The sequence below is a fragment of the Halopseudomonas formosensis genome (assembly GCF_900115905.1).
Taxonomy (GTDB): domain Bacteria; phylum Pseudomonadota; class Gammaproteobacteria; order Pseudomonadales; family Pseudomonadaceae; genus Halopseudomonas; species Halopseudomonas formosensis.
Map to the genome: position 1 here is coordinate 1 of NZ_FOYD01000005.1, position 57,671 is coordinate 57,671.

General features: G+C 61.3%; 46 protein-coding genes and 1 tRNA gene (1 of these 47 running past the window's edge). 12 read left to right on the forward strand and 35 right to left on the reverse strand.

What is annotated here, in order from left to right:
- Positions 1 to 22: 22 nt before the first annotated feature.
- From cas6 to csm6, 9 genes are all read right to left on the reverse strand, one after another.
- Complete coding sequence (gene cas6 / locus BM046_RS08610; RefSeq protein WP_090538702.1) at positions 23 to 997, reverse strand: CRISPR system precrRNA processing endoribonuclease RAMP protein Cas6; 975 nt, start codon at positions 995 to 997, stop codon at positions 23 to 25.
- 17 nt (positions 998 to 1,014) lie between these two features.
- Complete coding sequence (locus BM046_RS08615; protein WP_090538703.1) at positions 1,015 to 2,160, reverse strand: Card1-like endonuclease domain-containing protein; 1,146 nt, start codon at positions 2,158 to 2,160, stop codon at positions 1,015 to 1,017.
- Between the two features lie 17 nt (positions 2,161 to 2,177).
- Positions 2,178 to 3,365, reverse strand: a complete 1,188-nt coding sequence (gene cmr6 / locus BM046_RS08620) for a type III-B CRISPR module RAMP protein Cmr6 (RefSeq protein WP_177197826.1) — start codon at positions 3,363 to 3,365, stop codon at positions 2,178 to 2,180.
- A gap of 1 nt (position 3,366) precedes the next feature.
- Positions 3,367 to 3,729 carry a type III-B CRISPR module-associated protein Cmr5 gene (locus tag BM046_RS08625; protein WP_090538704.1) on the reverse strand — a complete coding sequence of 121 codons (363 nt, stop codon included), beginning with the start codon at positions 3,727 to 3,729 and terminating at the stop codon, positions 3,367 to 3,369.
- Positions 3,730 to 3,732: 3 nt separating this feature from the next.
- On the reverse strand, positions 3,733 to 4,629 hold the full coding sequence (gene cmr4, locus BM046_RS08630; RefSeq protein WP_090538705.1) for a type III-B CRISPR module RAMP protein Cmr4: 897 nt from the start codon (positions 4,627 to 4,629) through the stop codon (positions 3,733 to 3,735).
- A gap of 65 nt (positions 4,630 to 4,694) precedes the next feature.
- Positions 4,695 to 5,813 carry a type III-B CRISPR module-associated protein Cmr3 gene (locus BM046_RS08635; protein ID WP_218150023.1) on the reverse strand — a complete coding sequence of 373 codons (1,119 nt, stop codon included), beginning with the start codon at positions 5,811 to 5,813 and terminating at the stop codon, positions 4,695 to 4,697.
- Positions 5,810 to 8,857 carry a type III-B CRISPR-associated protein Cas10/Cmr2 gene (cas10, locus tag BM046_RS08640; protein WP_218150024.1) on the reverse strand — a complete coding sequence of 1,016 codons (3,048 nt, stop codon included), beginning with the start codon at positions 8,855 to 8,857 and terminating at the stop codon, positions 5,810 to 5,812. The genes BM046_RS08635 and cas10 overlap by 4 nt, the downstream gene beginning before the upstream one ends.
- A 2-nt stretch (positions 8,858 to 8,859) precedes the next feature.
- Positions 8,860 to 9,822, reverse strand: a complete 963-nt coding sequence (locus BM046_RS08645; RefSeq protein ID WP_090538707.1) for an RAMP superfamily CRISPR-associated protein — start codon at positions 9,820 to 9,822, stop codon at positions 8,860 to 8,862.
- A gap of 13 nt (positions 9,823 to 9,835) precedes the next feature.
- Positions 9,836 to 10,957, reverse strand: coding sequence for a CRISPR-associated ring nuclease Csm6 (gene csm6 / locus BM046_RS08650; RefSeq protein ID WP_090538708.1), 1,122 nt, complete (start codon positions 10,955 to 10,957; stop codon positions 9,836 to 9,838).
- 288 nt (positions 10,958 to 11,245) lie between these two features.
- On the opposite strand from csm6, the gene rpsU reads away from it, so the two are divergent.
- From rpsU to repC, 9 genes are all read left to right on the forward strand, one after another.
- On the forward strand, positions 11,246 to 11,461 hold the full coding sequence (gene rpsU / locus BM046_RS08655; protein ID WP_090538709.1) for a 30S ribosomal protein S21: 216 nt from the start codon (positions 11,246 to 11,248) through the stop codon (positions 11,459 to 11,461).
- A gap of 195 nt (positions 11,462 to 11,656) precedes the next feature.
- Positions 11,657 to 13,567: a DNA primase gene (dnaG, locus tag BM046_RS08660; protein ID WP_090538710.1), complete on the forward strand. Its 1,911-nt coding sequence runs from the start codon at positions 11,657 to 11,659 to the stop codon at positions 13,565 to 13,567.
- Between the two features lie 87 nt (positions 13,568 to 13,654).
- Positions 13,655 to 15,520, forward strand: a complete 1,866-nt coding sequence (rpoD, locus tag BM046_RS08665) for an RNA polymerase sigma factor RpoD (protein ID WP_090538711.1) — start codon at positions 13,655 to 13,657, stop codon at positions 15,518 to 15,520.
- A gap of 157 nt (positions 15,521 to 15,677) precedes the next feature.
- Positions 15,678 to 18,056 carry a penicillin acylase family protein gene (locus BM046_RS08670; protein ID WP_090538712.1) on the forward strand — a complete coding sequence of 793 codons (2,379 nt, stop codon included), beginning with the start codon at positions 15,678 to 15,680 and terminating at the stop codon, positions 18,054 to 18,056.
- A 113-nt stretch (positions 18,057 to 18,169) separates the two neighbouring features.
- Positions 18,170 to 18,246 (forward strand) — tRNA-Ile (locus BM046_RS08675).
- Positions 18,247 to 18,405: 159 nt separating this feature from the next.
- Positions 18,406 to 19,512, forward strand: coding sequence for an integrase (locus BM046_RS08680; RefSeq protein ID WP_090538713.1), 1,107 nt, complete (start codon positions 18,406 to 18,408; stop codon positions 19,510 to 19,512).
- Between the two features lie 399 nt (positions 19,513 to 19,911).
- Positions 19,912 to 20,145 carry a hypothetical protein gene (locus BM046_RS08685; protein ID WP_044387770.1) on the forward strand — a complete coding sequence of 78 codons (234 nt, stop codon included), beginning with the start codon at positions 19,912 to 19,914 and terminating at the stop codon, positions 20,143 to 20,145.
- A 3-nt stretch (positions 20,146 to 20,148) separates the two neighbouring features.
- On the forward strand, positions 20,149 to 21,024 hold the full coding sequence (locus tag BM046_RS08690) for a helicase RepA family protein (protein WP_090538714.1): 876 nt from the start codon (positions 20,149 to 20,151) through the stop codon (positions 21,022 to 21,024).
- Entirely contained in the window at positions 21,008 to 21,862 is an 855-nt protein-coding gene (gene repC / locus BM046_RS08695; RefSeq protein WP_090538715.1) for a replication protein C, IncQ-type, read from the forward strand. The genes BM046_RS08690 and repC overlap by 17 nt, the downstream gene beginning before the upstream one ends.
- 537 nt (positions 21,863 to 22,399) lie before the next feature.
- Here repC and BM046_RS08700 read toward each other — a convergent pair.
- The 16 genes from BM046_RS08700 to BM046_RS08780 form a co-directional block, all read right to left on the reverse strand.
- Entirely contained in the window at positions 22,400 to 22,594 is a 195-nt protein-coding gene (locus BM046_RS08700) for a hypothetical protein (protein ID WP_090538716.1), read from the reverse strand.
- Positions 22,584 to 24,095, reverse strand: a complete 1,512-nt coding sequence (gene trbL, locus BM046_RS08705) for a P-type conjugative transfer protein TrbL (protein ID WP_090538717.1) — start codon at positions 24,093 to 24,095, stop codon at positions 22,584 to 22,586. Before trbL ends, BM046_RS08700 begins: the two co-directional genes overlap by 11 nt.
- On the reverse strand, positions 24,092 to 24,298 hold the full coding sequence (locus BM046_RS08710) for a hypothetical protein (protein ID WP_090538718.1): 207 nt from the start codon (positions 24,296 to 24,298) through the stop codon (positions 24,092 to 24,094). Before BM046_RS08710 ends, trbL begins: the two co-directional genes overlap by 4 nt.
- A 10-nt stretch (positions 24,299 to 24,308) precedes the next feature.
- Positions 24,309 to 25,061, reverse strand: coding sequence for a P-type conjugative transfer protein TrbJ (trbJ, locus tag BM046_RS08715; RefSeq protein ID WP_090538719.1), 753 nt, complete (start codon positions 25,059 to 25,061; stop codon positions 24,309 to 24,311).
- Positions 25,058 to 25,279, reverse strand: coding sequence for a TraK family protein (locus tag BM046_RS08720; RefSeq protein WP_090538720.1), 222 nt, complete (start codon positions 25,277 to 25,279; stop codon positions 25,058 to 25,060). The genes trbJ and BM046_RS08720 overlap by 4 nt, the downstream gene beginning before the upstream one ends.
- Positions 25,280 to 25,806: 527 nt before the next feature.
- Positions 25,807 to 26,004, reverse strand: a complete 198-nt coding sequence (locus BM046_RS08725) for an addiction module antidote protein (protein ID WP_090538721.1) — start codon at positions 26,002 to 26,004, stop codon at positions 25,807 to 25,809.
- A 144-nt stretch (positions 26,005 to 26,148) separates the two neighbouring features.
- A complete protein-coding gene (locus tag BM046_RS08730) occupies positions 26,149 to 26,499 on the reverse strand; it encodes a very short patch repair endonuclease (protein ID WP_235818611.1) in 351 nt (116 codons plus the stop codon).
- A 15-nt stretch (positions 26,500 to 26,514) separates the two neighbouring features.
- A complete protein-coding gene (locus BM046_RS08735) occupies positions 26,515 to 27,378 on the reverse strand; it encodes an NgoMIV family type II restriction endonuclease (RefSeq protein ID WP_090538723.1) in 864 nt (287 codons plus the stop codon).
- Positions 27,378 to 28,334, reverse strand: coding sequence for a DNA cytosine methyltransferase (locus BM046_RS08740; RefSeq protein ID WP_090538724.1), 957 nt, complete (start codon positions 28,332 to 28,334; stop codon positions 27,378 to 27,380). The genes BM046_RS08735 and BM046_RS08740 overlap by 1 nt, the downstream gene beginning before the upstream one ends.
- A gap of 736 nt (positions 28,335 to 29,070) precedes the next feature.
- Entirely contained in the window at positions 29,071 to 30,252 is a 1,182-nt protein-coding gene (locus BM046_RS08750; protein ID WP_090538725.1) for an MFS transporter, read from the reverse strand.
- 132 nt (positions 30,253 to 30,384) lie between these two features.
- Positions 30,385 to 30,783: a 4-carboxymuconolactone decarboxylase gene (pcaC, locus tag BM046_RS08755; protein WP_090538726.1), complete on the reverse strand. Its 399-nt coding sequence runs from the start codon at positions 30,781 to 30,783 to the stop codon at positions 30,385 to 30,387.
- Complete coding sequence (locus BM046_RS08760; RefSeq protein ID WP_090538727.1) at positions 30,776 to 32,152, reverse strand: 3-carboxy-cis,cis-muconate cycloisomerase; 1,377 nt, start codon at positions 32,150 to 32,152, stop codon at positions 30,776 to 30,778. Before BM046_RS08760 ends, pcaC begins: the two co-directional genes overlap by 8 nt.
- Positions 32,153 to 32,168: 16 nt before the next feature.
- Positions 32,169 to 32,771 (reverse strand): protocatechuate 3,4-dioxygenase subunit alpha, encoded by a 603-nt coding sequence (pcaG, locus tag BM046_RS08765; RefSeq protein ID WP_090538728.1) that lies wholly within the window; start codon positions 32,769 to 32,771, stop codon positions 32,169 to 32,171.
- Between the two features lie 12 nt (positions 32,772 to 32,783).
- Complete coding sequence (gene pcaH, locus BM046_RS08770; protein WP_090538729.1) at positions 32,784 to 33,503, reverse strand: protocatechuate 3,4-dioxygenase subunit beta; 720 nt, start codon at positions 33,501 to 33,503, stop codon at positions 32,784 to 32,786.
- An 87-nt stretch (positions 33,504 to 33,590) separates the two neighbouring features.
- Positions 33,591 to 34,514, reverse strand: coding sequence for a pca operon transcription factor PcaQ (pcaQ, locus tag BM046_RS08775; protein ID WP_090538730.1), 924 nt, complete (start codon positions 34,512 to 34,514; stop codon positions 33,591 to 33,593).
- Positions 34,501 to 35,391: a helix-turn-helix domain-containing protein gene (locus BM046_RS08780; protein ID WP_090538731.1), complete on the reverse strand. Its 891-nt coding sequence runs from the start codon at positions 35,389 to 35,391 to the stop codon at positions 34,501 to 34,503. The genes pcaQ and BM046_RS08780 overlap by 14 nt, the downstream gene beginning before the upstream one ends.
- Before the next feature lie 113 nt (positions 35,392 to 35,504).
- Here BM046_RS08780 and pobA point away from each other — a divergent pair, with 113 nt between their 5' ends.
- Entirely contained in the window at positions 35,505 to 36,689 is a 1,185-nt protein-coding gene (gene pobA, locus BM046_RS08785) for a 4-hydroxybenzoate 3-monooxygenase (protein WP_090538732.1), read from the forward strand.
- Positions 36,690 to 36,734: 45 nt separating this feature from the next.
- Here pobA and BM046_RS08790 read toward each other — a convergent pair whose 3' ends face one another.
- The 6 genes from BM046_RS08790 to BM046_RS08815 form a co-directional block, all read right to left on the reverse strand.
- Positions 36,735 to 39,977: an efflux RND transporter permease subunit gene (locus tag BM046_RS08790; protein ID WP_090538733.1), complete on the reverse strand. Its 3,243-nt coding sequence runs from the start codon at positions 39,975 to 39,977 to the stop codon at positions 36,735 to 36,737.
- The gene (locus BM046_RS08795; protein ID WP_090538734.1) at positions 39,974 to 41,185 is read right to left on the reverse strand and encodes an efflux RND transporter periplasmic adaptor subunit; all 1,212 of its coding nucleotides are present in this window, start codon (positions 41,183 to 41,185) and stop codon (positions 39,974 to 39,976) included. Before BM046_RS08795 ends, BM046_RS08790 begins: the two co-directional genes overlap by 4 nt.
- Positions 41,182 to 42,666 carry an efflux transporter outer membrane subunit gene (locus BM046_RS08800; RefSeq protein ID WP_090538735.1) on the reverse strand — a complete coding sequence of 495 codons (1,485 nt, stop codon included), beginning with the start codon at positions 42,664 to 42,666 and terminating at the stop codon, positions 41,182 to 41,184. The genes BM046_RS08795 and BM046_RS08800 overlap by 4 nt, the downstream gene beginning before the upstream one ends.
- 95 nt (positions 42,667 to 42,761) lie before the next feature.
- Positions 42,762 to 44,174: a hypothetical protein gene (locus tag BM046_RS08805; protein WP_090538736.1), complete on the reverse strand. Its 1,413-nt coding sequence runs from the start codon at positions 44,172 to 44,174 to the stop codon at positions 42,762 to 42,764.
- Positions 44,175 to 44,516: 342 nt separating this feature from the next.
- Entirely contained in the window at positions 44,517 to 46,301 is a 1,785-nt protein-coding gene (locus BM046_RS08810) for an acyl-CoA dehydrogenase C-terminal domain-containing protein (RefSeq protein WP_090538737.1), read from the reverse strand.
- 219 nt (positions 46,302 to 46,520) lie between these two features.
- The gene (locus BM046_RS08815) at positions 46,521 to 48,311 is read right to left on the reverse strand and encodes an acyl-CoA dehydrogenase C-terminal domain-containing protein (RefSeq protein ID WP_090538738.1); all 1,791 of its coding nucleotides are present in this window, start codon (positions 48,309 to 48,311) and stop codon (positions 46,521 to 46,523) included.
- 161 nt (positions 48,312 to 48,472) lie between these two features.
- Between BM046_RS08815 and selO the strand changes: the two genes are divergently transcribed.
- Both selO and BM046_RS08825 read left to right on the forward strand, forming a co-directional pair.
- Positions 48,473 to 49,906, forward strand: a complete 1,434-nt coding sequence (gene selO, locus BM046_RS08820; RefSeq protein WP_090538739.1) for a protein adenylyltransferase SelO — start codon at positions 48,473 to 48,475, stop codon at positions 49,904 to 49,906.
- 139 nt (positions 49,907 to 50,045) lie between these two features.
- On the forward strand, positions 50,046 to 51,836 hold the full coding sequence (locus tag BM046_RS08825) for an SLC13 family permease (RefSeq protein WP_090538740.1): 1,791 nt from the start codon (positions 50,046 to 50,048) through the stop codon (positions 51,834 to 51,836).
- Positions 51,837 to 51,904: 68 nt separating this feature from the next.
- Here BM046_RS08825 and BM046_RS08830 read toward each other — a convergent pair whose 3' ends face one another.
- From BM046_RS08830 to gltB, 4 genes are all read right to left on the reverse strand, one after another.
- Complete coding sequence (locus BM046_RS08830) at positions 51,905 to 53,179, reverse strand: bifunctional O-acetylhomoserine aminocarboxypropyltransferase/cysteine synthase (RefSeq protein ID WP_090538741.1); 1,275 nt, start codon at positions 53,177 to 53,179, stop codon at positions 51,905 to 51,907.
- A gap of 30 nt (positions 53,180 to 53,209) precedes the next feature.
- Positions 53,210 to 54,298, reverse strand: a complete 1,089-nt coding sequence (gene hemE, locus BM046_RS08835; RefSeq protein ID WP_090538742.1) for a uroporphyrinogen decarboxylase — start codon at positions 54,296 to 54,298, stop codon at positions 53,210 to 53,212.
- 145 nt (positions 54,299 to 54,443) lie between these two features.
- Positions 54,444 to 55,862 carry an FAD-dependent oxidoreductase gene (locus BM046_RS08840; RefSeq protein ID WP_090538743.1) on the reverse strand — a complete coding sequence of 473 codons (1,419 nt, stop codon included), beginning with the start codon at positions 55,860 to 55,862 and terminating at the stop codon, positions 54,444 to 54,446.
- Between the two features lie 64 nt (positions 55,863 to 55,926).
- Positions 55,927 to 57,671 carry the 3' end of a glutamate synthase large subunit gene (gltB, locus tag BM046_RS08845; RefSeq protein ID WP_090538744.1) on the reverse strand. Its footprint extends 2,704 nt past the window's final position, so the window shows 1,745 of its 4,449 coding nt (coding positions 2,705-4,449); the start codon falls outside the window, past its right edge; its stop codon occupies positions 55,927 to 55,929.

Sequence of the window (57,671 nt, forward strand, 5' to 3'; positions counted from 1 at the left end):
GACAGGCCGTACTGCACCTGCTTCAGACACGCTGGTACAGAATGTCAGCGCCCGCCTGCGATGCTTTGATCCAACGGTATTTGCCCAGGCCGAAGGCGCATTCCTTACCGACATGCAGCCATTGACCAAGATAAATGAAGGGCAGCAACTGTTCCGGTACCTCTTGCAGTTGCCAGTGGCCGACCAGGCCACCCAGGGTCATCTTCTGCTTCTGGCGTGTTGAGTAGCGAGACCAGTCACACCATTGCAACTGTCGCTCACCACCTTGCACCTTATCAGCCAGTGCGTTGAGCTGATGCACCTGCTCCAGTGGGAACAAGTTCGGTCGCTGCACACCAAGCAGGAAGCCGACCCGACGGATCAAGTGACGGAGAAAAATACCCGGAGTCAGCTCCCGCTCTCCGATGCGTCGGCCCTGCTGCTCCAGCCGCAGGGGTGTTTCCAGATGCAACAGCACATCCTCTGCTGCGCTGAATTCGGGAATGGTCAGGTTGCTGGCGTGTACGGCCGGAACAGGCTCCTCCCTGTCTTCAGCACTTATCAGCTCCACTCTCAGCAATTCGGCCTGACCATCTCCCCTGCCGAGCCCTCTGCCAAAGGCCTGCCTCCAGCTGGCAATTATCAGGGGCAACTGCTGGATAGCCTGGGGAGTCATCAGAACCATGTCGAACTGGTAGTTCTCTCCCGGACGATAGCTGTGCCACTTTTGAGCAGCTGCCGCCTCCGACGAGAAGGCTGCTTCGATGGCGTAGGGTGCCAGCAGGGGTGGTGCACCTGCGGGTCTGGTAAGGCGCTGGGGTTCAAACAACTGTGGATAAGGACAGGCCGCCAGCATGGTGCAACCATCGCAGCTCCTTGCCCGCATCAGGCACGCCTGTTGCCGCAGGGCGTGGCCAAACACGCCGCGCAGTGTGGAGCCTGCATAGGCTGGCAGTTGCAACGGTGTTATCACCTTGCAGTGAAAGCGATAGCGGGCCAGTTGTATTTCACCGAGCATATTCCTCGCCTTTTCGATCACTGCTGGATCCAGTCTCTCAAGTACGTCTTGAGCTGCTGTATCTGCTCGCCTTGAATCACCTGAATACGCAGATCCCTTGCCCGCTGCCGATCCGCTGCCTTGAGCTGGCGATAGCTGACCAGCATGGACTTGGTTCCCAGACCGCCCAGATCACTGATGGAATCCAGTTTGTATACCGTGTCGGTGGTGACGTCCTCCGTCCCCTTACCAGCCATACGCTTGGTCTTACATTCGATCAGGTGCAGCCGGTTACGAGCCATGAAGCAGACATCCACCTCATTGTGGGAGGTGGCGCCGATGCGCTGGATATGCTGGTTCAGCCGCGGGCTATCCTGAATGACGCCCTCTCCCTTCAGCTCATTGAGTTTGCTGTGGACGTAGGACTCCAGCCAACCGCCGTTGGCCCAACTGCGCGACTGCTCATCCACAAACTGGATCTGGTCGGTCACCCGTCCACGCAGCAAGCCCGCTTCGGCGCACTCGGCCAGCAGTACGCCAAGCTGTGGATCCCGCTGGCGCAGGGTTGGCTCCAATGGCAGGCTCAGGGTGTTTCTGCTTTCTGCCACACTGGCCAGCAGATTGAGCTGCCCTATCGCGCCCTGCCACTCGGCGACTTTCAGTACCAGTTGCTGGCAAAGATCACGCAATTGCGGTTGCAGTCCACTGACCTGACCCTCAGCCCGGAACTCATAGCCATAGGCCAGGAGATAGTTTTTCAGGTCGATGCGCTGGGACAGATCGTGGCTGGCCGGACCATCATCGAGAAACAGCACCTTGTCGTCTTCTACCTTTACATAGAAGACGCTGGAGCCGTTCATGCGGAACACCTCCTGGGCAGCAATGGCCATCCATTTGGTGCCCCCGGTTGCGTTCAGTGCGATTTCATTGGCTGGTTCGCTCTCTATGATTGCCATGAGCTGTTCCTGCATGCCTTCGAAGCTATCGACAATGCTCAGGTCCTGCTGTTCGACCTTGATGCCTCTGGGCTTGATGACCTGCTCCAGATACCTTGCCCGCTCGCGCATCTGGGGGGTTACCAGCAGCACCACCTTTTCCGGTTTCATCTCACTGTCCAGAAGCGGCAGCAGGTTGGGGGCAGCCTGGTCGGACACCATGCAGAAATGGGTCTTGAATTTTTTCATGGTTTGTCGCGTCCCTATCAGCCCGGCTCGTGAAGAGCAGTAATAATGATCAGGTTGCCTTTTTCCTCAATCTCCACATCCAGATGGACTGGCTTTTTATTCTTGAGGCGCTTCTTGTCTGCATCGGAAAGCTGGCTGTAGCATTTGCCCACCGCAAGTTTTCCGTCACTATTCCTGACCCGTACCTCACCGGCACCAGCATTGAAGGATACAACCTGGGCACCCTTCCAGATAAATGAGCCAACCACAATTCCGGCTTCCTGCAGATCAGCTTGTTGCTGTTGTTCGCGCTCCCTCGCAATCTGCTTCTGATCCACCATTGCGCCATAACCGACTGCCGTTTTGGCACCAAAGCCCAGCCAGTTGAAGGCATGTTCAAAGGCAGCCTGCAGCAGTGCCTGCCAGCGGTTGTCGGCGACCAGTTCTGGCGCTGTGGTTTCCAGCAGCTGCCGGTTGCATTGCACATGAAAGGTGAAGCCGGAACCAGGCGGTACTGTCAGGAAGCTGATTGGGACAGGTTGTCCGGAGTCATGAGGGTTCTGGCCTTCCTGGTAGTAATGTTTCTGGTGCGGAGTCATGATTTCCACACTGAGACTGTCGCCTTTGAGCTGGGGAATGACATCCCAGAAAGTCAGGGCTCCACGCTGGTGGTCCAGGTTGCCATCTGCACTCTGCAACCCGAACAGCGCAGTGATGGTGCCCTCGCTCCAGCCTGACGCATCGTCCCACTCGCCAGAGGCCAGCTCACGCGCAGCCTGGCGCAGCACACCCTTGACTCCGCTGCCCGGCAGATAGGGCAGGCCGTAGGGATTGAGGAAGGCGAAGCCGTTTTCCAGTGGATGCTCGTTGCCGAGGCCGGTAGTGAAGGGGGCCACAGCCAGGGCGGCAAATACCATGGCACTGTCGGCATCACCTGAGGACGCAAATACCTGCTGCTGACGCACCAGCAGGGACTGCATGATGCGCTTGTCGTTAGCGTTCAGGACAGCGGCCGATTTCAGCGCAGAGACCTTGTTTTCGTTTTTGACTTCACGCTCCTGCCTGTTCTGTCCTCGCACCTCGTGGGTCACGTCGTAGGTTTCCCACAGGTACTCACCCGTACGCCTGTCAACTCCCCAGAGTGGGAGATACATGCTAAACCGCATTCCCGGCGACGCTTCACTGAAGTCCTGCCCTAGATAACCGGGCACGGCGGCGATAGCCATATCACTCTCCTCCCTTACGCGCAGCCGCCATCTGCCGCAGCCATTTGAGCCAGGCGAAAGCTTCAGCATTGATAGCCTGATAGCTCTGAGGTTGCGCCTTCAGCAATACATGCATGAAGCTCTCGAAGCCCGGGTCACTCGCGTCCGGCTGACCGCTAATGCGCTTGACCAACCAGATCCGCAGGTCAGTCGCCACCTCTTCATGCTTCTTTTTCTTCTCGTGACAGAAAGCCAGTACCTGCATCAGGCCGCTGTTCATGATCAGCGCTGGCAGACCCTTGGCAATGTTCACATGCTCCTTGTCGTACTTTTGGGATACTTCCCAGGCATTCTGTGCCCTGAGCTGCTCCAGTGTCTGTGCCATGACTCAACCCTCCACCACATTGGCCACAACCAGCCCTCGGCCGGTGGTGGCGTCGCCGCCAATCTGCAGCAGGCGGGAATGAATCAGCGTTCGGATCTGGGCCAGTACCGCTTCTGCTTCCAGATGCTCATCTGGTTTGCCGGTACGGGTCTGACTGGCCATCAATGGGGCGATCATGATGGATTCCGGCGGCAGGTTTTCGGTATAGAACAGGCCACCGTCACTGGCGGTGCCGGTTTCCGGGTTGATGCGTACGTGCGGCTCGACCAGCATGGCGTGTCTGGCGAAGTAGGCAAAATCGGTGTCGGACAGCACGACCAGATCATCGGCCAGCTTTTCCCGGAAGAACGCATACTCGTCCTGCTGCGGCAGCGCCCTGGCGGCGAGGTCAGCAGCAACATCAGCCAGTTCTGCCGACTTTTCAGCGATGTACTCAAAGGCTTCCAGATGCAGCTTGTCAGCGGACAGCAGTTTGGGGTTGGTTACCAGACAGCTACCTTCGGCCACGTCCGGCACCGGCCAGTTGATGCTGGCGCCTGCCAGCACCATCAGCCGCCTGGCGCGGGCCAGTGCCTGTGGGCTGGTGGCATATACATAGCCGCCCCGCAGGCTGCGAATCGGCAGGGCAACCAGTTGCGCATCGCCGAAGCTGACGGCGCCGGCATGCAGGTCGCCGCTGGCAGAGTCTGGGCCGAGCAGCAGGCTGATGTGTTTTTCATCCCCACCCAGCGCCGTGAAGCTGTGGCGAACGGCACCCTTGATGCCCGAACCGGCAAAGCTGGGGTGGCCGGTGTGCTTTTCCCGCTGAATGGGGTTGTCGATGATATCGATTGCCTGTCCGGCGCCCATATGCACGGGGCTGACGGCGTAAAGGAATACGGTGGCTTGCTTCTGAAACATGGTTTAGTGTCCTTTCAAATTGGTCATGTACTGAAAATAAACCGGATATGGGTAGTCAATGTTCATCATGACCAGGCGCCAATCGCTACCCGGTTGAATCCTTCTGCCCGTCGTGCCCGATCTTCGCATGGCGTACCCCACAACCCGCACTCGGCAAGCTTGCGAAGCGCTTCCGGTGTGGCCTCCAGCTCGTCCAGCCAGTAGACGCTGCCGGTCGGCGCGACACGCTGGGCGGGTTTGGGCTGCCAGTTCGCCAGGTCCCAGCCGGAGATGGTTTCGGCCCGGGGCACTGCCGCACAGGCCAGGCGGGCACTGATACCAGGCAGGGAGACGCGATTGGCACTATCGGTGCCGGGCAACTTCCAGCCGTCGGCAAACAGACCGGGCGTAGTCAGTACGAGACGACAACGACCTGCCTGGACCATGGACTGGTAATCAGGTTCAGCCACCTTGAGGTCTACCCGGCTGATACTGGCGGCCCGACCATCACCACCGAAGCGCAGCAAACCTGCGCTGGGCGGCTCTGCCCCGGCAACGGCGGCAACAAAGCCCACATCTTTCTTCATGGCAATAGCCTGGGCGGAGAACAACTTGCCCTCTTCCACGCTGCGGGTATCGGCGCTCATGCCTATTCCTACCCGGGCATCGAATACCCAGAGCTTAGAGGAATGCACCAGTTGCTCCGCCATCGGCAACTCACCGCGCAGATAGGCCTCCCAGCCAGACTGGGTCAGCCAGTAGCCGGTAGCCGCTTTGCTGCGTTTGTTGCCCTGTGCCAGCACCGGCAGCAGCGGCAGGGCGGATGAGGACTGCAGCCCCGTCGGCGCTGACTGCGGAGCCCGCGCCGACACATTGCACTGCTCATCAATGACCAGATCGGCGGGCGGGGCGGTAAGTATTTCCACCCTCTGCCCGGCTCGCCTGGCCAGATGGAAGGCGGCAACGGTAAAACTGCCGGGCTGATCAGGGGTACCCAGGGCAGGATGCTCTACCCGGCCCTTGCCAAACTCAGTCAGGTCGATGCCTGCATCCACCAGCATGCGCGAGCGGATGGCACCTGCTGCGACCGAGGGCCATGGCGGGATCAGACACTCCCCATAGCTGCCCGGATCGCCGAAGAGTTTGTTGCCGCGCAGAAAGAGCACATCCAGCGGCTCGATAAAACAATATTGCACAGCACTCACTGTTCACCTCCTGTGCGGGTTTCGCGGGCAAGAAATTCAGCTACGCAAAGGAAGTTACGCAGCTTGTCGATGCGCTTATCTTCCGGCCAGCTCTGCGCCAGCTTCACCAGCTGCTCTGCCAGTTCCGGCACTTGCTGCCTGGCCTCACCCCGGGCTTGCCTGTCCAGTTGATAGCTCAGCAGCGTATGCACCATGCCTGTGTCAAAGGCGCTGGCGGGCAGTTCGTTGTCATTCAGCCATTCCAGGGTGTGGTAGACGGCGCGGCGGGATACGCCTTCCATCGCGAGGAAGTCACGCAGCGAAATCAGCAAGCTGACTGGCTCACCCCACTTTTCGGTGAGGTGGAGAGCACCGCCAGAGCGCTTGATGATGGTCAGCGAGAAGCGATCCCGGCCTTCGTTCTTGGCCCTTGCTTCGGCGCTGCGCAGTTCACGCAGTACGGCAGACAACGGGGCTTGGTGGTGGGCAATGATGGCGCCACACGATGCCGTCGCATTCTTGCCCATCATGCGCATCAGGCGACCACCCAGCCAAGCGAAGCCGCTCTTGCACACCAGCTTTTTACGCCCACGCAATTCGCCCCAATCCACTTTTTCGTCTTCGGGCACTGTACCGCTGTAGGCATGGCGCAGGCGCTGCATGCTGGATAGCAGATCGGTTACCGGCAGCATGGCCAGTACGTCATCACCACCGGCGTAAATCAGACGACCCAGGTGCTCCTCCTCCACCACATGGCGCACTACGGTCTGCGAGAAGTCATTGAGCGCACCGGATATGGCCAGATGGCGGTTGGGGGTGATAGCACGTTGCTGGTCACCGTATTGCTTGATCAGCGGCTGATTGGCAGCACGCTTGGTAAAGCCTGTCTGTACCTTGGGATGAAAGCTCTGTTGGTAGGTGATGGCTGTTCCGGTCTCTTCGTCGCCGGACAGGATCGCACCCATGCGGTCGCCATCCATCATCAGCAGGCCGTAATAGGTTTCTACTTTGCCTTCGAGTAACGTCCTGATATCCCGCTGGGCTTCATCGAAGGCTACGCCACTGTCATCTGCATCACGCGCTGCCTCAAGATACCCAGGCAGACGCGCTATCAGGTCCGCATTACCGCCTGCTTTACGGATGGCCTGTGCCAGCTTGCGCGGCAGTGCTACCCGGTAATCGGGTTTGTCCAGTCTGGCTTTCAGCTCATCATGCACTTCTACATCCAGCCGCTGTGCCAACTGATGCGCCAACGCCATAGTGTGGGTCGATACCACAAAGCGACCGACGTGCGCCCGCTCGCCATGCTCCCCGGCAGCCAACACCCTGCCGACCTCTTCGGCAAACAGGGTTGGCCACAACCGTTTGATGGCGGGCAGAGCGCTGAGGTGTTCACCCTTCTTGGCCCAGGATGGCTTTTTGGCCGCCACTTTCGTCCACAGGGTGCCCTTCTGCCTGCGGTAGTTCTGATTCCAGTGCAGTTGCTCCCGGTCGGTGGTCAGCCATTCGTTTTCGCCGGTCAGCGAGCAGCGCCAGCCTTCCTGTCTGGTCTGGTCAAAGGTGCGGCTGGCTTTAGCGGCAGCCATGACCCGCTCGGCCAGATCAAACACGGCGGGGTAGAGCACCCCGGGGTTGGGGGCAAAGAACACCGACTTTCTGCCATTCTCGTCCAGCTCCAGCTCCTGCTGCAGCAGCTTCCAGGCGGGCGTATCCAGAAACCCGGGCTCACCCTCGCCGTTAAAGAAGGGTCGCATGGCAGTTGAAAGCTGACTGATATCCAGGTCACGCTGTTTCTGCTCGTCCCTGCAGCGGATCAGGGAGAAGGGAACCACAGCCCAATGAACTTCAGGGAAGCTCTTCAGTTGCTCCTTCATTTGTTCATAGGGCGTAGTGACCGTCTCGATATCCAGACCTGCCTCTTCCAGCAAACGGTCAACCGTTTGAGCACCCAGCTCCTGCAACCATCGGCGTACGCTTGACTCCGCTTCGGCAGCAATCGCCGCAGCCTGGCTGGCAGGGACGACAGCAACAAAGCGATTGGGCAGGGCAGCAGAAAACAATGGGTTGCTGTCTGTGCTGCCCTGTGTCCAGCCACACCCGGCGAACAGCTCATCCGGCAGCTCCATCTGATTGCGCAGCCATACATCTACCTGTGGAATTCCCCGCAGACGCGGGAACAGGATGGCATCGGGCCCCAGCTGCTCACATACCGGGCGCATGACTTCCCAGCTCAAACGGGACAGCAGGTGGGAGCCAGCCCACAGGTCGGAAGTGGTGCGGGCAGCAGCAATGAACGGCTGCACCGGACCGATGGACAGGCTCAGCAGTGCGACCTCGCCCTCCGGATCGGCAGCGAAGGCACCAGCAAAGGCCGAGGTCAGATCCAGGTGATCCCAGATACTGTGATCGGGAAGGCGGGTATCGGCGGGCAGTATCTCCCACAGGTTACCAAGCCGGTCATTGTCCTGGAGATCCGCATCCGTCACGCCCAGCTCCGGGCCGAAGCGCCAGAAGGCCAGCAGCAGCTTGCGCCAGTCCTGCTCTTCCTTCTTGCCTGCCCCCAACCTGACCAGCAGTTCGGAAAAGTGGCTGGAGCTACGCTCCTTGACGGCTTCGATGGCGGTGGCGCTGAGTCCGCCTGACTTGCCCAGATCGAATTGTTCTCCGGTCAGGGGGTGGATCAGTACCGGCTCGTTGCTCCAGCGCACCTGGGCCCAGCTAGAAACCGCCAGAGTCCTTTCTTCACCGTTTTTGCTGGGAACGGTGATTTCATCCATGGGAAATTGCGGGCGGTCAGCGGCAGCGGCCCACCAGTCGGCGCGCTGGACATGACGGTACATATCCGCCGGGATGCCCTTTTTGAACAGAGTGCGGGTGAGCGCTTCGTCGTTATCGCTATCGATGCTTTCAGAGGTGATCTCATGAAAGCCGAGCAGCCGGGTCAGCGCACGACTGGTGCCATTTTCATGGCCCGCAGGATCACGCAGCAGCACCAGGGCCTTTTCTGCCGGATCGTGCAGGCGGGCGGCAAGCTTGGTTTGCCAGAGGGTGTCAATATCAGCCACTGTCATGCCTCCCCACGCTGAAACTGTTGGTGCCTGTCAAGACAGGCATGTGCGGCCTGGAAACAGCCGATAAAACCCTGTTGCTTCTGGGGCGCCAGCTTCTGCCATAGCTCGTTCGAGGGACGGCAGGGCATATGAAAGATGACCGCGATGTACTTGCCCTGCTCCGCCCGCACCTTGAAGCGAAGACTGTGAGGCACACGCGCGTTACGACCCCAGCCGGGCATGGTTGCCCTGGTATCCGGATAGGCCAGCATCAGTCGGTCCGGGACGGCTCGACGCATATCAACTCGGGCCTGTGCAAGCAGTTTCATGGCATCCTCCCAGCGCGCCTGCGGTGCGGATTCCCACACCAGGGCACCTTTCTCATCCAGCCCCAACGCATGAGCCCAGTCGAGCTGCATCGCCGCTTGCCAATCGCGTGTATACACCGGAAGAGAGGCTTGCTCACCAATAAGCTCAAATGAGCCCCAGCCATTACGACTGCGACCTCCCAGAGTGGCGTAGGAATGCATCATGGCAAGTGCCTGCTCTATCCCCTGCTGCTCCGGGAAGGCCAGACGCAACTGGGCCTCAGCTCCGGACTGGATAGCGGCATTGGCCTTGAGCCTGGGGCCGGGGATGACAGGGCCGTACCCCGAATACAGGGCAGCTGGTATCTGGTTCTTGCCCATTGCCACCTGACCTATGGCGGGCGCTTGTGTCAGCTCGCCCAGACTCCAGTCATCCAGCCGGATGCGTACCCGACTTTTCCGTGAGTCACCCCCATCGGCCGCCACACCGAACAGATCTGCTTCCCGTCGTCGGATCGCATTAACGTCAAATTTCAGCTCCTGGGCTACAGCCACCCGCCACCACTGGCGCAATAGCGCCTTGAATGGTGGAGTACGCCACTGCCCATCCTGCTCGGCATTGCCGAGAAAAGCCGGCGTGATAAACCTCACTGTGTAGGTCAGCTGTTTCATGCTCGTCTTCCTGTCATTCATCCTGTTCTGTACTTCCATCTATATGCAGCACAATATCGTCGGGCAGAGCATAGCCACGCCGGTCTCCGATTATCCGGCTGGCAAGCTTGCAGCGCTCAGCCAGATCCGGACCCAGAGCAGCGACAAGCGCACTGTTCAACTTCGAAATATTCTGCTCAAGCCAGCTTTGGGTAATACCCTGCTCCCGGAGTGTTTCGGTCGTGCGGATGTTCAGATCGAGCCAGTAGCGCTCAGCCACATGCAGCAACTCGCCCGCAGGGCGATACTCACCATCCACAACGGGCTCAATCGGAGGCTTGTTGGCCAGCGCTCGCTCCACAACCCACGCCAGCAATGCCATCTGCAGACTCGTCAGCCTGCCCGTCCGACCATTCACGCTGTACTGACCGTTGCGCGGTTGCAGAACCAGTTGCACTGCTTCGGTTGCCTCGCGGGCAAGGCGCACCACATCGCTGAAGCTGTGCGTACCCCGCAGCAGGGTCTCGGGCAGCCGATTACGCAGACGTACAAAGGGAATTTCCGCGAGATAGACACGGGCTTTACTGGTATCCAGCATCTGGCCATCGCGGGTATGGATCATGCGGGGGGATCGGGTCGGGTAAAAAAAGTCCGGATGGGACTCATAATGCTCACTGACCAGCACATGACTCAGGCGATCCTGGGGCCGCCCGAACAGCGACAACGCATACCCGGCGTAGAAGCCCATGGTCTTGCGTCCACCAGCCAAAGAAACATGCAGCTCGGTACAGGACTGACCTTCTTCGGGGTCTGATGTCAGCAGCCGGAGCTGTTCGCTGATGACATTCGCTGCTGCCTCATTATCTTCGGGAGTGCGTAAGTCTGGCAGCTCCTGGCCCCGCCCATCCCGGATAACAATAATGCAATCTTCATCGAACCTGACCTCCTGGGTGATGCCAAAGTCCTGCAGCAGGCGGAAAAAATGCTTTTCATCCTCCAGCAGCTGCTGCACGGCATTCCGCTTCCCAATGAGCGTGGTGATCAGGCGTATTTCATCAGGGATCCAGTTCTTTTCATGGATCAGGGCATAGAGCGTTTCAGTGATGATCTGTGGCGACATGCCACTGACGGCCAGAAGAATCTTGCGCGGGGTCATGTAAACAATATCCTTGAAAATTACCTCAAGGGTAACAGCCCTTCCCTGGTAGCTTAATGATGGCAAGCTTGCGAACGTTCTTTATATACCAGCTGGATGCTGATTTGACAGACCCACACCCCCAGGGCCACACCCCCAAGGCATTGACACCGAGGTCAACAAAACCTTTTTCCCGTGCAATGTCCTTTGCATTTTCCCCGCGAAGGCGGTAACATCCGCTCCCCTTGAAATGCGATTGCTCCGATCCTCATCAGAGCTACTAACCACAGTTTTTGAGAAAGGTACGAAATGCCTGCCGTCAAAGTAAAAGAGAACGAACCCTTCGACGTCGCCCTGCGTCGTTTCAAGCGCTCCTGCGAAAAAGCCGGCGTTCTGGCTGAAGTCCGTCGTCGCGAGTTCTACGAAAAGCCCACTGCCGAGCGCAAGCGCAAGGCAGCTGCTGCCGTCAAGCGTCACGCCAAGAAGCTGCAGCGCGAAAATCGCCGCCGCGAGCGCCTGTACTGAGTTCAGTCGCAGCGTCCTGCCGGGCCTGATCCCAGGCCCGCCGAGCCGTTCCCCGCTCACGGACGCACGAGCTCATCTGGATATAGCAAGCAACACGTCCGGCCTTCCGGTTGATCTGGAAGCAGCTGGATTTCCGTGTTTGTTCGGCATGCTATCATCCCTTCCCTGTTCCTCCACGTTCGCAAGGCAGCATGCATGGCCGGGCTGATCCCGCAGGGTTTCATTGACGATCTTCTTGGACGCACCGATGTGGTCGAGGTGGTCGGCTCGCGGATCAAGCTGAAGAAGACCGGCAAGAACTATTCGGCCCTCTGCCCCTTCCACAACGAGAAGTCCCCCTCTTTCAGCGTCAGCCCGGACAAGCAGTTCTATTACTGTTTCGGCTGCGGCGCCGGCGGCAATGCCATCGGCTTCCTGATGGATTTCGAGCGCCTGGACTTTCCCCAGGCGGTGGAGGAACTGGCACGCCAGGCCGGCGTGGAGGTTCCACGGGAGGAACGGGGTGACCGACGCGGCCCGCGCCCCACGCGCCAGGACAGCCCGCTGTATCCGGTACTGGAGAACGCGGCCGCCTACTATCGCCAGCAACTGCGTCAGCATGCCCAGCGCAAGCGGGCGGTGGACTACCTGAAGCAGCGCGGCCTGTCCGGCCACATCGCCAAGCTCTACGACATCGGCTTCGCCCCACCAGGCTGGAACAACCTGATGGGACATCTGGCCACCAACAGCAGCGAGGAAAAGCTGCTGGTCGAGGCCGGGCTGGTGGTGGAAAACCCGGACAGCGGCAAGCGCTACGACCGCTTCCGTGATCGCATCACCTTCCCCATCCGCGACAGTCGCGGCCGGGTGATAGGTTTCGGCGGCCGGGTGCTGGGCGATGACAAGCCCAAGTATCTGAACTCTCCGGAAACCCCGGTGTTCCACAAGGGACGCGAACTCTACGGGCTGTACGAGGCCCGCCTGCAGAACCGCCAGCTTGAGGATATCCTGGTCGTCGAGGGCTACATGGATGTCATCGCCCTGGCACAGCACGGTGTCACCAACGCCGTGGCCACCCTGGGTACCGCCACCAGCGAGGAGCATCTCAAGCGCCTGTTCCGCCTGGTCAACAGTGTGGTGTTCTGCTTCGATGGCGACAGTGCCGGCCGGCAGGCCGCCTGGCGCGCGCTGCAGTCCTGCCTGCCGGTGCTGGAGGATGGACGTCATGTTCGTTTCATGTTCCTGCCCGAGGGGCACGACCCGGACAGCCTGATCCGCCAGGAGGGCCACGACGCCTTCCGTGCGCGCATGCACCATCAGGCCCAGCCGCTGACCGAATACCTGTTCCGGCATCTGGCCGAGGAAGCACCACCGGACAGTCTGGAGGGCAAGGCCCATCTGGCCACCCTGGCCCTGCCCCTGATCGAGCAGGTGCCCGGCAGCCTGCTGCGACGGCTGCTGCGCCAGTCCCTGCAGGAACGCACCGGCATGGACCTGGATGACCTGCGTCCGGGACCGACGCCCACCGCCTCCACAGAGGCGCCGCCGCAGAGCATGGTCGCACCGCCGCCGATGGATGAGGACTACAACTGGGCCGGCCGGGAGGATTTCGAGCCGGCCTTCGACGCCCCGCCCGCCTGGTCCAGACCACAGAACACCCGGAGGGACTACAATCGTCCGCGTCGGCCGGATGTCAGAACGGTGGAAAGCCCGGTAACCAGCGCCACGCGCACCCTGCTGCACAACCCCCACCTGGCCGGACTGGCGCAGCAGGCCAGCCTGCTGGCCAACGAGGGCGAGGATGAGGCGCAGCTGCTGGTCGCCCTGATCGATACGCTGCAGAAGAACCCGCAGCTGAGCACCATAGAGCTGCTCGCGCGATGGCATGGAACGGCACTGGGAGAACAGCTGAATCAGCTGGCGGAGAAGGAGTGGCTGCTGAATATTCCCAGCGCCAACCTTGAACAACAGTTTTTCGACACTATAAATACATTGATGGCGAGACAGATTGATCGCCAGATTCAACAGCTCCTCGACAAGTCGGCCCAGGCCCCACTCACCAGCGAGGAAAAACAGCAGCTGCGAGACCTCCTGAGCCGTCGGCATACACCAACTGCCGGGAACTGACAATCGGCAAACTGGCCAGACACCCCGATTTCAGGGTATAATCCGCAGCTTATTTTTTGCACACCTAGGCATCCACATAGGGTTGTTATGTCCGGAAAAGCGCAACAGCAATCCCGTCTCAAGGAGCTCATCGCCCGCGGTCGCGAGCAGGGCTACTTGACCTACGCGGAAGTCAACGACCATTTGCCGGAGGATATCTCAGATCCGGAACAGGTTGAAGACATCATTCGCATGATCAACGACATGGGGATCACGGTCTTCGAGACTGCGCCCGATGCCGATGCCCTGTTGCTGGCAGACAGTGACGCTGATGAAGCTGCTGCCGAGGAAGCCGCCGCCGCACTCGCCGCTGTCGAAAGCGATATCGGGCGTACCACCGACCCGGTGCGCATGTACATGCGCGAGATGGGCACTGTGGAGCTGCTGACCCGCGAAGGCGAGATCGAAATCGCCAAGCGCATCGAGGAAGGTATCCGCGAGGTCATGGCAGCCATCTCCATGTTCCCCGGCACTGTCGAAGGCATCCTCACCGAATACCAGCGCATCGCCGAGGAAGGCGGTCGCCTGACCGATATCTTCAGCGGCTATATCGACCCGGATGACGATGGTCTGTCCGGCACCGACAACGCCGTTGTGCCCTCCGAAGCCGTCAAGCCCAAGAGTGACAAGAAGCCTGCGGACGACGAGGAAGATGAAGAGGAAGCCGAGGACGACAGCGAAACCGAGGAAGAGACCGATGGTGGTCCCGACCCGGAAGTCGCCCGTCAGCGCTTCGGCGCCATCCAGGAGCAGCTCGAGAAGGTCCGCAAGGTCCTGAAGAAGCACGACCGCAGCAGCCCCGAGGCCATCGCCGAACTGGAAGCCCTGGCCCAGCTGTTCATGCCCATCAAGCTGGTGCCCAAGCAGTACGACGCCCTGGTCGCCCGCATCCGCGGCGTTCAGGACGAGATCCGTGCCCGTGAGCGCAGCATCATGCAACTGTGCGTGCGCGATGCCCGCATGCCGCGCGCCGATTTCCTGCGCAGCTTCCCCGGCAACGAGACCAACGAGAAGTGGGTCGAGAGCCTGCTGGCCGAAAAACCGGCTTATGCCGAAGGCCTGGCCGCCGTGGCCGACGACATCCTGCGCGCCCAGAAGCAGCTGATTGCCCTGGAACAGGAAAACCAGCTGACCATTGCCGAGGTCAAGGACATCAACCGCCGCATGTCGATCGGTGAAGCCCGCGCCCGTCGTGCCAAGAAGGAAATGGTCGAGGCCAACCTGCGCCTGGTGATTTCCATCGCCAAGAAGTACACCAACCGCGGCCTGCAGTTCCTGGACCTGATCCAGGAGGGCAACATCGGTCTGATGAAGGCCGTGGACAAGTTCGAATACCGTCGCGGCTACAAGTTCTCGACCTATGCCACCTGGTGGATCCGGCAGGCCATCACCCGCTCGATCGCCGACCAGGCCCGGACCATCCGTATCCCGGTACACATGATCGAGACCATCAACAAGCTCAACCGGATTTCCCGGCAGATGCTCCAGGAGATGGGTCGCGAGCCCACCCCCGAGGAGCTGGGCGAGCGCATGGAGATGCCCGAGGACAAGATCCGCAAGGTGCTGAAGATCGCCAAGGAGCCGATCTCCATGGAGACCCCGATTGGCGACGACGAAGATTCGCATCTGGGCGACTTCATCGAGGACAGCACCATGGAATCGCCGATCGACTCGGCCACCGTGGAAAACCTCAAGGAAGCCACCCGCGAGGTCCTCGCCGGACTCACCGCACGGGAAGCCAAGGTACTGCGCATGCGCTTCGGTATCGACATGAATACCGATCACACCCTGGAAGAAGTCGGCAAGCAGTTCGACGTCACCCGGGAGCGTATCCGTCAGATCGAAGCCAAGGCCCTGCGCAAGCTGCGTCACCCCACCCGCAGTGACCACCTGCGCAGCTTCCTCGACGACTGAGCTGTCTGCTCCTGCCCGAACGCCCGGCACCCGCCGGGCGTTCTTGTTTCCGGATCTTGCCAGATACGCGCATTTTTGTCCCCAGCGCTTCGATTTTCGCCTATTCTGCCTCTTACACCCCTCGAACGGGTGATAACAATAACAAGTGGACGCAACCATGCCGCAGTATGTGCAGCCCGGCAATCTCGCCAGGCTCGGAGTCATCACCAGTATTCTTGCCCTGGGTGCCTGTCTCGGTGGAGGCGGGGGTGGTGGGAGCAGCAGCTCCGAGCCGTCGACCCGTTTCAGCGCCACCATCGAACGCACCACCTACGGTATCCCGCACATCACCGCCGCCGACTATGCCGGGGCTGGCTACGGTCACGGCTATGCCATCGCCGAGGACAATCTCTGCGTGCTGGCCGACGCCTTCATTACCTACCGTGGCGAGCGCTCGCAGTATTTCGGCCCTGATGCCCCGGCTTCCCTGGCCAGTACCTTCGGCTCGCCGCCGAACCTGGAGGCCGACTTCTTCTTCCGCTTCATCGTCAACGACGAGGCGGTCACCCGGTTCAGGGATGACCAGCCCCAGGATGTGCGCGATCTGGTGAGCGGCTTCACTGCCGGCTACAACCGGTATGTCCGGGAAATCCTCGACGACGGCCATGCCGGACGTCATGCCGATTGCCGTAACCAGCCCTGGCTCGCGGAGATCTCCGAAGACGATCTCATGCGCCGCCTGATCGCCCTCAATCTCTCCGCCAGTTCGGCAAACTGGGTGGAAGAGATTGCCAGCGCCCAGCCACCGGCCGTCGGCGCTGCCAGCCTCAGAATGCGCAGCCGCAGCGCGCCGGAACTGGATATCGACCCGCAGCGCTTCAAGCTGGGCCGCAAGGAAGGCATCGGCAGCAACACCTTCGCCTTCGGCAGCGACACCACCGAAACCGGCCGGAGCCTGCTGCTGGCCAACCCCCACTGGTACCCGATCGGCATCGACCGTTTCTACCAGGTTCACATGACCATCCCCGGGGAGATGGATATCTCCGGCGCCTCCATCATGGGCTCACCCATGGTGCAGATGGGCTTCAACGATCACATCGCCTGGGCCCACACCGTTTCCACCGCCTACCGCTTCACCCTGTTCGAACTGCAGATGGTCCCGGGCGACCCGACACGCTACGTACTGGACGGCGAGGAGCGCGCGCTGGAGGCGACCGAGCTGACCGTCCAGGTCAGGCAGCCCGACGACTCGCTCGTGCCCGTGTCACGCACCCTCTACCGCTCGGTCTACGGCCCCATGATCAATCTGTCCGCAATGGGCCTTCCGGCCTGGGGCGAGGAGCGTGCCTTTACCCTGCGTGACGTGAATCTGGAAAACACTCGAGCCTTCCAGAACTTCTTCGCCTGGAACACCGCCGAATCCCTGGATGAGTTCTACGGCATCATCCAGCAGTACGTCGGCATTCCCTGGGTCAATACCACGGCCATCGGCCGCGATGACGATCGGGCGCTGTATTCGGACATCACCGCGGTGCCGAACGTACCTGACAGCATGCTCGCTGACTGTCTGGCGCAGCCGCTCGGTCCGATCGTGATCGAGGTCGTACCCGGCCTCCCCCTGCTCGACGGCAGCCGCAGCGCGTGCAACTGGCGCTCGGATCCCGACTCGCGGCAACCCGGCGCCTTCGGTCCGGGCAACCTGCCGAGCCTGCTCACCACCGATTATGTGGTGAACATGAACGACAGCTACTGGCTGAGCAATCCGCAGCAGCCGCTGACCGGCTACGCCGGCATCATAGGTCAGGAGGAGTATCAGCAGTCACTGCGCAGCCGCATGGGCCACACGCTGGTGCTGGACCGCCTGAACGGCGCTGACGGTATCAACGGTCATCTGGCCAGCAGCGAGAACATCCGGGAGATATCACTGAACAACCGGGTCTACAGTGCCGAGCTGCTGAAGGACGAGATCCTCGCCCAGGTATGCAGTGACAGCGCGCCGGACACCGAGCAGCAGGCCTGCCAGGTACTGGGAGCATGGAACAATACCGGGGAAATAGACGCCGTCGGCGCCCATGTCTGGAGTGCCTTCTGGTCGAAGGTGAGAACCAGCGACCTCTACGCCACTCCCTTCGATGCCGCGGATCCGGTCAACACGCCCAACGGCCTGAATACCAGTGCGGACAATCTGGAGGTGTTGCGTACCGCCTTCAGCGAAGCCGTCGCCGAGCTGGTGGACGCCGGTATTGCTCTGGATGCCCAGCTGGGCGAGGTGCAGTTCTACCTCAAGCCCGGGACGCAGATCCCGCAGTTTGGCGGGGAAGGCAGCGAGGGCTATTTCACCGTCCTGCGTAACTCCTACATGCACGTGGTGGACTTCCCCGAAGGCGAGCCGGTCCGCGCCTGGACCTTCCTGACCCACGGGGTTACCAGCGATCCGGCCAGCCCCCACTATACCGAGTACACAGAGGCCTACCTGGACAAGGATTGGCACCTGTTCCCCTACACCCGCGAGCAGATCGTGGCAGCTCGCATTTCCAGCATCGACATCAGCGAGTAAACCTCAGGCAGAGGGCAAGGCACCGGCAGGTGCCTTGCCCTTTCGCCAATAAGCCCACTGCAGCCTAGCCAGAGCCAGACACAGCCCGTATAATTCGCGACTGTTGCACTCGGGGGCCTATAGCTCAGTTGGTCAGAGCAGTCGACTCATAATCGATTGGTCGCAGGTTCAAGTCCTGCTGGGCCCACCATTCCTTCGCTGGAAACGCGAAAAATATCCCTTTAAAAACAAGTGGATATGAGAATCGCAGTTCTACCGCAAGCTCTGCTGGCCTGTTCAAGCGCTCAATCGATTGGTTCGACGGTACAATTTCAGTACAGTCGTCAACAAGCGCACCAAAGGAACAGCCATGGCGACCCTAGTAAAAACCCCTTCTGGTACTTGGAAAGCTGTCATCCGCAAAACTGGATGGCCGACTACCGCAAAGACCTTCCGCACCAAACGCGACGCCGAAGACTGGGCACGCCGCACCGAGGACGAAATGGTGCGAGGCGTATACATTCAGCGCGGCCCCTCAGAGCGCATGACGGTGGAGGCTGCCCTGCAGCGCTATCTGGCCGAGGTCTCACCTACAAAACGACCGGCCAGTGCTGCGAGCGACGCACGCCATGCCAAACCATTGCTAAAACACCTTGGCAAATATTCACTAGCAGCCCTGACACCCGAAATCATCGCCAAGTACCGCGACGAGCGCTTGGCCGGGCTGGACCGTAAAGACGCCAAGGGCCGCCCTGCCCCCAAACCTCGCTCCCCCAATACTGTGCGCCTTGATCTCGCTCTGCTCGGCCACCTGTTCACTATCGCGATCAAGGAATGGGGAGTCGGTCTCGCTTACAACCCCGTTCAAAGCATTCGGCGGCCTTCGCCGCCGCCAGGCCGGGAGCGCCGCTTGACCCATGAGGAAGAACAGCGCCTGCTGGCCGCCGTTGATGCGCATACCAACCCCATGCTGGGCTGGATCGTCCGTATCGCCTTGGAAACGGGCATGCGCTCGTCGGAGATCACAACCCTACGCAGAGGCCAGGTAGACCTGAAACGGCGCATTGTGCGCCTTCTGGAGACCAAGAACACCACGCCTCGCACGGTACCCCTCAGCAATACAGCGGTGGAGGTCTTCCGGCAGGCGTTGGCCAACCCGGTGCGCCCCATTAACACTGACCTGGTGTTCTTTGGAGAGCCGGGCCTGGACGGCCAGCGACGACCCTACAACTTCAACAAGGTCTGGTTGAACACCAAAGCAAGCATTGGCCTGAAAGAACTCCGCTTTCATGACCTTCGCCATGAGGCTGTCAGTCGGTTTGTCGAAGGCGGGCTGAGTGATCAGCAGGTTGCCGCGATCAGCGGGCACAAGTCCATGCAAATGCTCAAGCGCTATACCCACCTACGGGCCGAAGATCTGGTAGACCAACTCGATGCCATCGAGCAGCGGCGCTCGCAGAAACCCAGGAAGGGATGACCAACCCGAGTCGGTAAAGCCTTCCCTTCCCGAAGGCCACACACCGTCGAGCCCAGCAGGGCGAGTAAGTTACCCGGTACTTGCTGGATCGCCGCTTGCGGCGGTGTAGCAAGTACACATCCTGCCCGCAACAATGACCGCGCCAAGCTGCACTCCAATCATTTCTTCGCAATGAAAGAGAATAATTTACTGTGGTTTAGAATATTTTTGAATATTCTTCTCGCGATTCATAACTTTAAGGTATTGAGTGCGCTTATTGTGCAGCTCAATGCGATTGCAGTGCGGCTATAGTGCGGAAAATCCTTATTTTTCAATATCTTACGATATATCGTAAGTATACAAACCAGCCCGACATTCATAACCTTCGTAAGGCAAGTATCAATTACGGAGGATTACACAATGACTATCGAGGACTCCCTTCTCGACCGTTTTGGCCCACTACTGAGCCTTCCCCAACTGGCCACTGTTCTTGACCGCTCACCAGACGGTCTGCGCATAAGCCTGCGTACAAACAACCCCTGGGCAACAGAGATCAACCAGGCAAAGCTGAAAGTCGGTCGGCGTGTTTATTTCCGCACTTCGCAAATTGCCGAGCTGCTGGACAGTGACCGGCTCTGCGGTGATAGGGGGTGACACATGGCGATTGATCTGATGTGGGCTTTTGAGAATGAACCGCCACCCTTGGACTTCATCTGGCCCGGCTTTCTCGCGGGCACCGTGGGCGCGTTGGTAGCACCTGGCGCGACAGGCAAGAGCTATTGGGCTCTGGAAGCGGCAATGTGTATTGCATGCAGTGTTGCTGGCGGCGACGTTCTGAAACTCAACCCATCCAAAACGGGACGAGTAATCTATCTCGCAGGCGAAGATCCAGAAGTGGTTTTGCTTCGGCGGAGCCATGCCATTGGAAAGCATTTGGGTCATTCCGCCAGAGTATCCATAGCTGAGAACCTGGTACTGGAATCGATAATGGGAAAGGGGCTCAACATCATGGATCAGCGCCATATGCAGTGGATGCTGGGCTTCTGTAATGGAGCCCGCATAATCGTCATCGACACTCTGAGCCGTGTTCACCATCTTGATGAGAACAGCAATGGTGATATGGCCCAACTGGTGTCACGTCTGGAACAGATTGCCTATCTCACTGGCGCTTCAGTGCTCTACCTGCACCATGTAAACAAGAACAGTGCCCGAGAGGGTCAAACCGGACAGCAGCAAGCGGCCCGAGGTGCGTCAGCCCTGATTGACAACGCTCGCTGGTGCGGCTTTGTCGAGCGGATGACGGAGGATAAAGCCGAGCTTCTGAGTGATCGCACCTTTGATCGTCGCCCAATCGGTAACGACCGGCGTAAATATTTCTTGCGGTTCGGTTCCAGCAAAATCAATTACGGTGAAGATCTGGATGATCGTTGGTACGAGCGCCAAGCAGAAGGCGTGTTGATACCAGTCGAGCTTGTCTCTGCAAAACAAGAAAACGCCAAAAAGGGGCGGGCCACGAATGTCTACACCGGCTGAAAACCTCACTCGCGCTGAATATGCCCGCTGTGACCCCGCTTTATGGCTTGTTTCATTGTTTCGCACCATGTATCGCGGTCGCCGCCCTGGCGGCCTTACCATCGAACATGAGCACAACGGGATTAAGTTGAAGTTCAATGTCTGGCGGGCACTGGATGCCCGCGATCAATCAGTCCTGCTGGCAACGACCGCATTGGCAGGCGTGCTAGACAGGCAGGAGTTACATGCAGGCATTCGTCATTGCAGAGCACAGCAGCTTTGGCAACGGCTGCAACCCGAAGATCTGGCGCTAATGGATCAGGCTATAGTGGTCAAAACGACCCGCTACGCGCTGTTGCAGGCCGCAGGCATGGCAGACGGCAAGGCCGAATACAATCGGCTGGAGGACTGTCTGGAGCGCCTTAGCATGGTGGGCTGCCGTGCCCGTAAAGACGGCTACGACTGGTCAATGCGTTTACTGTCCTACGCTGAAACGCCCGAGGGGCAGCTACATATCGCCTTGAATTCACGCCTTGCCGAGGCGCTGTCGGGGCATCACGTCTATGTGTCGCTGGTTGAGCGCCGGGCACTGCTAAGTGATGCAGCCCAGCTCACCCATGCGTGGCTGTCGGCATGGCTTAGGCAGGGAGCCAGCAACAGTATCCGGCTTGACCGGCTGGCTGAAAAGGTCTGGGGGCCGCCCAGCAAGTCTATTGCCACCAATCGCAAACGCAGAGAACGAATCGGCAAAGCGCTAGATGATATCGGCAAACTGCATGGCTGGCAGGTACTGATCGAGGGCCGGGGAGCTACTGCGAAAGCGACCATCAAACGCCCACGGTCAATCGAGCGCGAGTAGTACCGTATCAACGGTCACGCTCTACCGTATTAACAGTCACGTTTTACCGTATTAACGGTCACGTCTAGGCTTCCAAAAAATCGCTGGAAAGCCCGCCAATACTGGCTTTCCGCGACCTCGCCAAAATCCGTACTAGTAGTTACTAAGAACTACTACCTGCGCGGCACAGCCCGCGCCTGGTAGGCGCGAGCTGGCCTTGCTGATTGAACGCCAAAAAGAAGGCTTCCACCCCGTGCCCATTCCGAGCCCCGACGACTGCCCGGTCTGTTTCGTGGACAGGTGAAAAGGCACTGAAAGCACACCCTTACCATAAGAATAATCAGAATATTATTCTTCTTATTATTATGGATGGGCTGACCATGCTGATTTCGACGCCAAGGCAAGCACTCCTTCCCCTTTTTGGCGTTAAAACGCCGGGCAGCGCCCGGCACAGTCAGTACTGGTGATGAGTTTTTTCAGCGAGGGGGGGCGATTATGCGTAGGGGGGTCCGATTATGCGTACCGCCCCTACGCGACAGGTAACCTTAATGGCAACGGTCAGGCATCAAGATTGCCGTTACGATCTTGGGGTTCTGGCCGCCACGAGACGGCTTTCATGATGAAGGGATAGCATACCGGCAGCATCAGCCAGGCAATCCATGACCCGGTGATGGCGAAGCCGACCAGCAAAAGCACTATTCCCAACCAGGCTAGCAGATACCAAACAGGGGCTTGCGGGCGTTCATTGATCATCGTTCAGTCTCCGTGCAGGTGACATGTAGGGCTGCTGTGAGCCGTCATGCTCGCTACTTGCCGGTTCAAAGGGAGGGCGATTATGCGTGGCTGGGGGGGTCTGATTATGCGTACTGCCGCCGTCAGAAGGCGATGCGCCTCGGATAGTGCCGCTCATGGCACCGGTCTGGCCGCTGTTCTGCTGGCCACCAGTATGTGCTGGCTCGCCGCCTTCCGACATGCCGAGCCGTTCAGCCCGAAGTTTCTGCGCCATCGAACCACCGAAGGAACCATGACTGGCGTTGTAGTCACCCATGATCTTGCCCCCCAGGGTTTCACCTGCCGCCTTCGTCAGGTTCTTCATGGTCTGACCGGCATGGGCCATGCGCCCAGCCCCCGATGTAGCACTGACCGCCGATGAACCACCACCAGGCATGGGAAGCGGCCCTGTTCCAGCGCTTGGTGAGGTACCACCGGCTGACGAACCACCTGCTTGAGCGCCCAGGAATGAACTGCCGCCCGACGACCCACCACCGGGAGCTACCGCCGAGGCGAGCGCACCACCGACACCGAGCTGCTCACCAGCCAGCTTTGAAGCCTCACGCACGGCCATAGCGCCGCCCGCTGCGCCTACAGCAGCCCCCACCGCGACAGACCCGGCAGCCCTTGCCATACCGCCTACAGTCGGCGTTGCACTGCCAAGAGAAGCCCCGTTGATGATTCCCTGAACCGCGTCCGGAATCATCTTCACCAGAATGGCCATCATCAACAGCACACCAATGATGGCGAGAATGGCTCGGAACGACTCGTGATCCTGATTCACTGCCCACTGGTGGATAAACTGCTCACCAGCGCCGATGACCAGGAACATGACATAGAGCTTGGCACCGATGCTGATGGTGTAGGTGATGTACTTTTTGGCGTAATCCACAGTCCACTGCGAACCGCCAAAGCCCAGCAGAACAATGCCTGCTGCCGTGACCACATACATTTCAGCGAGCACGAAGAAGGCATAAGCGGCAATCAGCGTGTATAGGATCACAACGGGTAACGCCAGGATGGTGTAGGCAATCCGGCTCAAACCACTGCCTGCCGAAATAACATCGCCCCCAAGGGTAAAGCCGCGCTCCAGGATCTCCGGCACACTCAGGCTCAAGCTGGTACTGGTAGCCTGACCGCCAATCCATATCCAGCCCTTGATCATGGTTTCCGCCAACTGCTGACCACCCTGGATCAGAAATAGGAAGAACCCGGTGAAGATAACCAATCTGACGAACTCAGCTACGAATTCGCCTAGATCGGCATTTCGCAGCACCATCTGGCTTGCTGACCATGTATAGGAAATCACCGCAAGCGATAGCAGCAGCCAGGTCGCTACTTGCTGCAACGGGGCGTACCACAAGGCTACAGAGTCTCGGAAGCCCTCTTGAAGGTCGCGGACTATATCGCCATCAGCAGCGGCGACAGGCCCGCTGAGCAGCGCCAGGCCAGCGTAGAGCAATGGATATAGCCAAGGTCTCATTGCCCATCCTCCCCGGCTCCTGAGCCGAACAGATCATCACTGGTGATAGGGCGCTGCGAAGCTGGCTGGTTTTCACGCGGAGCAGTAGCACGCTCCCAGGCGGCATCTTCTTCCGCCTTATCGGTCTGCCACAAGGCCGCTGCGGTTGCGATAGTCGCCATCAGCCCAGCAATCGCAATCAGAATTTTGGTATTGGTATTCATTGCTCACTCCTCAAAACAGGTCATTCGCCTGGATCGGCTGCTGGCTATCAGGGTTGTTATCACGCGGGGCAACTGCGCGATGCCAGGCAGAATCGTCCTCTGCCTGCCGGTCCACCTGACCACCTACATGGCTGGCCTGTAGCTGAATTTGAGCCATTTGGAGCTGCCGGAGCTTCTGGAGCTGTTCCACCTGCATGGCAGCGATAGAGCCCCCCGCCTGGAGCAGTTGCTTAGTACCTGCTGCACTTTCCATTTGCGCTTCAATGGTGCGAAGCGCGGAGTCTTCCCGGTCAAACTGCTGGGCCTGGAGACCAGCCGCCCGGAGTGCCCCGCGCACGCTGTCATGGTTAGATTGAGACCAATCCCGGTAACGCTCTGCCAATGCATCATGGTTGCCCTGCTGGCGTTGCGCGTAGTATTCAAAGTCGCGGTATTCTCGCTGATAGTCTTCGTCGATCTGCCCAGAGCTATAAGCCACAGCCCGACCGGTGGCCACGATGCTGGCCAGCGCCTGGAGATCCGCCAACGCTTGTTGCTTGATGTGGTTGGGCAGGTTACGGAAGTTCTCATACATAATTTCATACTGCCGAATTTGGTAGGCCAGGTTTTCCGCTTCCTTGATGGCTATATCCAGCAACTCGGCATTGTTCAGAAGCTGTGTTATTTCCGTAGCTCCTCCAGTTAATCCACCCCCGCCAGAATAAACGGGTAGTGAGACTGAAAGGGCTGCTGCTAACATGGCCGCGCCGATCATCTTCTTCATTGCTTTGTCTCCCTGATAAATCTCCTGACATAAAGCGCAAATTGGTTGTATTTAACTTTTACTTCCCCTCGGTCATGCATGACTCGCCACACATCTACTGCCGTGTAGCCCTGATCCAACGCGGCTTTTATTTGATCAATATTTCTCAAGAAAGCCACCTTTCCGTTAGCTGGTGGCTTTTTTAGTTTGGCGTTACGAAGTTCTTCAAGAAGTTCCATAGGCAATCTCCTTTGATCACACTATGAAATGATACTTGTGCGGCGCATTCAGAACACTTACGACATATCGTAAGTTGTTTTGTAGGTGGTGGCGTTGGCCGTCTTGTCGCACTTTAAGCGCACTGTAACCGCATCTAACCGCATAATAGCCGCACTGAGGATGTGATTATTCAGAAAAGAGATTTCATATTGCGTACTTATCAATAAATATTCTATTGAATTGTAAAACTCAGACTATCTATGCCTTCGATGCGGCACAAAGCGGCACCGTGCGGTGGCTCAAGAGGGCAGGATAGGTATTTGCTATACCGCCGCAAGCGTCGGCATAGCAAATACCACCAACTTACTCGCCCTGGCGGGCTCGACGCATCCTGCTCTGCGAGGCGAAAACTACCGTTTTATGATAAGACCAATGAAACCAGAAATAAGCCGACGATGGTCTTTCGATGCTCCAACGAACAAGGGCGGCCTGTGGCCGCCCTTGTCATGGAACTACATCATTGGAAGTGGCAATACTGGTCAGAGCACTATTCGTTCAGTCCATGCATAACCCTGGCACGGGCTATATCGCCCAGCGCCGCCTCGATCAGGGCCGGGTCGCCATCTTCCATTACCGCCTCCAGGTAAGCGGCTATGTCTTCCTCGGTTTTGAGGTAGTCCGCCGTGTCGTAACGGCTGAAAGTTGCATTCTGTCTTGTACCTGCCCTAGCATCAGCCCCTTTCATTCCCATGTCATGCCCTTCTTCTCATCTGAGTGCATCTTACGCTAGACGGAAATAAATTTAGAGTTCCAATTACTCAAAAAGGGCGCTGCTGTGATTTGAAGTCATTGCTCCAAAAAGGAGAAATATCTTGCTCTTTAGTCTCTCTTAGTCTTGGATTTCGCATTCCCAAACGACAACAGCCGACCACCCAAGGCGTCGCAGCTCCTCAAGGTGGGCAGCATCCCGCTGCCGGTTTCTTTCAATTTTAGGCAACCAGTAATTCTGGTTTGTTTTAGGTTTGCGTATCCCTTCTTTGCAATCATGTCCATGCCAAAAGCAGCCATGAACAAAGATAGCCTTTCGGCGGCCGATATATGCAATATCAGGCTTTCCTGGCAACTCTTTTCTGTGAATACGGTAACCAGGAAATCCAAGCTCCCGCAGCAGCTTACGAATATATAACCCGGGGCGTGTATCCTTACTACGGATACGCCGCATATTTTCGCTACGGCTCATCCCCATGGCATACCTTCACACTGCCAGATCAAGCGGCAGGTCTGAAATGTCCTTGAGGCGCTTGCCATCGACCATCACGGCCAGCATGTCGGCCGCGTCATTCATCCCCAGGACCTGCACCGTCTCTTGCAACTCATACAAGGCGAAGTGATACACGCAATCAATGTCCCCAGTACCCAATGCAATAGACGCTAGCCGACTCGGTGTAGGCTCGGCTGTGACTACCACAACATGCGGCAAGCGTCCCTTGCGGTTGCGTACTAAGTTCAGGGCCTCCGACCTGGCGTTTTGCGCCCGGTCGCTGCGGATTGTCCATTTGCAGGAAATACTTGCGTGCAATAGCGGCAACCCACCATTTTGCTTTCGCAGGCTAGCAAGCGTAGTAACGCTGTCATCAACCAGTAACGCTGGCGCATTGATGACCCCATCGTCTTCAGTGTCGCGCACCACCACAATATCCGGCGTGATGGTGTAGTCGCTCCCTAAAGCTGCGGCCAGCTCAGCATCGTTCTTGGCTGCGCGATCCAAGGCAACCAAGTGCGCGTACTGCTCATACTTGGCGATTTCCAGCCGGTTTCGCCCAGCAACCTGATGAACATCCCAGGTACCGGGGCGCAAATGCCCCAGTTTAAGGAAAGTTTCCCGCACAAAGCTGGCACAAATACTTTCAAATTGATTGCCCGAGGTCTGGCCCGCGATCCGTTCCCCGATGGTTTCGGCTTTGAGCAGGTCAGCAATACCTTTGGCAATCGCTTTGCTTGTCGTGTTACTGCTGTCAGCGTTGCTGACGACACCTGCACTATTTATGGTCAAGGTCGATTCCAGCAATGTTGCATGGAATGCCTTGCGGGCTTCTGCAAAGCCGGATGCTGTAGTCATCATGCCACCTTGAAAACACGTTTAGCCGAAAGAGCGGCATAGATTTGGCGGGCAACAGCGGCAGCTACAGGAGGGGGGAAGGCATTACCTATCTGGCGATAAACCGCCGTCTTGCGGCCGAAGAATTGCCAATCATCAGGGAAACCTTGGATCCGGGCCGTCATGCGTGTCGTCAGACGCGGCATGCCCACAAAATCACGCGGCGGTGCCTCATCCCACAATCCCATTCCATCAACGCCCAAGGTAGCCCAAGCGCGTTTTGCGCGAGTCGGGCCGAGGTCTGGCCCACCGTGCTTTTTAGAACCTCCTACCAGGGTCGGGGCAATGGTGTTGGCGTGCTCGCGCCAGCGGTCAGCCCCACGCCAGCCATTGGCTTTCATGAGATCGTGCAGCAATTCACCCACGGTTGGCGGCTCAGCTTTGAGCGGGTCTGGCCAGGAGAACCCGGTGGCCAAATCTTTGCGAATGCCAACGAACACTACACGCGGGCGCAGTTGGGGCACGCCAAAGTCAGATGCATTCAGCAATCTCCATCCCGGGACATACCCTAGTTTCTTAAGCTGCCTTTCAACCTTATTGCGGTAATCATCAAAGACCGCATCGAGCAGACCGCGCACATTCTCAAGCATCACAGCCTTCGGGCGGCATTCATCTACCAGCCGGATAGCTTCGGGGAACAAATCACGCTCATCATCAGCCCCGAGCTGCTTGCCAGCTTTGGAAAACGGGGGGCAAGGCACCCCGCCAGCCAGCAGGTCAATGCCTGAATAGAGGAGCCCGCTAAACTCTCGCAAGTCACCCTCTACGACATTCCAAGAAGGGCGGTTAAGGCGCAAAGTTTCGCATGCCGGCGGTTCTAATTCTACCAGCGCAGCATGGTCAAAGCCTGCCATTTCCAAGCCAAGCGCCTGTCCTCCAGCCCCCGCACAAATCTCCAATGAAGTAAACTGGCTCATCCTAACCTTACCTTCTCTTATACTGAATGGTGCTGGCATTATCAGACTCACCAGCAAACAGGTCCGCCTGCAAGCCCCCTTGATGGCGCTCTACGAATGACTGCATAAACTCCCGCAGGACTTCGGATGCCCTTCGATTCTCGGCTGCACAGGCCCCTTGGAACGCCTCTCGGAGCTCCCTCTCAACACGGATACGTAGACCAGCGTTTTTGTTGCTCATAGCCGGAGAGTCTAGCATGATGGATACACGTATGTGTATCCATCATGCAAACACAGGGGCTATCACTGTACCGTCTAGGCTTATCGGCGGTACAGTAGCGGTACACCCATCCGTTTTGACGGGTTTCGGGAAATTACGCTAAGTTACTGTCACGCAATTACTTTTGACTTATTTAGCTTACGCTCACCTTCCCTTGATTTTCCTGGCTTTGCGGTGTTGCGCGCAAACTCATAATCGATTGGTCGCAGGTTCAAGTCCTGCTGGGCCCACCATTCCCTTCGGTCATGTCGGACCTCATTGGACTATTCCAGCCCGAAATCACAGATTTCGGTCGTTCCAGCGGCACAAAGCTGCGCTTTACGAAACCCCGCTTGCACCCTGCTGGGCCCACCATTCCCTTCGGCCATGTCGGACCTCATTGGACTATTCCAGGGGCCAAAGCTGCGCTTCGCGAAACCCGGCTGGCATTCTGCTGGACTCACCATCTCCGTTGATCAACGGACCTCATTTCCAAACTCAGCGCACGGCCCCGGCCGCCCCTTCGATGGTCTGCTGCGCAGCGGGCTGTTTCAGTTTCCAGGTCATCAGCAGCACCAGCAGCATGCCGCAGAGCAGACAGACCCAGGCCCATTCGAGGGAGGCGGTGGAGTCGCGGATGAGGCCTGCCAGCAGGGGCATGAGGGCGGCTATGGTATAGCCGCCACCCTGGACGAAGGCCAGCAGTGCGCCGGCCTCGGAGGGCGTGCGGGCGTGGTCGAGGGTGACTATCAGCTGCAGCGGGAAGAGCGCGCCTATACCCAGCCCGACCAGCAGTACCGCGGGCAGCATCAGCTCGATGGGCGAGATGATCAGGCAGCCGAGGCCGGCGAGGATGATGCAGAGCACCAGACTCAGCAGTGGCCGGCGATCGGGGAAGCGGTGTACCAGGGAGGACACCAGCAGCCCGGCGACCACTTCCATCGCCGATACGGCGCCCAGCAGCAGACCGCCCCGCGACGCGCTCAGACCCAGATCCATGTAGTACACAGGCAGCCAGGCCAGCACCAGGGTGTAGGCGCAGGTGCCGATACCGAAGTAGGCCATCAGTGCCCAGGCCCGGGATCGACGCCAGGGCAGCACCGGGCTCTCGCTGTGGCGCTGCTGACTGCCGGCGTGGCGCAGCCAGGCAACCAGCGCCAGCAAGGCGGGCAGCATGGCCGAGCCCAGCACCAGGCGCCATCCCGCAGCCTCGGCGGCAGGCGCGGCGCCGGCGGCAGCGACCACGGCTCCGCCCATGATACCTGTGGTGAACAGCCCCATGAGCGAACCGGCCCGCGCCGGGTGGTGACGCTTGAGCCAGGCAGGCATCAAGGCCTGCACCATGGCGATACCCGTACCCGCCACCGCCGCCGACAGAATCAATGTCGCTGCCGTGTCGATGACGAAGCGCACCGTTCCCGCCAGCACTATCAGCAGCATGCCCAGGGCTATGCCGCGGACCTCCCCTATCCGCCGCTGCAACCAGGGACCGCCCAGGGCGCAGATGCCCATCAGCAGTACCGGCAGGGTGGTGAGCAGGCTGGCCTGAGTGCTGCTCAAGCCCAGATCCTGCTGCAGCACATCGAGAAGCGGCCCTATCGCAGCCATGATCGGGCGCAGATTGAGACCAATGAGCAATGCAAGCACCGCGACGAGCGCGTACCTGGGAGTAGAGGACATCGATTGTTCCGGGAATGGAAAGAGTTGAAGCAGGCGCCCATTCTAGCACAGGGGCGACTCTGCCCCATTCGAACGGGGCGTGAACAGCAGAGCGGCCGATGGCCGGCCGCTCGAAGGCATTACAGGTTGAGTTCAGTCCTGCTCCAGGGACTCCACGCCGATCTGATCCCAGACTTCCATGGCCAGATGGAAGGCGCCGTTGGCGGCGGGAATGCCACAGTAGATGGCGCTGTGGATCAGCACCTCCTTGATCTCGTCACGCGTCACGCCATTGTTGCGCGCCGCCTTGAGGTGCATCTGCAGCTCGTCCCTGTGGTTCATGGCGATCAGCATGGAGATGGTGATCAGGCTGCGGGTGTGACGGGACAGGCCCGGGCGGGTCCAGGTGTCACCCCAGGCGTGGCGGGTGATGAGCTCCTGGAACTCCTCGTTGAAGGGCGTGCGGCTGGCCAGCGAGCGGTCCACATGGGCGTCGCCCAGTACCGCGCGGCGTACCTTCAGGCCTTCTTCATAACGCTGTTTCTCATCCATTGTGCATGTCTCGTTGTAGCTGTTCATGTTCGCGGCAGGCCTGCTCGACCCAGCGGGCGGCCTGACCAGTGTAGTTGGCCGGATCCAGCAGCCGGTCGATCAGATCACCGCTCAGATGCTCCGTGACCCTGGGCTCGGCATGCAGCACCTCGCCCAGATGACGGTCCTGCTCCACGGCTCTGCGGCAGCACTGTTCCAGCAGGTGGTGGGCGTCCTGCCGCCCCAGATGCCGGGCAAGCTCGACGCTGACCGGCTCCGCCAGGATAAGACCCCGGGTCTGCTCCAGGTTGCGCAGCATGCGCGCGGTGTCCACCTCCAGCCCGGCCGCCAGTTGGCTGGCCTGGTCTATGGCACCGGATACCAGACAGCACAGCTCCGGCAGGCTGTCCCACTCGGCATGCCACAGACCCAGGCTGCGCTCGTGCTCCTGGGGCATGGCCGACAACAGGGTGGCAACCAGCCCGGGAGCCCGGGTGCCGGCATGGATCAATACGGCCGCGCCGACCGGGTTGCGCTTGTGCGGCATGGTCGAGGAGCCACCCTTGCCCGGCGCGGCCGGCTCGAATACCTCACCGGCCTCGGTCTGCATGAGCAGGCTGAAATCCCGACCCAGCTTGCCCAGGGTACCGGCCAGACTGCCGAGCCAGCCGGCCAGTTCGGCCAGACGGTCGCGCTGGGTGTGCCAGGGCTGTTCGGGCAGGCTGAGTTGCAGCTCAGCGGCCAGCGCCTCGGCCACCGGCCAGGCCTGTTCGCCGAGCGCCGCCAGGGTGCCCGAGGCGCCACCGAACTGGAGGCTGAGCAGACGATGGCGCATCTCCTGCAGACGCAGGCGATGGCGGCTGACCGAGCCCAGCACGCTGGCCAGTTTCATCCCCAGGGTGACCGGGGTGGCGTGCTGCAGCCAGGTACGGCCGGGCATCACGGTCGCCGCATGCCGACGGGCCTGGGCGCTCAGCTGCTCGCCCAGCTCCGCCAGTTGCTGCTCCAGCAAGTCGACTGCCCGGCGCAACTGCAGCACCAGACCGGTGTCCATGGCATCCTGACTGGTCGCACCCAGATGCAGATAGCGCTCGGCCTCCGGCGACTCGGCGGCAATCTGCCGACCGAGCATCTTCACCAGTGGAATGGCGGTGTTGCCGGCCAGCACTATGGCCTGGGCCAGCGCATCCAGATCCATCTCCTGTGCCTGGCAATGGCGACCGATGACCTCGGCCGCCTCGGCGGGCACCAGCCCCACCCTGGCCTGGGCACGTGCCAGCGCCGCCTCGAACTCGAGCATGCCGGCTACCCGGCCGCGGTCACAGAAGAGTTCCCGCATCCGGCCGTAGCCGAAGTAGGGTTCGAGCAGACGGTTGGCTGTGTCGTTCAAGGCGTTACCCCTCGGGTCAGAAGTCGAAGAACACGGTTTCCCAGTCGCCCTGCACCCGTATATCGAAGCGGTAGGTGTTCGGCGACTCGGTGCAGCGGCTGGCCACCAGGGTCAGGCGACGCTCCGGCTGCTCGATCAATCCCAGAACGGGGTCGGCGGCGTTGGCCTCGGCCTCGTCCTCGAAATAGATGCGGGTCTGCAACTGAATATTGATGCCCCGGGCGAAGAGCGCAACATTTATATGGGGCGCCATGGGTACGCCGGCGGCATTCTTCACCACACCCGGCTTGACCGTGTGCAGTTCCCACTCGCCGGTATCGAAGATGGTGGCGGCCCGACCGAAGGAGTTGAAGCTGTTGTCGATGCGGTACTCGCTCTGGTAGTTGCCTTCGCTGTCCGCCTGCCAGAACTCCAGGAAGGCGTCACGCATCAGGTGGCCGTTGCCGTCGAAGACGCGGCCGACCACACGAATATGCTCGCCGGCGGCCTCGGGTGCAGCCAGGCGGTTGAGGATTTCCACCTCCCGCTCGGGGTTGCCGGCGGCAGCCAGGGCCAGGCCGATGTGGACGTAGGGGCCTGCGGTCTGGGAAGGGGTTTCAGGCAGCAATTGCTTGGTCATCGCAGGATCTCCTCACTGGTTCTCGAAATGGGTCTGACGCTGACCGCGCAGCACGATGTCGAAACGGTAGGCCAGCGCATCCATCGGGTTGGCCATGCCCATGTCCAGATGGGCGATCAGCGACTGGGCCGCATCCTCGTTCAGGGTGCGGATGATCGGGCACATGGGCACCAGCGGATCGCCCTCGAAGTACAGCTGGGTGATCAGACGGGTGGCAATGGCCGGACCACTGACGGAAAAGTGGATGTGCGACGGACGCCAGTCATTGGGACCATTGCGCCAGGGATAGGGGCCCGGCTTGATGGTGCGGAACATGTAACGCCCATCACGATCGGTCAGGGTACGGCCGACACCACCGAAGTTGGGGTCCAGGGGAGCCAGGTAGCGGTCATTCTTGTGACGGTACCGGCCGCCGGCGTTGGCCTGCCAGATCTCGACCAGGGTATTGGGCACGGGCTTACCGTACTGATCAAGCACACGACCGTGAACAATGATGCGCTCACCGACCGGCAGCGCACCGGTGTTGAAGTTCAGCAGCAGGTCGTTGTCATTCTTGCCGAAGCCCAGGTGACTGAAATCCGGGCCTGTGGTTTCCGAGACCGACTGCGGAATGCTCACCAGCGCCTGGCGCGGGGAGCGGGTGATGGAGGTCTTGTAGTCGGGGAAGTATGCCTTGGGATGACGACCGTTACGGTCACGTATAACAAAACGGCTTTCTTGATCTGAGTGCATGGTCATTCTCCTGTTGCCTGCCGGCATTCTGTCCGGCGGGGCAGGGAGAAGCCAATGAAATCACGTCGCCCTCACATAACCGTATGGTTATGACATGTTGTGGGTCGCCAGCGTTCTCAGCTCCTCCAGACACCACTGCAACGCCACACTCTGGTGCATCATGGGATTGGTGCATACGCCGATGGAACCGCCGGCCAGGTTGGCGGGAATGGCCAGCGCCCGCAGCAACCCGCCGGCCAGATCCTCGCGCACCGCATCATGGGGTGCGATCCACACTGCCTGAGCGGTCAGCGCATAGCGCCGGGCCAGTGTATTGGACAGGGTTTCCAGGCAACGGATCGGCAGTCGCGCACCGGTCTGCAGCAGCAGGCTGTCGGCGTGCTGGCGGATGGTGGTGCCGGGCAGCGGCAGTACCATGGGAAAGTCCGCCAGCCGCCCCGGCAGCAGATCACTGGAGCAATTCTGCAGCGGATGTCCGGGTGCGACTACGAACCTGAGCTCATCACCATAGAGGTGTTCGAACTGCAATCCGGCCAAGTGGGGACTGTCGCTCAGGCGCCCCACCACCAGGTCTACCTCGCCGCTGCGCAGCAGCCCCAGCAGGTAGACAGCGGGGCCGTTCTGCACGCTGATGCGCAAGCCCTGGTGATGCAGGTGCAGACGACTGATGATCTCCGGCATCAGCCAGGTCTCCACCGAGGACAGCACCCCCAGACGCAGCTCCCCGGCCTTGAACTCGTCGCTGCGCAGATTCTCGATGCCCCGGCGCAGCGCCTGCAGACTTGGGCCGGCCACGTGCAGGAAAGCCGTACCGGCCTCGGTCAGCACCACCCCCTGGCGGTTGCGCTCGAACAGCCGGTTGCACAGCAGCTCCTCGAGTTCGCGCAGGGTCTTGGACACCGCCGGCTGGCTGATCGCCAGGGCATCAGCCGCGCGCTGGACGCTGCCCTGACGGGCAACCTCCAGGAAGCAGTGCAGGTGCCTGAGCTTGATGCGGTTATCGGGATTCATTGATGCCCTGCCTGCCGCCATGCAGGCGGAACTCCCGGGGAGGCACCCCGGTATAACGCTTGAAGAAGCGCGAGAAGTACGCCGGCTCGGTAAAGCCCAGACTGTCGGACACCTCGCTCACCGTCATGCTGGTGTAGACCAGACAGCGCTTGGCCTCCAGCACCAGTCGCTGATGCACCACCTGCAGAGCGGACTGATGGCACAGCCGTCGGCACAGGGAATTGAGGTGCGGGGTGCTGATCTTCAGCTGGCTGGCATAACGCTCGATGGGCCAGTGTTCACGGAAATGCTGCTCGAGCAGTTCTAGAAAACGGGCGACGTACTCCTCGCCCCGGTCCAGGCTGCTGCGGATGCCGCTGGTCTCCCGCTCGCGCCGGTGCAACCAGATCAGCAATACCTTGACCAGCGAGGCCAGCATGGCATCGCGCCCCTCCTCCCGACCCTGATAGTCCAGCCACAGTCGTTCGAACAGACTGGTCATGAACAGATGGTCGTCGTGCTCCAGCAGATGGCAATGGGGCGAGGTCAGCAGCCGGGTACCCATGGTCTGCGCCGAGTCCTCCACCAGGGGCAGCGCCAGGCTGAGGATGAAGCCATTCACATCCTCGGCAAAGCGGAAGCCATGTACGCAGAGCGGGGGCACCACCTGCAGCGCCGGCTGGCGGAAACTCAGCTCCCGGCCCTCGATGTCCAGCGTGGCGTGGCCATGCTGTACATAGAGCACCTGGACCAGGTCGGCATGCTGATGCGGGTGGATATGCCAGTCATGCAGCACGCTGCGTTCGGCGATGGACTCCATATGCAACAGGTCGGGTGCCGACCAGTTGACCGTCTCGCCATACAGCTTGAAGACCGGCACCTCCTTTATTGCATTCATGTGAAATCCTCGAAAAGTACAAGTACTGAATCTGATACTGCCTTCTCGGCGGCCCACATTCAACGAAATATATAAAACAATCAGATTCAGATAATGATAACTAGAGGTGAGCCATGAAAACACAAGTCGCCATCATCGGAGCCGGCCCCAGCGGATTGCTGCTGGGTCAACTGCTGCACAAGGCCGGTATCGACAACATCATCATTGAACGCCAGTCCCCGGACTATGTTCTGGGACGTATCCGTGCCGGCATTCTCGAGCAGGGCATGGTCGATCTGCTGCGTGAAGCCGGCGCCAGCGAGCGTATGGACCGTGAAGGCATCGTCCACGACGGCATCGAAATCGCCTTTGAAGGCCGCAGCGAGCGCCTGGACCTGAAGGAGCTGACCGGAGGCAAGACCGTCATGGTGTACGGTCAGACCGAGATCACCCGCGACCTGATGGAAGCCCGCGCCGCCAGCGGTCAGACCACCCTGTACCAGGTACCGGATGTGGCCATTCATGACGCCAAGAGCGACAAACCCTACCTGACCTTCACCCATGAAGGCCAGCAGGTTCGCCTGGACTGCGACTACATCGCCGGCTGCGACGGTTTCCACGGTGTGGCCCGCCGCTCCATTCCGGAAGACTCGATCAAGACCTTCGAGCGGGTCTACCCCTTCGGCTGGCTGGGTCTGCTGTCCGACACTCCGCCGGTCAGCGATGAACTGATCTATCTGAACCATGAACGTGGTTTCGTCCTGTGCAGCATGCGCTCGGCGACCCGTTCGCGCTACTACCTGCAGGTCAACCTGGCCGAGAAGGTCGAGGACTGGAGTGATGAGCGCTTCTGGGAAGAGCTCAAGCGCCGCCTGCCTGACGAGGTGGCAGCAAAGCTGGTTACCGGCCCGTCGCTGGAGAAGAGCATCGCCCCGCTGCGCAGCTTCGTGGTCGAGCCCATGCAGTATGGCCGGCTGTTCCTGGTCGGCGACGCCGCCCACATCGTTCCGCCCACCGGTGCCAAGGGTCTGAACCTGGCTGCCAGCGACGTGAACAGCCTGTACCGCATTCTGGTGAAGGTGTATCAGGAAGGCCGTACCGACCTGCTGGAGCGCTACTCCGAGTTCTGTCTGGAGCGCATCTGGAAGGCCGAGCGCTTCTCCTGGTGGATGACCTCCATGCTGCACCAGTTCCCGGACATGGACGACTTCAGCCAGCGCATCCAGAGCAGCGAGCTGGACTACTTCGTCGGTTCGGTGGCGGGTCAGACCACCATCGCCGAGAACTACGTCGGTCTGCCCTACCCCGACATCAGGTAATCCCGCTGATCTGTGGCGGCCCCGGCGGGGCCGCCATTGCCTGCCTCAGTCCAGCACCTTCGGCTGACCTGCGTCCCGTGGCGTCAGCAGCAGATACAGCGCCGGCACCACGAAGAGTGCCAGCACCGACACCGAAATCAGTCCGAAAATGATGACCAGCGTCAGCGGCCGGTAGAAGGCGCTGCTGACGGCCAGCGGCACCAGCCCGATGATGGTGGTCACAGCGGTGGTCAGCAACGGGCGCAGACGTCGGGCCGAGCCGGCGGCGGCGGCCTCGGCAATCCCCATCCCCTCCCTGATGAAGCTGTTCATGGTGTCGACCATGATGATGCCGTTGTTGATGGCGATGCCGATCAGCGACACCAGGCCAATCATGGCAAAGAAGCTGAAGGTGATATCAAAGGCCCAGAACCCCAGGGCTGTGCCTATGATCGCCAGCGGCATGGTGGCGAAGATGATGAAGGCCTGGCGGAAACTGTTGAACAGGATCACCAGCACCCCCACCACCAGCACTATGGCGATGACCAGCGCGATCAGGGCCGAACCGAAGGTCTCGCTGGTATCGGCCGCCTCACCCCCGATCACGGTACGGTAACCCGCCGGCCAGTCCGCCTGAATCTCGTCCAGCCGCGGCTGCAGCTCGGCCATGATCTCGCCGACGGTGCGGCCCTCGTTCTTGCCCATGACAGTGATGGCGCGCTCGCCGTTGACGTGGGAAATGGCGATGGCCGCCTCGGACTGGCTCGGTTTGAGCAGCTGACGCATGTCAATGGAGCGGCCGTCCTGGGTGAAGACCCGCACCCGGGACAGCTCCTCGATATTGCGCGGGCCGCCCGCCTCACCGGGACGGCTGGGCCATTCGGTACCCAGACGGATATCTATGTCATCGTCCTCATCACCGGTGACGAACAACCCTATCTCGTCCGAGCTGAATGCAATGCGCAGCTGGGAGGCCAGATCCCCATGGTCTATGCCGAAGAAGTCCGCCGCCTCCCGGTCGGGCTGCAGCGCCAGCTGGGGCTTGAGCATGCCGATATTGTCCCGGACATCCACCACCCCATCCAGCTCGGCCAGCAGGGTCTGAACCTGACGGGACAGCCGCTGCAGCTCATCCATGTCCGCGCCGATCAGCTGGATCTCGATGGGGTCGCCGGTGGTCGGGCTGCTGGATTCGGCCACCACCAGCAGCTGCGCCGCCGCCACCCGCTGTTCCAGATAATCGGAAAGCTCCTGGCGCAGGGCGTCGGCCAGCTCGTAGGATGTCGCGTCACGCTCGTCCAGCGGCCGGAAAATGGCGGAGAAGCCGATATAGTTCTCGGCCTCGCTGGGTTGCAGGTTGGCCGCCATGGAGCCGCTGGCGAAGGGACTCTTGAGCCCGACCAGCTTGACCACGCTCTCGAAGTACGGCTTGCCGCGCAGCATCTCGCCCACCTCGTCGGCAATGACCTGGGAGCCGGCCAGCTGGGTGGTCGGCGGCAGCTCTATGTTGATCCCCAGCCGCTCACCGTCCGTGGGCGGGAAGAGTTCGACGCGGGCCTGACTGAAGGCCAGCATCGACAGGAAGAATACCCCCAGCGCCGCCAGCACCCAGAGCCAGGCCCGACGCCGGCTGGCGACGACCCAGCGCGCATTCCAGCTTTCGAGCGTGCTCACCGCCCGGGCGGTAACCCGGTCCGACAGGCCCTGGCGCTCGGCCTGCGTCGCCGGCCGCTGTTTCCCGAGCAGCGCCCGGGACAGCGGCAGGGTACAGAGCATGGCGACGATGAAAGCCAGTACCAGACAGACCACGGTGGTGGTCGGCAGCACCCGGATGAACTCGCCGACAGTGCCACTGATGGACATCAGCGGGGCCAGCGCCAGTATGGTGGTGATCTGTGCGGCGAAGGCCGGCAGACCATAGCGGCTGACGGTGGCGAGCACGCCCTGGCCGAAGGTCTTGCCGCCGTTGTAGATCTCGTCGTGCAGGCCCTCCAGCAGAATGATGAACACATCGACAATCATCACCAGCGCGATCACCATGCCGATGATCACCAGCTCGTTGAGCGAATACCCCATCAGCCAGATGACCAGCAGCACCCCGGCGAAGGTGACGGGCACCGACAGGCCGGCAATGATCGCCTCGCGCCAGGCGATGGTCAGCAGCAGGATGGCAAAGACCACCACCATGGTCTGCAGCGCACTGACGAAGACATCGGACAGCGAGTCCCATATCTGCTCGGCCTCATCCTGGGTGACGGTGTAGTCCAGCCCGGACGGCCAGCTGCCCTGGTTGCGCATGTCCTCCAGAGCCTCACGCAGGGTGGCCACCAGGTTGACCGTATCGGCACCCGGGGTCTTGCGCACCGACATCTCCAGGGACTGGGCGTAGGTCCCGCCCTCTCCGCTGAAGAAGGCCCGGCTGGTTTCGGTTTCCTGCATGCGCCGGACGGTGGCGACCTCATCAAGACGTATCGGGCGCCCTGCGCCCACACCGCTGAGGCGGGCCACCGGCAGGGCACGCAGATCATCCACGTCGCGGAACCGGCCCTCCAGGCGAACCACGGCACCGATGTCGTCACTGTGAATCTCGCCGAAGGGTTGCTCCACGTTGGCCTGTTGCACGGCATTGCGCACGGCGGAGGGGGACAGCCCGAGCGCCAGCATCCGCTCGGGACGCAGGAGTATCTGCACTATCTCCTCGCGTTCACCGCCGATGTTGACTTCGTTGACCCCGGGCAGCCGTTCCAGCGTATCGCGGATACGTCTGGCCTGCTGGTTCATGGTGGCCGAGCCGATATCCCCGTGCAGGGTGAAGGTAAGAATCGGCAGCTGGTCCACGGAGGCCTGTTCGATCGCCGGGCGGTCCACCTCGTCCGGCAGCTCCGCCTCGGCATCCGCCACGGCGGCACGCAGCCGGGTCATGGCGTCCACCGGGTCGATGGAGGCGTCGAACTCCACCGAAATCACCGAGAAGGAGTCGTAGGAGGCGCTGTCCACCCGGCGTACGCCCTCCAGGGTGGTCACCTCGTCCTCGATGATATCGGTGACCTGCTCCTCGATGGTGCGCGGGTCGGCGCCCGGCCAGGCGGTGGTGATGGTGGCCTGGGGAATGTCCAGATCGGGCAACGACTCCTTGACCAGCTGCAGGTAGGCCATCCAGCCCCCCAGAGCCAGGGTCACCAGCAGCAGAATGCCAAACACCGGCTGCAGGAAGAAGAAGCGTGCGAGCGGGTGCGCGCTGCGCACCTCCTCGGTCTCCACTGGCACCTCTGCGCCATCCCCGGCCCGGTGCTGATCAGGCTCGGTCATGGCTGCGCTCCGTCCGTATCCAGAACCCGAACCGGCTGGCCGTCGTTGAGCGCGGCGCGTCCATCGGTTACCACCAGCTCGCCCTGCTCCAGCCCCTCGGTCACCGCCCGGTAGGCGCCGGCCTGCTGGCCGAGCTCGACCCGACGCTCGCTGACCCGCCCGGTGTCCTCGTTCAGAACCAGCACGAAGGACTGGTCGTTGCGGTAGCGCAGCGCTTCCAGCGGCACACTCAGCACCTCGTGCTCCGGCGGACGGGCAATCCACACCGCGACGAACTCGCCGTCCTGCAGTCGAGGATTGTCACCTTCGGTATGAACTATCACTTCGAAGGTGCGGGTTTCCGGGTCCAGCGAGGGGCTCACCGCATGCACCTTGCCCAGCACCTGCTGTTCGCGCTGCAACGGGTCCATGCCCTGCCCGTCCCGGGGGGGCGTATCGCCGATCACCGCCCGGGCTCCGACAGCAATCTGCCGGTAGACATAGGACGGCAGGTCCACCCGCACTTCGAAACGATCAGGATCTATTACCAGCGCAGGGACGGTACGCAGGGCATTCTGCTCGGTATTGGTCTGCACCACGCTGGGGTTGAAATAGCGCCCCTGCTCCACGTTCAGTCGCGCCAGTACGCCATCGATGGGCGATACCAGTCTGGACTCGTCGACGGTCAGCTGCGACTGGGCCAGCTGGGCCTTGCTGTTGTCGCGAATGGCCTTGGCCTGCTCCACCTGCACCACTGCCTGATCCAGCTCCTGCCGCGAGGCCGAGCGCTGCTCGATCAGCGTCTCGTAACGCCGCCGGGTCACCTCGGCCAGCGCCAGGTTGGCCTCGGCCTCGGCGAGGGCTGCACGGGCCGCCTGCAGCTCCGCCTGCACCCTGTCCGGGGCCTGGTGGGCGATCAGCTGCCCCTTCTTCACCGGGCTGCCCACACGCAGCTCCGGATCCACGTAGGACACGGTTCCCTGCTGGGTGAAAGTGAGAAATTCGCGCTGTCTGGATCGGGCGGTACCCTGACTGTAGACCCAGGACTGCAGGGTGCGCGGCTCCACCGCCGTCACCCGGACACTGACCGGTCGTGCCTGGCCGACGCTGTCCTGACCGGTCTGCTCGGCGGCCTGCTCCGGTTCGCTGCCGCCCCCGCACCCGGCAACGAGCAGGACTCCGGTCAGCAGCAGATACAGGCGAGGGCGGGTGGCGTTGAATGTCTTCATGGGCGATCGGCGGTCCTGACTGGGGTGTCCTGGGGGGCAGGTTCGGCGGCCTCGATGCGGGGTTCGAAGCCACCGCCGAGGGCCAGATGCAGGGAGATGCGATTTTCAATCCGGGCATGCCGGGCACTGATGTAGGCGCTGCGCCCGTCAAGGGCGCGTTGCTGACTCTCGAGCACATTGAGAAAGGGGTCTATGCCCTGCTGGTAACGGTTGTAGGACACCCGTACCGCCTCCTCGGCAGCCGTCGCGGAGGCATCGAGGCTGTCCTCGCGCCGGGCCAGAAGATCGTCCACGGCGAGCAGGCTCTCCACTTCGGCCAGGGCATTGAGCGCGGTTTCCACATAGCTGTGCAGCGCCTCGCTCTGCTGCCCCTCGGCAATGTCCACCTGGGCCACCAGCCTGCCGCCCTGGAAGATCGGTTGCATCAGCTGACCGGCGATGGACCAGACCAGATTGCTGCTGTCGAACAGGCCGGACAGCTGGTCGCTGCTGTACCCCGCCGAGCCGGTCAGGGCCAGACTGGGCAGGAAGGAACGCTCCGCCGCACCCAACTGGTACCCCGCCGCCCGCAGGGCCAGCTCGGCGGCACGCACATCCGGGCGGCGCTCCAGCAGCTCGGCGGGCACGCCGGCGGCCGGGCGCGCGGGCACCTCGGGCAGCACCTCGGCGGTAGTCAGCGCGCCGCTGGGGTAATAGCCGAGCAATACATCCAGCTGCCGGCGGATGCGCGCCAGTGCCTCACGGCGCTGCTCCAGTCCGGCCCGGGCCGAGCCGAGATTGGCCTCCGCCAACATCGCATCAGCCGGCGAGGCGATACCCACATCGACCCGGTTGCTGATCTGCCTGGCCATTTCGGCCAGGGTATCGACGGTGCGCGCCGACAACTCCTCCTGGGCCCGGGCGTGCACCACGTCGTAGTACAGCTGCACCACCTGGGCGGCGACCGACTGGCGCGCCCCACGCAGCTGCTCGGCACTGGCCAGGAACTCGGCCTGGGCTGCGGAGCTGGCGGCGGCCAGGCGGCCCCACAAATCCAGCTCCCAGCTGACGTCCAGGGAAGCATTGTGGTTGTTGCTGATGAAGCTCAGCTCGTCATCGACAAACTCGCCCAGGGGCCCGGCCATGCTGCCCATGTTCTGTCGCTGTCTGGCACTGGTGAATCCGATACCGGCCTGGGGAAGCCGCTCCCCCCGGTTCAGCCTGACCCGCGCCTCGGCCACACTGGCCCTCGCCAGCGCCTGGGCTACACCGGGATTGCGTACCAGAGCGGAATCGACGAAAGATTCCAGCAGCGGATCCTCGAACTCGGTCCACCAGCGTTCGGTGGGCTGAAAAGGCTCGACGAGGGAAGAGTCGAAACGATCAGGCAGGTCAAAGGGCAGCTGCGGCTCCGCTGGGGGTGCCACGCTGCAGGCCCCGAGCAGGGTCAACGTAAGCAGAAGCAACGCGCCGGGCCACCCCGGGAAGAAGCTGAAATTCATTCACCGTCCCTATCCTGACTGAAGAGCGGCGATCCCGCCGAGATAGTGCCGCTGAAACACTACTCTCAAGACCCTGGCGGTAGCGGAAAATTCCCTCAGCCGCGCCCCAGACGGATGAGCATGCGCCGGTACCAGGGTAGCCGCTGCTGCTCCTCCGGCGAAGGCCAGTTGATTTTCTTGGCCTCGCACTCGACGATGCCATTGGCCCCCAGTCGCAGGCGCCAGCGCTGGGCCGTGGAATAATCCTGATCCGCTTCGGTTGCCACCAGCAGCAGATTATAGTCGTGCTGCTTCTCGATCGGATGGGCATCCACCGCAGCGAAGGGATCCTCCTCACCGGCCGGCGCAAACAGGCGGTTGCGGGTCGGCTCGATCAGCTCGCACAGCGGCTCGCAATCCAGGTTCAGCCGCTCCTGTATCTCGTTCTGCTCCAGTGCGTCCCTGTCCAGATACAGCTGGGTACGGTAGCGCACTATGTGTCTGTCTTCCCCCGCCCACTTGCCCGAGTGTTCGGCTATCTCGCGCGGCAGGTCCGTGACCTTGCAGTAGTCCAGCCAGATCAGCTGCTGGGCCATGGACTTGTGGGTGTAGGGCATCAGCAGACGGCTTTTCCAGCGTGGCCGGCCCTTGCGCAGCCAACTGGTAACCAGGGTATTGAGGTCATCGCGCAGCAGATCCCGGATGCCGTAGATCAGTGCGATACCCAGCAGCAGGGTGATCGACAGGTGACTGGCGCTGCGCGCATTGAACAGCACGTAGGTGAACAGCCCCATGATCAGGGTGGTATTGGCTGCCTTGACCAGCTTGCGGGTTGCCGAGCCCAGCTCCGTCAGCTTGGCCCGCAGCAGAACCGGGTATTCGAGCAACCGGTGATACAGACTCATGCGATTCCACACCCGGGTCGGCTTGCCATGGAAGTCCGCCAGGTACTCCCGCTCCTTGCGTATGCGGTATTCCTCCAGCAGGAATTCGCGCACCGACTCGCGCAGATCACTGTCCAGCTCCTGATAGCCTTCCAGCGTCATGCATTCGAGCAGGAACTGTTCGGCATACCAGGAAAAATAGATATCCATCTGCCGGAAATAGCGTTGCTGGCCGCTCTGCTCCGGGACGGTGCGGCGCAGCCGCAGGGCGTAGGTCTCGCTCAGGCGCAGGCCCCGTGCAATGGTCTCGGCATTGGCCACGCCGGTACTCTGCAGTTGCTGGCGAAGTCGATCCATCGAGGCGGTATAGCGGAACAGCCAGGAGCCGTAGGTGATCTCGTAATGGGGCGACAACAGGGCAAAGCTGCTGTCATCCTTGCTGAGCCGGTCCTGGGCGGGCAGCCCGAGCAGGCCGAAGCGGTGCAGCATGGCACGGAAGTAGAATTGCTGCTCCGTCAGGGTCCAGGCAGCGAAGTTGCTCTCGTGGGGTGTGAACAGGTAGAGCTCGAGGGTATAACGCCCGGGCTTCTTCAGGGTGCGGGTCAACTGCAGCCGATAATCGCCCTTGCGTTTGAGTGAGAACAATCGCAGCCCTCCCCTGCAGCCATGGAACCGGGACCAGAGGGTCCGAAGAGCATCAGTCTACCACGAGCGGCTGCAGTACCGAGGGGTGGGCGGGAGGCCAGAAACAGAAAACCCCGCAGGCAGAGCGGTGTAAACACCACCCTGCCTGCGGGGATTTTGCAGAATAACGTCCTGGTCTTCCGTAACGCTGGTCACATCCTGTGACTGTCCCTGCGTCCCTTTCAGTGCCTTGCGCTTCCTGCGCCGCGTCCCTGCAGTTGCCATATTAGGCAGGAGGGCCAGGCGTACATAGAGGTGATTGCCACTATCTTCTGTACGCCTTTTCCTACCCGACGCCGTCAATCAGAACTGGGTCGCGTCCAGCTCGAACAATACTTCACTGCCGGCCCGGACCGCTTCGCTGAGCGAATGGATGCGCGGCAGCAGGCGTTTGAAGAAGAACCGGGCAGTACCCAGCTTGGCCTGATAGAAGCCGTCGGCGTCCTCTGCTGCGTCCAGCGCAACCCTGGCCATGCGTGCCCACATGTAGGCGTAGGCGGTGTAACCGAAGGCATGCAGGTACTCGACCGAGGCCGCGCCGATTTCATTGGGGTTGGCGCGGCTGCGCTCGATCACCAGATCGGTCAGCTGCTGCAGATTGTCCAGTGCCGCCGCCAGGGGCTGCACGAACTCCTGCATCTCGCCGGCGTCGTTGTCGGCGATGAAACCGCGGATCTCGTCGGCAAATACCTTGAAATAAGCGCCGCCGTTGGCCACTGTCTTGCGCCCCATCAGATCCAGCGCCTGGATACCGTTGGTACCTTCATAGATCTGGGCGATGCGGACGTCACGTACCAGCTGCTCCTGACCCCACTCGCGGATGTAGCCATGGCCACCGAAAACCTGCTGGCCGTGAACACAGTTCTCGAACCCGACATCGGTGAAGAAGGCCTTGGCGACCGGCGTCAGCAGGGCTACCAGATCCTCGCCCTTGCGGCGGATCGCCTCGTCCTCGGCAAACTTGCTGATATCCAGCTGCATGCCCACATAGGTGGAGAACGCCCGGCTGCCCTCGGTCATGGCCTTCATGGTCAGCAGCATGCGGCGCACATCCGGGTGCACGATGATGGGGTCGGCGGCTTTGTCCGGCTGCACCGCACCGGTCGGCGCACGGCTCTGGATACGTTCGCGGGCGTAGGCCACAGCGCTCTGGTAGGAGGCCTCGGCGCAGCCGATACCCTGAATGCCAATGGACAGGCGCTCATAGTTCATCATGGTGAACATGGCATTGAGCCCCTTGTTCAGCTCACCGATGAGATAGCCCCTGGCCCCATCGAAATTCATCACGCAGGTCGCCGAGCCCTTGATGCCCATCTTGTGTTCGATGGAGCCACAGCTCACGGCGTTGCGCTCGCCCAGGCTGCCGTCCTCGTTGACCAGGAACTTGGGCACCAGAAACAGGGAGATTCCCTTGGGACCGGCCGGCGCATCGGGCAGCTTGGCCAGCACCAGGTGAATGATGTTCTCGGTCAGGTCATGCTCACCGCCGGTGATGAAGATCTTGGTACCGGTGACCGAGTAGCTGCCGTCGGCTTCGGGCACGGCGCGGGTACGGATGATGCCCAGATCGGTGCCCGCGTGGGGCTCGGTCAGGCACATGGTGCCCGCCCAGTTGCCGGCATACATGTTGGGCAGGTATTTCTGCTTCAGTTCCTCGCTGCCATGGGCATCCAGCGCCAGGGTGCTGCCGGCAGTGAGGGCGATGTAGAGGGCGAAGCTGCTGTTGGCGCCATAGAGCATCTCCTCGACCTGTACGCCGAGGGTCTTGGGCATGCCCATGCCGCCGAATTCCGGGTTACCGCCCAGACCGACCCAGCCGCCTGCGGCATAGGTGGCATAAGCCTCCCTGAATCCGTCGGGGGTGGTCACCTGGCCGTCGTTCCACACCGCTCCCTGTTCATCGCCGTTGCGGTTCAGCGGGGCTATGGTCTGCGAGGTGATCTTGCCGGCCTCTTCCAGCATGGCATCGGCAGTCTCGGCATCGATGGCGCCTTCCAGGCCTGGCAGGCTCTGCCACAGCTTGTCAGCTTCAAAGACCTCGTTCAGCACAAAGCGGATATCACGCAGGGGGGCTTGGTACTCAGCCATGGTAACTCCTCAGCAATCAATAAGAAGCCGGCTCAGCCGGATCAGTGGCCTGATTGTAGTCTGAGAACTTTTCAAACGATAGCGTCTTGTTATGACTTTTTCTTATCCATTAGTCATATTTCGCTTTGCGCGAGGCCGCCGTCGGAGCCACCCAATAAAAAAGGCCTGCGCCCGATTGCGGACGCAGACCTTGATGGCCGGGAGCCTGATATCAATGGATCAGAAGTGCTCCGCGCCCAGCTGCATCAGGCTGTCGGCACCCGCCTCGAGGGCGGCCACGTGGGCCTGGGCGCGGGGCAGCAGACGCTTGAAGTAGAACTGCTGGGTCGCCAGCTTGGCCTGATAGAAGCCCTGTTCGCTGGTACCGGCGTCCAGTTTCTGCTGAGCTACCACGGCCATCTTCAGCCAGAAGAAAGCGTGGATGACATAACCGGAGAACATCAGGAAGTCCATGGCCGCTGCGCCGACTTCCTCACGGTTCTGCATGGAACGGACCGCGATCTGCTGGGTCAGGTCGCCCCACTGCTTGTTCAGCCTGACCAGATCAGCCACATAGCCGCCAAGCTGGGCATGGCCCTCGTGGCTCTGGCAGAACAGGTGAACCTGCTTGCTGAAGGCGCGCAGCAGCTTGCCCTGGCTCATCAGCACCTTGCGGCCCAGGAGGTCCAGCGCCTGGATGCCGTTGGTCCCTTCATAGATGGGAGCGATACGGCAATCACGTACCTGCTGTTCCTGACCCCACTCGCGGATGTAGCCATGGCCGCCGAACACCTGCATGCCGAGCAGGGTGGTTTCCAGGCCGGTTTCGGTCATGAAGGCCTTGCAGATGGGGGTGAGGAAGGCGAGCTGGTCCTCGGCATCGGCACGCACGGCCTCATCCTTCGAATAGTGGGCGTTGTCGAGCAGCTGGGCGGTGTAATAGGCCAGCGCGCGGTTGCCCTCGTTGAACGCCTTCATGGTCAGCAGCATGCGGCGCACATCAGGATGCACGATAATGGGATCGGCCGGCTTGCCGGGTTCGGCGGGACCGGACGGCGAGCGCATCTGCAGACGGTCCTTGGCGTAGGCCAGGGCATTCTGGTAGGACACTTCGCCATGACACAGCCCCTGCATGCCGGTACCCAGGCGGGCACTGTTCATCATGGTGAACATGCAGGCCAGACCCTTGTTGATCTCGCCGATCAGAAAGCCGGTGGCGCCATCGAAGTTCATCACGCAGGTGGCCGACGCCTTGATGCCCATCTTGTGCTCGATGGAGCCGCACTTGACCGCATTGCGCTCGCCGACCTCGCCGTTGGCGTCGGGCAGGAACTTGGGCACGATGAACAGCGAGATTCCCTTGGTGCCTTCCGGGGCGTCGGGCAGCTTGGCCAGCACCAGGTGGACGATGTTCTCCGCCAGGTCGTGCTCGCCGGAAGAAATGAAGATCTTGGTGCCGGTGACCGCGTAGGTGCCGTCAGGCTGAGGCACTGCACGGGTCTTGATCAGACCCAGATCGGTACCGCAGTGCGGCTCGGTCAGACACATGGTGCCGGTCCAGTAACCGGGCACCAGCTTGTTCAGGTACAGCTGCTTCTGCTCCGGAGTACCGTGGGCGCGGATAGCCGCGGCACAACCATGGGTCAGACCGGGATACATGTTCCAGGCATAGTTGGCCGATGCGGTCATCTCGTTGACCACCAGGCCCAGGGAGGCGGGCAGTCCCTGGCCGCCGTACTCCACCGGCCCGCTCATGGCTGCCCAGCCGTTCTCCACGTACTGCTGGTAGGCTTCCTTGAAGCCCTTGGGTGTGGTCACCACCCCGTCCTCGAAGTGGCAGCCCTCTTCGTCACCGGTGCGGTTCAGCGGCGCCAGCACCTCGGAAGCGAACTTGGCACTCTCCTCCAGTACTGCGTCAACCAGATCCGGGGTGGCGTCGGTCAGGCCGTGGGCAGCATAGCTGCCGGCAAAGTCGAAAACCTCGTCCATGACAAAGCGCATGTCGCGCAGGGGGGCGTTATAGCTGGGCATCATCATCTCCGGTGCAATGGCGTTGTATGTCATTCATACAGACGTTTGACACTAATGTGCCGCTGACCAGCCAGTCAACGAAAAAGCCCGCCCATTACACCGCTTGATACGGGTCCATAACACAGGCAGCATGGTCTGACCTCTCCCCCTTTGGCATACCCATGACGACACTGGCAGACCTGCAATTCGACAACCGCTTCGCCCGCCTGGGTGACCGCTTTTCCACTGCGGTCATGCCCGAGCCGTTGAGCAACCCCCGGCTGGTGGTCGCCAGCAGCGAGGCGGCCGAGCTCCTGGGGCTGGATCCGGCAGAGGCAGACAACCCGCTGTTCACCGAACTGTTTTCCGGCCGGACGCTGTGGCGGGACGCCGAGCCCCGGGCCATGGTGTATTCGGGACATCAGTTCGGCATCTACAACCCCCAGCTGGGGGACGGCCGCGGGCTGCTGCTGGGTGAGGTGGTCAACGATCGTGGTGAGCACTGGGACCTGCATCTGAAGGGTGCCGGCAGCACTCCGTACTCGCGGATGGGTGATGGGCGCGCAGTCCTGCGCTCGTCGATCCGCGAGTTTCTGGCCTCCGAAGCCCTGCCGGCGCTGGGCATCCCCAGCAGCCGTGCGCTGTGCGTTACCCTGGGTGATAACCCGGTGCGCCGGGAGCGCATGGAACGGGCCGCCATGCTGCTGCGACTGGCGCCCTCGCATATCCGCTTCGGGCATTTCGAGTTTTTTTACTACACCGACCAGCTGGACGAACTGCGCCAACTGATCGATTTCACCCTGCAGACCTGCTACCCCCATTGCCAGCAGGCAGAACAGCCTCTGCTCGCCATGTTCCGCGAGGTTGCGCGGCGCACCATGCACATGGTGGCGCGCTGGCAGGCCTATGGTTTCTGCCATGGGGTAATGAATACCGACAACATGTCGATTCTGGGCATCACCTTCGATTTCGGCCCCTATGCCTTTCTCGACGACTATGACGCCGGACACATCTGCAACCATTCCGATGACGCCGGTCGCTACGCCTTCAACCGCCAGCCGGTGATCGCCCACTGGAACCTGGCCTGCCTGGCTCAGGCGCTGGTGCCCTTCCTGGATGTGGAGACGCTGAAGACCGAGCTGGGTCAGATCATGCCGCTCTACGAGGCCGAATATCGGCGGTTGATGCATGCCCGCCTGGGCTGGGCCGGCGAGCAACCGGGGGATGACGCTCTGCTCGCAGAGCTGCTCGGGCTGATGCAGGCCAGCGCCGCAGACTACCATTTGACGCTGCGCCTGCTGGCCGAGGATGACCCGGCAAGCCGCGATCACTTCATCGACCGCGACGCCGCAGACGACTGGCTGGTCCGTCACCGGGCCCGGCAGGCAATGGACACCAGCGCGCTGGCCGGTCGCCTGCTGTGCAACCCGGTGTATGTATTGCGCAACTATCTGGCCCAGCAGGCCATCAGTGCTGCTGAGCAGGAAGACTTCAGCGAAGTACGGCGCCTGCACCAGATACTGCGTGAGCCGTTCACCCGGGTGCCGGGACTGGAAGCCTATGCCGCTTCCCCGCCGGACTGGGGCCGACGGCTGGAAATCAGCTGTTCCTCCTGAAATCTCCTACGCCACTTATTCCACAAAAGAATAACAAAATCATTTTCAGATCTTGGACAGACTAAGGCTCAACCTTTAGGGTAGCGGCAGCTTGGTTCCCGGTGCGGAACCGATACCTCACACGAGATTCAGGTTGCCGATGAACTGGGAAACACTCTCCATGCTGGGCGTGGCCGCCCTGCTGTGCTGGGTCATGTATGCCTTCGTCCGGGAAAAATTCAGCCCGGATATCGTGGTGGGCATTGCCGTGGCCGTTCTGCTGGCCAGCACCCTGCTGACCCCGGCCGAGGTTCTCGGCGTCCTGTCCAACAGCGCCCCCATCACCATTGCCTGCATGTTTGTTCTCTCCGCCGCGCTGGAGCGTACCGGCTGCGTCGAACGACTCGGCAGCATACTTGCCCGCATCGGCGGCACCAGCCCTACCCGCATGCTGTTTGCCCTGCTGCTCACCGCCATGCTGCTGTCCACCTTCATCAACAATACGCCCGTGGTGGCCATCCTCACCCCGGTGGCGGTCACGCTGGCGGCGCGGGTCGGCAGCAAGGCCTCGAAACTCCTGATCCCCCTGTCCTATGCCACCATCCTGGGCGGCACCATGACCATGATCGGCACCTCGACCAACATTCTGGTTGACGGCGTAGCACGCCAGCAGGGCATGGCCCCCTTCGGCATGTTCGAAATTTCCCTGGCCGGCGCCATCTATGCGGCCATCGGTCTGACCTTCATCATGCTGTTCGGCAAACGCCTGCTTCCCGATCGCGACAGCCTCTCCGAGCGTCTGCGTCCCCAGCGCAGCCGTACTTTCATGACCGAGCTGCTGGTGCCCCAGGGCTCGCCCGTGGTCGACAGAACCATTGCCGACGCCCAGCTCAACGGCGACAGCGGAATCAAGGTGCTGAAGATCTTCCGCGGCGAGGATGAACTGTCCACACCGATCAATACCACCACCCTGCAGGCCGGGGATCGTCTTATCCTGCATGCCGGCATGCGGGACTTCGTCGAGCTGCGCCACACCGGCGTACTCGAATTCAACCGCGACCAGCGTTTCGAGACCATCTCCACCCGGGATGTGGTGCTGGCCGAAGCCGTGGTGGCGCGCAGCTCGCGCTATATCAACCGTCCCATGCGCGACCTCAACCTGACCGCCCGTTACGGCATCCATGTATTGGCCGTGCACCGCCAGGACGAGCACATCCAGGACAACCTGGATGACTTCGAGCTGCAGTTCGGTGATGTGATGCTGGTTGAGGGGTCGCCCGCACAGATCCGCAAGTTTGCCGACAACGGTGACCTGATCAGTCTCAACACCGTGCAGGAGCGGGCTTACCGCCGGAGCAAGGCGCCCATTGCCATTGCGGCGGTCGTTGCGGTGATGAGCCTGGCCGCCATGGGTGTCATGCCTATCGAGGGGCTGGCGATCATTGCCGCCGCCGTGGTGGTGGCTACCGGCTGCCTGGATGTGGAGGATGCCTACAAGGCCATCGACTGGAAGATACTGTCGCTGATCTTCGGCATGCTGGCGATCAGCATCGCCATGAACAAGGTCGGGCTGGTGGACAGCATAGTGGCCCAGGTCATGACCCTGTCGCCCTGGCTGGGCCCCCTGTTCATGCTGTCCTTCATCTACCTGCTGACATCCACCCTGACCGAGATCGTCAGCAACAATGCGGTCGCCGTACTGCTGACGCCGATTGCCATCGGGGTTGCCCATCAGCTGGGCGCCGACCCGCGCCCCTTCGTGGTCGCTGTGATGTTCGCCGCCAGCGCCAGTTTCGCCACGCCCATCGGCTACCAGACCAATACTCTGGTCTACAGTGCCGGCGGCTACAGGTTCATGGACTTCATGCGCATCGGCATGCCGCTGAACCTGATCATGTGGGCCACGGCTACGGTCATCATCCCGCTGATCTGGCCGCTGTTCCCGGCGTGAGCCGCCGAGCGAGCAATAAAAAAAGGGCCTGCACAAGCAGGCCCTTTTCATTCCAGCGGCGGTCGGCGTTACTTCGAGGCTTCCAGCGCCTGCTCCAGATCCGCGAGGATGTCGTCGATATGCTCGATACCGATCGACAGCCGCACCAGATCCCGCGGCACACCGGCCTTTTCCAGCTCCTCGTCACTCAGCTGACGGTGGGTGGTGGAAGCGGGGTGGCAGGCCAGTGACTTGGCATCACCGATGTTCACCAGACGCAGTACCAGTTGCAGCGCATCGATGAAGCGCGCCCCGGCTTCCTGGCCGCCCTTGATGCCGAAGGACAGGATCGCCGCTGGCTTGCCACCCATGTAGCGCTGGGCCAGTTCATGCTCGGGATGATCGGGCAGCCCGGCATACTTCACCCAGGCCACCTGCGGATGCTGCTGCAGGTACTCGGCCACCCGCTGCGCGTTATAGCAGTGACGCTCCATGCGCAGGCTGAGGGTTTCCAGACCCTGCAGGATCAGGAAGGCGTTGAAGGGTGACAGCGCCGCGCCCATGTTGCGCAGCGGCACTACCCGGCAGCGGCCGATGAAGGCCGCCGGGCCGAAGGCCTCGGTATAGACCACGCCGTGGTAGGAGGCATCCGGGGTGTTGAGCAGCGGGAAGCGCTCCTTGTGGTCTGCCCAGGGGAACTTGCCCGAGTCCACCACCATGCCGCCGATGCTGTTGCCGTGCCCGCCGATGTACTTGGTCAGGGCATGCACCACGATATCCGCACCATGCTCGAAGGGCCGGCACAGCACCGGTGTGGCCACAGTGTTGTCGACGATCAGCGGCACGCCGTGGCGGTGAGCCGCATCGGCCAGCGCCTTCAGATCGATGATGTTGCCGGCGGGGTTGCCGATCGACTCGCAGAACACCGCCTTGGTGTTGTCGTCGATCAGCGCTTCCATCGCGGCAATATCGTCATGGGGCGCAAAACGAACCTCGATACCCTGACGCGGCAGGGTATGAGCGAACAGGTTGTAGGTACCGCCGTAGAGCTTGGCGGTGGACACAATGTTGTCGCCCACCCCGGCAATGGTCTGGATCGCGTAGGTGATGGCCGCCATGCCGGAAGCCACCGCCAGCGCACCGACACCACCCTCCAGGGCAGCGACCCGCTGCTCCAGCACATCGTTGGTCGGATTCATGATCCGCGTGTAGATGTTGCCGGGCACCTTGAGATCGAACAGATCCGCCCCGTGCTGGGTGCTGTCGAACGCGTAGGATGTGGTCTGGTATATGGGCACCGCCACGGCCTTGGTCGTCGGATCGGGGCTGTATCCAGCGTGTATTGCCAGGGTTTCGAGTTTCATTCTTGTTGGACTCCCTTGTCTTGGTGATCGTCAGCCCTGGGCGACGACCGCGTTCGGATCATGATACTTGGCCGACAGCTCGTGCACTGCCTCGATGAACACGCCAGCGTGTGCCGGGTCCACCTCCGGGGTGATGCCGTGACCCAGGTTGAACACATGGCCGGTACCCTTGCCATAGCTGGCCAGAATGCGCTCCACCTCGTCGCGGATGGCCTTGGGGTTGGCATAGAGTACGGTCGGATCCATGTTGCCCTGCAGCGCCACCTTGGATCCCACCCGGGAACGGGCTACACCGATGTCCATGGTCCAGTCCAGCCCCACGCCATCGGCGCCGCAGTCGGCGATGCTCTCCAGCCACAGGCCACCGTTCTTGGTGAAGACGATGGCCGGCACCCGGCGTCCGTCGTGCTCGCGGATCAGGCCGGCAACAATCTTGCGCATGTAGGCCAGGGAGAACTTCTGGTAGGCATCGGCGGACAGGTTGCCGCCCCAGGTATCGAAGATCTGCACGGCCTGGGCACCGGCACGAATCTGGGCATTCAGGTAGCTGATCACCGAGTCGGCCAGCTTGTCCAGCAGCAGGTGCACCGCCTCGGGCTGGTCATACATCAGCGCCTTGATCTTGCGGAAGTCCTTGGACGAGCCGCCTTCAACCATGTAGGTGGCCAGGGTCCAGGGGCTGCCGGAGAAGCCGATCAGCGGCACGCGACCATTGAGTTCGCGGCGGATGGTGCGCACGGCGTCCATGACATAGCCCAGATCCTTGTCCGGATCGGGGATGGGCAGTGCCTGGATGTCGGCCAGGGTGTCGATGCGCTTGCGGAAACGCGGACCTTCGCCGGTCTCGAAGTGCAGGCCCAGGCCCATGGCATCTGGAATGGTCAGGATGTCGGAAAACAGGATGGCCGCATCCAGCGGGTAGCGCTCCAGCGGCTGCAGTGTTACCTCGCAGGCCATCTCCGGGTTCATGCACAGCCCCATGAAATCCCCGGCGCGGGCGCGGGAGGCGCGGTACTCGGGCAGGTAACGACCCGCCTGGCGCATCATCCACACCGGCGTGACATCCACAGGCTGGCGCATCAGCGCACGCAGAAAACGGTCATTCTTCAGTTCAGACATGAATTCGGTACTCAGTTGCGTAAATAGCAACCATTGTAACCGTTATCGCGCCGAATATAAGGGCTGCTGCGGCAAAGGGGCGCGGCCGGACGGAACTCTCCAGCCCAGCTCGGCGCCAACCACACTCCAGCAAATGAAATGAGCCTCAGACCTCGAGGTAATCCAGAATTCCCTCGGCAGCCTGCCGCCCTTCCCAGATGGCGGTGACCACCAGATCCGAGCCGCGGACCATGTCGCCACCGGCGAAGACCTTCGGGTTGCTGGTCTGGAACTTGTATCTGGCCTGTTCCGGGGCGATGACCCGGCCCTGACCGTCTACCTGCACCTCTACATCGGCGAACCAGGGCGCCGGACTGGGGCGGAAGCCGAAGGCGATGATGACCGCGTCGGCAGGCAGGATCTGCTCCGATCCGGGAATCGGCTCGGGGCTGCGACGCCCCTTGGCATCCGGCTCGCCCAGGCGAGTCTCGATGACCTTGATCCCTTCGACCTTGCCGTTGCCGACGATTTCGATCGGCTGACGGTTGAACAGGAAGTGCACACCCTCATCCCGGGCATTCTTCACTTCCTTGCGCGAGCCGGGCATGTTCTGCGCGTCACGGCGGTAGGCGCAGATCACCGATTCGGCACCCTGACGGATCGAGGTACGGTTGCAGTCCATAGCGGTGTCGCCACCGCCGAGCACCACCACGCGCTTGCCCTTCATGTCGATGAAGTCCTCAGGCGATCTCTCGAAACCCAGATTGCGGTTGACGTTGGCCACCAGGAAATCCAGCGCATCGTGAACGCCGGGCAGATCCTCGCCGGGGAAGCCGCCCTTCATGTAGGTGTAGGTGCCCATGCCCATGAACACGGCATCGTATTCCTCCAGCAGCTGCTCCATGCTGATATCGCGACCGATCTCGGTGTTCAGGCGGAACTCGATACCCATGCCGGTAAAGACTTCACGGCGGCGCGCCATCACGGTCTTTTCCAGCTTGAATTCGGGGATACCGAAGGTCAGCAGGCCGCCGATTTCCGGGTTGCGGTCGAATACCACCGGCTTGACGCCGGCACGTACCAGCACGTCGGCACAACCCAGCCCGGCCGGGCCGGCACCTATGATGGCGACCCGCTTGCCGTTGGGCTTGACCTGGGACATGTCCGGCCGCCAGCCCATGGCGAAGGCGGTGTCGGTGATGTACTTCTCGACCGAGCCGATGGTAACCGCGCCGAAGCCGTCATTCAGGGTACAGGCCCCCTCGCACAGACGGTCCTGCGGACAGACGCGACCACAGACTTCCGGCAGGGTGTTGGTCTGGTGAGACAGCTCTGCCGCCTCGATGATGTTGCCCTCGGAAACCAGCTTCAGCCAGTTCGGGATGTAGTTGTGTACCGGACACTTCCACTCGCAGTAGGGGTTGCCGCACTCCAGGCAGCGGTGCGCCTGCTCGGAAGCCTCCTGCGGCTTGAACAGCTCGTTGATCTCGATAAAGCGGGTCTTGCGCTGCCGCAGCGGACGCTTCTTCGGCTCCTGCCGACCCACTTCGACAAATTGGAAGTCGTTGTTCGGACGCTCTGCCATGTTCCACCTCTTCACTGCCGGTGCGCCGCAGCGCACCAGCGAAATTTCATTGTCACCCAGCCCCTTACTGCGGGTTGGCCAGCGTGGTTTTCAGCAGAGCACGCAGGCTCGCTGCCTTGGGCTTGACCAGCCAGAAGCGGCGGATATGGTTGTCCAGGTCTTCAAGTACCTCGGCACCCCAGGCGCTGCCGGTTTCCGCCACGTACTCAGTGAGCACACCGGTCAGGTGGCTGCGGTAGGCCTCCATGGCCTCCCCGCTGATCCGCTGCAGCTCGACCAGTTCGTGGTTCAGGCGGTCGAAGAAGCTGTTGTCCAGATCCAGCACGTAGGCGAAACCACCGGTCATGCCCGCACCGAAGTTGTAGCCGGTACGACCCAGCACGCAGACCATGCCGCCGGTCATGTATTCACAGCAGTGGTCGCCGGCGCCCTCGATGACCGCGTGACAGCCCGAGTTGCGCACCGCGAAGCGCTCACCGGCAACCCCGGCGGCGAACAGTTTGCCGCCGGTGGCGCCATACAGGCAGGTGTTGCCGATGATGGCGGTCTGTTCCGAGCGGAAGGCACTGCCCGCCGGCGGAGTGATGACCAGCTTGCCGCCGGTCATGCCCTTGCCGACATAGTCGTTGGCGTCCCCTTCCAGGTACATGTTCAGTCCGCCCACGTTCCATACCCCGAAGCTCTGTCCGGCAGTGCCCTTGAAGCGGAAGGTGATTGGCGCGGCAGCCATGCCCTGGTTGCCGTGACGCCGGGCGATCTCGCCGGATACCCGGGCACCGATCGAACGGTCGCAATTGGTGAGGGTCATCTCGAAGTCGCCACCGTTCAGACCTTCGATTGCCGGCATGGCCATTTCCACCATGCGCTCGGCGGTCAGCCCCTGGTCGAAGGGCTTGTTGCCCTCGACCTGGCAGTACTGCGGCCGGTCGGCAGGTACCAGGTCGCTGTGCAGCAGCGGGCGCAGGTCCAGCCCCTGCTGTCGGCTGGTGTTGCCGGGCAGGATCTCCAGCAGGTCGGTACGGCCGATCAGATCTTCCAGGCGGCGAACGCCCAGTCTGGCCATCCACTCGCGGGTTTCCGTCGCCACATAGGTGAAGAAGTTCATCACCATCTGCACGGTGCCGATGTAGTGGTTGTCACGCAGATTGCGGTTCTGGGTGGCGACACCGGTGGCGCAGTTGTTCAGGTGGCAGATGCGCAGATACTTGCAGCCCAGGGCAATCATCGGCGCCGTCCCGAAGCCGAAGCTCTCGGCGCCGAGGATGGCGGCCTTGATCACGTCAAGACCGGTCTTCAGACCGCCGTCGGCCTGCACCCGCACCCGGCCACGCAGCTCGTTGCCGCGCAGGGTCTGGTGGGCCTCGGACAGCCCCAGCTCCCAGGGCGATCCGGCGTACTTGATGGAGGTCAGCGGCGAGGCGCCGGTGCCACCGTCATAACCGGAGATGGTGATCAGGTCGGCATAGGCCTTGGCCACACCGGCAGCGATGGTACCGACGCCGGGCTCGGCGACCAGCTTGACCGAGACCAGGGCCTGGGGGTTGACCTGCTTGAGGTCGAAGATCAGCTGCGCCAGGTCCTCGATCGAGTAGATGTCATGGTGCGGCGGCGGCGAGATCAGGGTTACGCCCGGCACCGCGTAGCGCAGCCGGGCAATCAGCTCATTGACCTTGCCACCGGGCAGCTGCCCGCCCTCGCCGGGCTTGGCGCCCTGGGCAAGCTTGATCTGCAGCACTTCGGCATTGACCAGGTATTCGGCGGTGACGCCGAAGCGACCGGAGGCCACCTGCTTGATCTTGGAGGTGCGGA

Bases quoted from the DNA above. Each gene is read 5' to 3' on its own strand.
- BM046_RS08830 (WP_090538741.1), bottom strand. From the start codon at position 53,179: ATGAAACTCGAAACCCTGGCAATACACGCTGGATACAGCCCCGATCCG.
- BM046_RS08615 (WP_090538703.1), bottom strand. From the start codon at position 2,160: ATGAAAAAATTCAAGACCCATTTCTGCATGGTGTCCGACCAGGCTGCC.
- BM046_RS08685 (WP_044387770.1), top strand. From the start codon at position 19,912: ATGACTATCGAGGACTCCCTTCTCGACCGTTTTGGCCCACTACTGAGC.
- BM046_RS08680 (WP_090538713.1), top strand. From the start codon at position 18,406: ATGGCGACCCTAGTAAAAACCCCTTCTGGTACTTGGAAAGCTGTCATC.
- pobA (WP_090538732.1), top strand. From the start codon at position 35,505: ATGAAAACACAAGTCGCCATCATCGGAGCCGGCCCCAGCGGATTGCTG.
- BM046_RS08795 (WP_090538734.1), bottom strand. From the start codon at position 41,185: ATGAAGACATTCAACGCCACCCGCCCTCGCCTGTATCTGCTGCTGACC.
- trbL (WP_090538717.1), bottom strand. From the start codon at position 24,095: ATGAGACCTTGGCTATATCCATTGCTCTACGCTGGCCTGGCGCTGCTC.
- rpoD (WP_090538711.1), top strand. From the start codon at position 13,655: ATGTCCGGAAAAGCGCAACAGCAATCCCGTCTCAAGGAGCTCATCGCC.
- repC (WP_090538715.1), top strand. From the start codon at position 21,008: ATGTCTACACCGGCTGAAAACCTCACTCGCGCTGAATATGCCCGCTGT.
- hemE (WP_090538742.1), bottom strand. From the start codon at position 54,298: ATGTCTGAACTGAAGAATGACCGTTTTCTGCGTGCGCTGATGCGCCAG.
- selO (WP_090538739.1), top strand. From the start codon at position 48,473: ATGACGACACTGGCAGACCTGCAATTCGACAACCGCTTCGCCCGCCTG.
- pcaG (WP_090538728.1), bottom strand. From the start codon at position 32,771: ATGACCAAGCAATTGCTGCCTGAAACCCCTTCCCAGACCGCAGGCCCC.
- csm6 (WP_090538708.1), bottom strand. From the start codon at position 10,957: ATGACCCCGCGCAAGATTCTTCTGGCCGTCAGTGGCATGTCGCCACAG.
- cmr6 (WP_177197826.1), bottom strand. From the start codon at position 3,365: ATGGCTATCGCCGCCGTGCCCGGTTATCTAGGGCAGGACTTCAGTGAA.
- BM046_RS08815 (WP_090538738.1), bottom strand. From the start codon at position 48,311: ATGCCCAGCTATAACGCCCCCCTGCGCGACATGCGCTTTGTCATGGAC.
- trbJ (WP_090538719.1), bottom strand. From the start codon at position 25,061: ATGAAGAAGATGATCGGCGCGGCCATGTTAGCAGCAGCCCTTTCAGTC.
- BM046_RS08720 (WP_090538720.1), bottom strand. From the start codon at position 25,279: ATGGAACTTCTTGAAGAACTTCGTAACGCCAAACTAAAAAAGCCACCA.
- BM046_RS08780 (WP_090538731.1), bottom strand. From the start codon at position 35,391: ATGAATGCAATAAAGGAGGTGCCGGTCTTCAAGCTGTATGGCGAGACG.
- BM046_RS08790 (WP_090538733.1), bottom strand. From the start codon at position 39,977: ATGACCGAGCCTGATCAGCACCGGGCCGGGGATGGCGCAGAGGTGCCA.
- BM046_RS08670 (WP_090538712.1), top strand. From the start codon at position 15,678: ATGCCGCAGTATGTGCAGCCCGGCAATCTCGCCAGGCTCGGAGTCATC.
- dnaG (WP_090538710.1), top strand. From the start codon at position 11,657: ATGGCCGGGCTGATCCCGCAGGGTTTCATTGACGATCTTCTTGGACGC.
- pcaQ (WP_090538730.1), bottom strand. From the start codon at position 34,514: ATGAATCCCGATAACCGCATCAAGCTCAGGCACCTGCACTGCTTCCTG.
- BM046_RS08700 (WP_090538716.1), bottom strand. From the start codon at position 22,594: ATGATCAATGAACGCCCGCAAGCCCCTGTTTGGTATCTGCTAGCCTGG.
- BM046_RS08645 (WP_090538707.1), bottom strand. From the start codon at position 9,822: ATGAAACAGCTGACCTACACAGTGAGGTTTATCACGCCGGCTTTTCTC.
- BM046_RS08690 (WP_090538714.1), top strand. From the start codon at position 20,149: ATGGCGATTGATCTGATGTGGGCTTTTGAGAATGAACCGCCACCCTTG.
- BM046_RS08810 (WP_090538737.1), bottom strand. From the start codon at position 46,301: ATGGCTGAGTACCAAGCCCCCCTGCGTGATATCCGCTTTGTGCTGAAC.
- BM046_RS08840 (WP_090538743.1), bottom strand. From the start codon at position 55,862: ATGGCAGAGCGTCCGAACAACGACTTCCAATTTGTCGAAGTGGGTCGG.
- BM046_RS08730 (WP_235818611.1), bottom strand. From the start codon at position 26,499: ATGAGCCGTAGCGAAAATATGCGGCGTATCCGTAGTAAGGATACACGC.
- pcaC (WP_090538726.1), bottom strand. From the start codon at position 30,783: ATGGATGAGAAACAGCGTTATGAAGAAGGCCTGAAGGTACGCCGCGCG.
- BM046_RS08725 (WP_090538721.1), bottom strand. From the start codon at position 26,004: ATGAAAGGGGCTGATGCTAGGGCAGGTACAAGACAGAATGCAACTTTC.
- BM046_RS08625 (WP_090538704.1), bottom strand. From the start codon at position 3,729: ATGGCACAGACACTGGAGCAGCTCAGGGCACAGAATGCCTGGGAAGTA.
- BM046_RS08750 (WP_090538725.1), bottom strand. From the start codon at position 30,252: ATGTCCTCTACTCCCAGGTACGCGCTCGTCGCGGTGCTTGCATTGCTC.
- cas6 (WP_090538702.1), bottom strand. From the start codon at position 997: ATGCTCGGTGAAATACAACTGGCCCGCTATCGCTTTCACTGCAAGGTG.
- BM046_RS08825 (WP_090538740.1), top strand. From the start codon at position 50,046: ATGAACTGGGAAACACTCTCCATGCTGGGCGTGGCCGCCCTGCTGTGC.
- BM046_RS08800 (WP_090538735.1), bottom strand. From the start codon at position 42,666: ATGAATTTCAGCTTCTTCCCGGGGTGGCCCGGCGCGTTGCTTCTGCTT.
- rpsU (WP_090538709.1), top strand. From the start codon at position 11,246: ATGCCTGCCGTCAAAGTAAAAGAGAACGAACCCTTCGACGTCGCCCTG.
- BM046_RS08710 (WP_090538718.1), bottom strand. From the start codon at position 24,298: ATGAATACCAATACCAAAATTCTGATTGCGATTGCTGGGCTGATGGCG.
- pcaH (WP_090538729.1), bottom strand. From the start codon at position 33,503: ATGCACTCAGATCAAGAAAGCCGTTTTGTTATACGTGACCGTAACGGT.
- BM046_RS08735 (WP_090538723.1), bottom strand. From the start codon at position 27,378: ATGACTACAGCATCCGGCTTTGCAGAAGCCCGCAAGGCATTCCATGCA.
- cmr4 (WP_090538705.1), bottom strand. From the start codon at position 4,629: ATGTTTCAGAAGCAAGCCACCGTATTCCTTTACGCCGTCAGCCCCGTG.
- BM046_RS08740 (WP_090538724.1), bottom strand. From the start codon at position 28,334: ATGAGCCAGTTTACTTCATTGGAGATTTGTGCGGGGGCTGGAGGACAG.